Origin of the sequence: Streptomyces cirratus (genome assembly GCF_014650775.1) — a bacterium.
In the GTDB taxonomy this organism is placed as follows: domain Bacteria; phylum Actinomycetota; class Actinomycetes; order Streptomycetales; family Streptomycetaceae; genus Streptomyces; species Streptomyces cirratus.
The window spans coordinates 115,344-173,014 of record NZ_BMVP01000011.1; the positions used below are offsets into that span (position 1 = coordinate 115,344).

52 protein-coding genes and 1 tRNA gene (2 of these 53 cut by a window edge) are annotated in these 57,671 nt (G+C 68.4%); 26 read left to right on the top strand and 27 right to left on the bottom strand.

Going from position 1 to position 57,671, the window contains the following annotated elements:
• A protein-coding gene (locus IE207_RS24065; protein ID WP_190186366.1) for an NAD(P)-dependent oxidoreductase crosses the window boundary here: on the bottom strand, positions 1–243 show its start. 597 nt of this gene lie to the left of the window's left edge; 243 of the gene's 840 nt are visible here — the first part of the coding sequence; it begins with the start codon at positions 241–243; its stop codon lies beyond the left edge, outside the window.
• Positions 240–1,607: an NsdA family TPR-like regulatory protein gene (locus IE207_RS24070; protein ID WP_190186367.1), complete on the bottom strand. Its 1,368-nt coding sequence runs from the start codon at positions 1,605–1,607 to the stop codon at positions 240–242. Before IE207_RS24070 ends, IE207_RS24065 begins: the two co-directional genes overlap by 4 nt.
• Positions 1,608–1,872: 265 nt before the next feature.
• Between IE207_RS24070 and IE207_RS24075 the strand changes: the two genes are divergently transcribed.
• The 10 genes from IE207_RS24075 (at position 1,873) to IE207_RS24120 (ending at position 10,427) form a co-directional block, all read left to right on the top strand.
• A complete protein-coding gene (locus tag IE207_RS24075; RefSeq protein WP_190186368.1) occupies positions 1,873–2,469 on the top strand; it encodes an ATP-binding protein in 597 nt (198 codons plus the stop codon).
• Positions 2,470–2,621: 152 nt separating this feature from the next.
• Complete coding sequence (locus tag IE207_RS24080; protein ID WP_053678445.1) at positions 2,622–3,056, top strand: NUDIX hydrolase; 435 nt, start codon at positions 2,622–2,624, stop codon at positions 3,054–3,056.
• Positions 3,057–3,095: 39 nt separating this feature from the next.
• A complete protein-coding gene (locus IE207_RS24085) occupies positions 3,096–4,982 on the top strand; it encodes a radical SAM/SPASM domain-containing protein (protein WP_190186369.1) in 1,887 nt (628 codons plus the stop codon).
• On the top strand, positions 4,979–5,611 hold the full coding sequence (locus tag IE207_RS24090) for a hypothetical protein (RefSeq protein WP_190186370.1): 633 nt from the start codon (positions 4,979–4,981) through the stop codon (positions 5,609–5,611). The genes IE207_RS24085 and IE207_RS24090 overlap by 4 nt, the downstream gene beginning before the upstream one ends.
• The gene (locus IE207_RS24095; protein ID WP_190186371.1) at positions 5,608–6,342 is read left to right on the top strand and encodes a hypothetical protein; all 735 of its coding nucleotides are present in this window, start codon (positions 5,608–5,610) and stop codon (positions 6,340–6,342) included. The genes IE207_RS24090 and IE207_RS24095 overlap by 4 nt, the downstream gene beginning before the upstream one ends.
• A 4-nt stretch (positions 6,343–6,346) precedes the next feature.
• Positions 6,347–6,994: a nucleoside/nucleotide kinase family protein gene (locus IE207_RS24100; RefSeq protein WP_190186372.1), complete on the top strand. Its 648-nt coding sequence runs from the start codon at positions 6,347–6,349 to the stop codon at positions 6,992–6,994.
• Positions 6,991–7,857, top strand: coding sequence for a protein kinase domain-containing protein (locus tag IE207_RS24105; protein WP_190186373.1), 867 nt, complete (start codon positions 6,991–6,993; stop codon positions 7,855–7,857). The genes IE207_RS24100 and IE207_RS24105 overlap by 4 nt, the downstream gene beginning before the upstream one ends.
• 111 nt (positions 7,858–7,968) lie before the next feature.
• Positions 7,969–8,112, top strand: coding sequence for a hypothetical protein (locus tag IE207_RS24110; protein ID WP_167347301.1), 144 nt, complete (start codon positions 7,969–7,971; stop codon positions 8,110–8,112).
• 111 nt (positions 8,113–8,223) lie between these two features.
• Complete coding sequence (locus IE207_RS24115) at positions 8,224–9,135, top strand: aKG-HExxH-type peptide beta-hydroxylase (protein ID WP_190186374.1); 912 nt, start codon at positions 8,224–8,226, stop codon at positions 9,133–9,135.
• Complete coding sequence (locus tag IE207_RS24120) at positions 9,132–10,427, top strand: serine hydrolase domain-containing protein (RefSeq protein WP_190186375.1); 1,296 nt, start codon at positions 9,132–9,134, stop codon at positions 10,425–10,427. Before IE207_RS24115 ends, IE207_RS24120 begins: the two co-directional genes overlap by 4 nt.
• A gap of 311 nt (positions 10,428–10,738) precedes the next feature.
• Here IE207_RS24120 and IE207_RS24125 read toward each other — a convergent pair whose 3' ends face one another.
• The 7 genes from IE207_RS24125 to dndB all read right to left on the bottom strand — a co-directional run bounded on the left by IE207_RS24125 (position 10,739) and on the right by dndB (position 21,001).
• Entirely contained in the window at positions 10,739–12,817 is a 2,079-nt protein-coding gene (locus IE207_RS24125; protein ID WP_229873930.1) for a ParB N-terminal domain-containing protein, read from the bottom strand.
• 315 nt (positions 12,818–13,132) lie between these two features.
• Positions 13,133–14,872 carry an ATP-binding protein gene (locus tag IE207_RS24130; protein ID WP_190186377.1) on the bottom strand — a complete coding sequence of 580 codons (1,740 nt, stop codon included), beginning with the start codon at positions 14,870–14,872 and terminating at the stop codon, positions 13,133–13,135.
• A 385-nt stretch (positions 14,873–15,257) separates the two neighbouring features.
• Positions 15,258–15,728, bottom strand: a complete 471-nt coding sequence (locus tag IE207_RS24135; protein ID WP_190186378.1) for a hypothetical protein — start codon at positions 15,726–15,728, stop codon at positions 15,258–15,260.
• Positions 15,729–16,035: 307 nt separating this feature from the next.
• Complete coding sequence (dndE, locus tag IE207_RS24140) at positions 16,036–16,476, bottom strand: DNA sulfur modification protein DndE (protein ID WP_308433661.1); 441 nt, start codon at positions 16,474–16,476, stop codon at positions 16,036–16,038.
• Positions 16,403–18,394 carry a DNA sulfur modification protein DndD gene (dndD, locus tag IE207_RS24145; protein WP_190186380.1) on the bottom strand — a complete coding sequence of 664 codons (1,992 nt, stop codon included), beginning with the start codon at positions 18,392–18,394 and terminating at the stop codon, positions 16,403–16,405. Before dndD ends, dndE begins: the two co-directional genes overlap by 74 nt.
• Complete coding sequence (gene dndC, locus IE207_RS24150) at positions 18,381–19,874, bottom strand: DNA phosphorothioation system sulfurtransferase DndC (RefSeq protein ID WP_190186381.1); 1,494 nt, start codon at positions 19,872–19,874, stop codon at positions 18,381–18,383. The genes dndD and dndC overlap by 14 nt, the downstream gene beginning before the upstream one ends.
• Positions 19,871–21,001, bottom strand: a complete 1,131-nt coding sequence (dndB, locus tag IE207_RS24155) for a DNA sulfur modification protein DndB (RefSeq protein ID WP_190186382.1) — start codon at positions 20,999–21,001, stop codon at positions 19,871–19,873. Before dndB ends, dndC begins: the two co-directional genes overlap by 4 nt.
• 77 nt (positions 21,002–21,078) lie before the next feature.
• Here dndB and dndA point away from each other — a divergent pair, with 77 nt between their 5' ends.
• On the top strand, positions 21,079–22,221 hold the full coding sequence (gene dndA, locus IE207_RS24160) for a cysteine desulfurase DndA (protein WP_190186383.1): 1,143 nt from the start codon (positions 21,079–21,081) through the stop codon (positions 22,219–22,221).
• Positions 22,222–22,225: 4 nt separating this feature from the next.
• Here dndA and IE207_RS24165 read toward each other — a convergent pair whose 3' ends face one another.
• Both IE207_RS24165 and IE207_RS24170 read right to left on the bottom strand, forming a co-directional pair.
• Positions 22,226–23,665, bottom strand: coding sequence for a DNA phosphorothioation-associated putative methyltransferase (locus IE207_RS24165; protein ID WP_190186463.1), 1,440 nt, complete (start codon positions 23,663–23,665; stop codon positions 22,226–22,228).
• 84 nt (positions 23,666–23,749) lie between these two features.
• Entirely contained in the window at positions 23,750–23,899 is a 150-nt protein-coding gene (locus tag IE207_RS24170; RefSeq protein WP_229873931.1) for a hypothetical protein, read from the bottom strand.
• Between the two features lie 1,223 nt (positions 23,900–25,122).
• Here IE207_RS24170 and IE207_RS24175 point away from each other — a divergent pair.
• Positions 25,123–25,722 carry a hypothetical protein gene (locus tag IE207_RS24175; RefSeq protein WP_190186385.1) on the top strand — a complete coding sequence of 200 codons (600 nt, stop codon included), beginning with the start codon at positions 25,123–25,125 and terminating at the stop codon, positions 25,720–25,722.
• Positions 25,723–25,931: 209 nt separating this feature from the next.
• Here IE207_RS24175 and IE207_RS24180 read toward each other — a convergent pair whose 3' ends face one another.
• A complete protein-coding gene (locus tag IE207_RS24180) occupies positions 25,932–26,294 on the bottom strand; it encodes a helix-turn-helix domain-containing protein (protein ID WP_190186386.1) in 363 nt (120 codons plus the stop codon).
• Positions 26,295–26,503: 209 nt separating this feature from the next.
• On the opposite strand from IE207_RS24180, the gene IE207_RS24185 reads away from it, so the two are divergent.
• The 4 genes from IE207_RS24185 to IE207_RS24200 all read left to right on the top strand — a co-directional run bounded on the left by IE207_RS24185 (position 26,504) and on the right by IE207_RS24200 (position 30,102).
• Complete coding sequence (locus IE207_RS24185; RefSeq protein WP_190186387.1) at positions 26,504–27,256, top strand: hypothetical protein; 753 nt, start codon at positions 26,504–26,506, stop codon at positions 27,254–27,256.
• A gap of 201 nt (positions 27,257–27,457) precedes the next feature.
• Positions 27,458–28,384: a site-specific integrase gene (locus tag IE207_RS24190; protein WP_229873932.1), complete on the top strand. Its 927-nt coding sequence runs from the start codon at positions 27,458–27,460 to the stop codon at positions 28,382–28,384.
• Positions 28,381–29,592: a hypothetical protein gene (locus IE207_RS33405; RefSeq protein WP_229873933.1), complete on the top strand. Its 1,212-nt coding sequence runs from the start codon at positions 28,381–28,383 to the stop codon at positions 29,590–29,592. Before IE207_RS24190 ends, IE207_RS33405 begins: the two co-directional genes overlap by 4 nt.
• A gap of 437 nt (positions 29,593–30,029) precedes the next feature.
• Positions 30,030–30,102: transfer RNA gene (locus IE207_RS24200), tRNA-Arg, on the top strand.
• Positions 30,103–30,193: 91 nt separating this feature from the next.
• Here IE207_RS24200 and IE207_RS24205 read toward each other — a convergent pair.
• The 3 genes from IE207_RS24205 to IE207_RS33410 all read right to left on the bottom strand — a co-directional run bounded on the left by IE207_RS24205 (position 30,194) and on the right by IE207_RS33410 (position 35,423).
• On the bottom strand, positions 30,194–30,397 hold the full coding sequence (locus IE207_RS24205) for a hypothetical protein (RefSeq protein WP_190186388.1): 204 nt from the start codon (positions 30,395–30,397) through the stop codon (positions 30,194–30,196).
• 89 nt (positions 30,398–30,486) lie between these two features.
• Positions 30,487–32,265 (bottom strand): DUF8823 domain-containing protein, encoded by a 1,779-nt coding sequence (locus tag IE207_RS24210; RefSeq protein WP_308433662.1) that lies wholly within the window; start codon positions 32,263–32,265, stop codon positions 30,487–30,489.
• 176 nt (positions 32,266–32,441) lie between these two features.
• Positions 32,442–35,423, bottom strand: a complete 2,982-nt coding sequence (locus IE207_RS33410; RefSeq protein WP_229873934.1) for a hypothetical protein — start codon at positions 35,421–35,423, stop codon at positions 32,442–32,444.
• Between the two features lie 186 nt (positions 35,424–35,609).
• Between IE207_RS33410 and IE207_RS24220 the strand changes: the two genes are divergently transcribed.
• The 3 genes from IE207_RS24220 (at position 35,610) to IE207_RS24230 (ending at position 37,981) form a co-directional block, all read left to right on the top strand.
• Positions 35,610–36,377: a GOLPH3/VPS74 family protein gene (locus IE207_RS24220; RefSeq protein WP_190186389.1), complete on the top strand. Its 768-nt coding sequence runs from the start codon at positions 35,610–35,612 to the stop codon at positions 36,375–36,377.
• A 303-nt stretch (positions 36,378–36,680) separates the two neighbouring features.
• Positions 36,681–37,565 (top strand): helix-turn-helix domain-containing protein, encoded by an 885-nt coding sequence (locus IE207_RS24225; RefSeq protein WP_190186390.1) that lies wholly within the window; start codon positions 36,681–36,683, stop codon positions 37,563–37,565.
• A 203-nt stretch (positions 37,566–37,768) separates the two neighbouring features.
• Positions 37,769–37,981 carry a DUF397 domain-containing protein gene (locus IE207_RS24230; RefSeq protein WP_190186391.1) on the top strand — a complete coding sequence of 71 codons (213 nt, stop codon included), beginning with the start codon at positions 37,769–37,771 and terminating at the stop codon, positions 37,979–37,981.
• Positions 37,982–38,096: 115 nt separating this feature from the next.
• On the opposite strand, the gene IE207_RS24235 is transcribed toward IE207_RS24230, so the two are convergent.
• Complete coding sequence (locus IE207_RS24235; protein ID WP_190186392.1) at positions 38,097–38,957, bottom strand: hypothetical protein; 861 nt, start codon at positions 38,955–38,957, stop codon at positions 38,097–38,099.
• Between the two features lie 143 nt (positions 38,958–39,100).
• Here IE207_RS24235 and IE207_RS24240 point away from each other — a divergent pair, with 143 nt between their 5' ends.
• Positions 39,101–40,303 (top strand): aminotransferase-like domain-containing protein, encoded by a 1,203-nt coding sequence (locus IE207_RS24240; RefSeq protein ID WP_190186393.1) that lies wholly within the window; start codon positions 39,101–39,103, stop codon positions 40,301–40,303.
• Between the two features lie 6 nt (positions 40,304–40,309).
• Here the strand turns inward: IE207_RS24240 and IE207_RS24245 are convergent, their stop codons facing one another.
• Entirely contained in the window at positions 40,310–42,118 is a 1,809-nt protein-coding gene (locus IE207_RS24245) for an AMP-dependent synthetase/ligase (protein WP_190186394.1), read from the bottom strand.
• 118 nt (positions 42,119–42,236) lie between these two features.
• Here IE207_RS24245 and IE207_RS24250 point away from each other — a divergent pair, with 118 nt between their 5' ends.
• On the top strand, positions 42,237–43,271 hold the full coding sequence (locus tag IE207_RS24250; protein WP_190186395.1) for an AraC family transcriptional regulator: 1,035 nt from the start codon (positions 42,237–42,239) through the stop codon (positions 43,269–43,271).
• Positions 43,272–43,975: 704 nt separating this feature from the next.
• Positions 43,976–45,118, top strand: a complete 1,143-nt coding sequence (locus tag IE207_RS24255) for a lipase family protein (RefSeq protein WP_190186396.1) — start codon at positions 43,976–43,978, stop codon at positions 45,116–45,118.
• A 44-nt stretch (positions 45,119–45,162) separates the two neighbouring features.
• On the opposite strand, the gene IE207_RS24260 is transcribed toward IE207_RS24255, so the two are convergent.
• Together IE207_RS24260 and IE207_RS24265 are read right to left on the bottom strand one after the other, a co-directional pair.
• Positions 45,163–47,016, bottom strand: coding sequence for an AMP-dependent synthetase/ligase (locus tag IE207_RS24260; protein ID WP_190186397.1), 1,854 nt, complete (start codon positions 47,014–47,016; stop codon positions 45,163–45,165).
• A gap of 361 nt (positions 47,017–47,377) precedes the next feature.
• Positions 47,378–48,103, bottom strand: a complete 726-nt coding sequence (locus tag IE207_RS24265) for a TetR/AcrR family transcriptional regulator (RefSeq protein ID WP_190186398.1) — start codon at positions 48,101–48,103, stop codon at positions 47,378–47,380.
• A 101-nt stretch (positions 48,104–48,204) separates the two neighbouring features.
• Between IE207_RS24265 and IE207_RS24270 the strand changes: the two genes are divergently transcribed.
• On the top strand, positions 48,205–49,287 hold the full coding sequence (locus IE207_RS24270; RefSeq protein ID WP_229873935.1) for an alpha/beta fold hydrolase: 1,083 nt from the start codon (positions 48,205–48,207) through the stop codon (positions 49,285–49,287).
• A gap of 29 nt (positions 49,288–49,316) precedes the next feature.
• Here IE207_RS24270 and IE207_RS24275 read toward each other — a convergent pair whose 3' ends face one another.
• The 3 genes from IE207_RS24275 to IE207_RS24285 all read right to left on the bottom strand — a co-directional run bounded on the left by IE207_RS24275 (position 49,317) and on the right by IE207_RS24285 (position 51,716).
• A complete protein-coding gene (locus IE207_RS24275) occupies positions 49,317–50,129 on the bottom strand; it encodes a helix-turn-helix domain-containing protein (protein ID WP_229873936.1) in 813 nt (270 codons plus the stop codon).
• 541 nt (positions 50,130–50,670) lie between these two features.
• On the bottom strand, positions 50,671–51,066 hold the full coding sequence (locus IE207_RS24280) for a carboxymuconolactone decarboxylase family protein (protein WP_190186399.1): 396 nt from the start codon (positions 51,064–51,066) through the stop codon (positions 50,671–50,673).
• Positions 51,063–51,716, bottom strand: a complete 654-nt coding sequence (locus IE207_RS24285; RefSeq protein ID WP_190186400.1) for a class II aldolase/adducin family protein — start codon at positions 51,714–51,716, stop codon at positions 51,063–51,065. The genes IE207_RS24280 and IE207_RS24285 overlap by 4 nt, the downstream gene beginning before the upstream one ends.
• 135 nt (positions 51,717–51,851) lie before the next feature.
• On the opposite strand from IE207_RS24285, the gene IE207_RS24290 reads away from it, so the two are divergent.
• Positions 51,852–52,238 (top strand): MerR family transcriptional regulator, encoded by a 387-nt coding sequence (locus IE207_RS24290; RefSeq protein WP_190186401.1) that lies wholly within the window; start codon positions 51,852–51,854, stop codon positions 52,236–52,238.
• Here the strand turns inward: IE207_RS24290 and IE207_RS24295 are convergent.
• Positions 52,183–52,635, bottom strand: coding sequence for an ATP-binding protein (locus tag IE207_RS24295; protein ID WP_229873937.1), 453 nt, complete (start codon positions 52,633–52,635; stop codon positions 52,183–52,185). The genes IE207_RS24290 and IE207_RS24295 overlap by 56 nt on opposite strands.
• A gap of 154 nt (positions 52,636–52,789) precedes the next feature.
• Here IE207_RS24295 and IE207_RS24300 point away from each other — a divergent pair, with 154 nt between their 5' ends.
• On the top strand, positions 52,790–53,647 hold the full coding sequence (locus IE207_RS24300; RefSeq protein WP_190186402.1) for a helix-turn-helix domain-containing protein: 858 nt from the start codon (positions 52,790–52,792) through the stop codon (positions 53,645–53,647).
• The gene (locus tag IE207_RS24305) at positions 53,644–53,886 is read left to right on the top strand and encodes a DUF397 domain-containing protein (RefSeq protein ID WP_190186403.1); all 243 of its coding nucleotides are present in this window, start codon (positions 53,644–53,646) and stop codon (positions 53,884–53,886) included. The genes IE207_RS24300 and IE207_RS24305 overlap by 4 nt, the downstream gene beginning before the upstream one ends.
• A 70-nt stretch (positions 53,887–53,956) precedes the next feature.
• Here the strand turns inward: IE207_RS24305 and IE207_RS24310 are convergent, their stop codons facing one another.
• The 4 genes from IE207_RS24310 to mqnE form a co-directional block, all read right to left on the bottom strand.
• Entirely contained in the window at positions 53,957–55,279 is a 1,323-nt protein-coding gene (locus IE207_RS24310) for a dicarboxylate/amino acid:cation symporter (protein WP_190186404.1), read from the bottom strand.
• A gap of 470 nt (positions 55,280–55,749) precedes the next feature.
• A complete protein-coding gene (locus tag IE207_RS24315; protein WP_190186469.1) occupies positions 55,750–56,019 on the bottom strand; it encodes a DUF4229 domain-containing protein in 270 nt (89 codons plus the stop codon).
• Positions 56,020–56,145: 126 nt separating this feature from the next.
• Positions 56,146–56,670, bottom strand: coding sequence for a GNAT family N-acetyltransferase (locus IE207_RS24320; RefSeq protein ID WP_190186405.1), 525 nt, complete (start codon positions 56,668–56,670; stop codon positions 56,146–56,148).
• 128 nt (positions 56,671–56,798) lie between these two features.
• Positions 56,799–57,671: the 3' portion of an aminofutalosine synthase MqnE gene (gene mqnE / locus IE207_RS24325; RefSeq protein ID WP_190186406.1), read on the bottom strand. The gene runs 291 nt beyond the window's last position; only the last 873 of its 1,164 coding nucleotides appear in the window; the start codon falls outside the window, past its right edge; its stop codon occupies positions 56,799–56,801.

The following is a 57,671-nucleotide window of genomic DNA, read 5'->3' on the forward strand; positions in this document are numbered from 1 at the left end:
GGCGGCGACCGTGGCCGCTACGTCTTCGGCAGCCTGGGGTGGGCAGATCGACAGGACGATCTCGCTGCGCGCCAGAGCCTCGTCGAGCGAGTCACACGCGGTGGCTCCGGCGTCCTCCGCGCGTCGGCGGGTGGCGTCGCTGCGGCCTTCGGGCACCCACAGCACCTCGTGGCCTGCCGCGACGGTCTGGGCGGCGACGGCCGCGCCCATGGCGCCGGGGTGCAAGAGGGTCACGGTCGTCACTGGCTGCCTCCTGGCGGGAGCTGAGCGGGCATGCGTTCCTGATGGGCAATGATCACCTCCCGAAGGCCGATCGCGACAGGTGATCCGGCCCCGGGGTGCAGGGCGAGCTGACGGCTGAAGTGACCGATCCGGCGGTCGACGCTCTCGGTGCGGCGTCGGGCGCTCACCCCCAGGACGGCGTGGATCTGGGTCGCGGCTCCGTCGATGTCGCCTCGGCCCAACCGCGCCATGGCGAGGTCCATGCGGGCCAAGGACATCTCGCCGAGCCTCTGCTGCTCTGGTGGCGCGGACTGGAACATCTCCACCGCTTCGTCGGCGCGGGCCTCGGCATCGCTGAGGTGCTGGGTGCCGGACAACCAGAGGTGCGTACTGCTGGAGTAGAACAGCTGTTTCTCGACGGGAAAGGCCATCATTCCGCCGGGCAGTTCGTCGCCTGCGACGAGACTCTCACGTAGCCGGTCGGCGGCGCTGAGGGCCGCCAGGGCGTCGCTGCCCCGGTTGAGCTGGCCGTAGGCGCGTGCCTTGATGCTCTCCAGCCTGATCTGCGCCGTGCCGGATTCGGGGATGAACGCGCTTCCTGAGTCGGCGAGGCGTACGGCGTCTACGGGGCGGCCGTCCCAGTACGCGATGAGTGCCTGGAGTCCGCGTACCCAGGAGCGCAGTCCGTTGTGGCCGGCGAGCTCGCCGAAGAGGAAGGCGGTGCGGGCCTGTGTCTCGGCCGCGTCGTAGCGGCCCAGGTCGAAGCTGGCATTGGCCAGTACGCCGCACAGGACCCCGGCGCCCACGTAGAGATCGCTGGTGTACCGCGGCGGCTGCCGTCCTTCGAGGAGTTCGAAGGCTCGGTCTCGGAGGGCACGTACCTCACGGAACAGGGGCCCGACGGGCCGGTTGGGGTACGTAACGACGAGGCGGCGGATGTCAGCTTCCAGCTGCTCCAGCGTGTGCGGTCCCACGTTGCTGCTCTCTGCCCTGGCCGCGAACTGCGCCGACTCATCCGCCGCCGCCATGACCACGTCTTCAAGGCCGTACTCGGATGGATCCACTGCATTGCGGTCGTCAGCCGTTGGGTGGTGCGGCGCGACAGTCGACTTGGGCTCCGTTGGCCCGAGGAGTCGAGCGGCCGGGATGCCCGGGAACATGAACTCCAGGACGCGGCGGGCGACGGTCTGCGGCGTCCTGACCTCACCGTGCGCGTACCGGAAGAACTGCCGCTTCTCGATTGTCGCCGTCGCGATCGAGGGAGGGCCCTCCAGCTCGGCTAACTGCTTGGCCGCCTGCTCGTACCGCCGCTTGAAGACCTGGTAGTCCTGCCAGCCCCGCTGGTTGATGAGGGTCTGGAAGAGGGTCGGTCCTGATGGCTCCACAGCCGCTCCCACATGCCGGGGTCCTTGTCCGGCATCCACGCTAGACATCAACAGCCTTCGATCGCAGATCTGTTGTCCAGAAATTCCAGGTGGACAGCGAATAGACATCGGTTAGGCACGAAGGGGCTGCGTTCGGCGTTGCTCAGGGTCTCGTTCAGGCAGAAGCCGCCGAGAACACTTCGTCTTCGCCCCGGCAAGACAGCGGCCCAGCGAGGCCGATCCTCCGCCGTGGTTACGCAAGCCAGGCAGCTCAGGAGGCACGCTCATGGCAGCGCACCACCAGCTCGCGTTCACCGTCACCCACTCGGCAGCCGGCGCCCAGCAGGCGCGACACCGCATCGTCGCAGGCATTCGTTCCTGGGGCATACGGCTCGACGAGGAGGCACTGGACGGCATCGAGCTGGCGGCTGGCGAACTGATCGCCAACGCCGTGCGCCACACCCCGTCGGGGCCGGTCACGGTGAGCGTCTGCCAGGAGGGGCCGGTACTCGTGGTCGAGGTGCACGACGCGGCGAGGGTGCTGCCGCGGCCGGGAGCCTTGAGCTGGAGCGCCGAGTCCGGGCGCGGTGTGTATCTCGTGTCTGTACTCGCCGACCGGCACGGTGCTGATCTGACGGCGACGGGCAAACGCTGCTGGGCGGAGTTCGACCTGCCCAGCAGCCCGAGTGGTCAAAGGGCAGATCAGGACAGCGGACGCGATCAGCGACTGCCCTCCGGTCGCGCCAGCAAAGTGGCTGATCGCGCGGCGACGAAGGTTCGCACATCGGCAGCCGGCTCGTCGTCGCACACCCGGACGAGGGCCGGACTTCGGACCTCAGTCGCGGCAGCCGACAGGCCCTGCGCGGGTCATCTGATCGACTGAATAACGCTGATTTGACAGCCAGTTGGGGGCCTAGACTCATGGGCTTCCCCAGGACTCCGGCCGATCACGGTCGACCACGGGACACGTCGTCCCCGGTCCTCCACTGGGCCGGTCCCACGAATCAGCTCCTGTACCAAGTGGAGGTTTTCGCTATGCCCGAGAAGGTCACGAAGGAAAAGGTCCTCGTCTACGTCGTGCGCGACGGGCGCCTTCTGGTGTTCCGCCACACCGACTACTCCTACGAGGAGGTCGGCATTCAGGTCCCCGCGGGCAGCATCCGCCCCGGTGAGACCCCGGAGGCTGCCGCTCTGCGCGAGGCCCGCGAGGAGACCGGCCTGTCGGACTTCAAGATCGTCCGCAAGCTCGGCGAGACCGAGTACGACATCAGCCCGTACCGGTTCGAGATCCAGCACCGGCACGTCTTCCACCTGGAGCTGACCGAGCCGACGCCGGAGCGGTGGATGAGCCAGGAGGACCACGACGGCGAGCAGGAGCCGACTCACTTCGAGTGCTTCTGGATCCCGCTGGAGGCCGCGCACATTCTCCAGTCCGGCCAGGGCGCCCTGCTGGGGCGTTTGTCCGACTAGCCACTCATCCGGTCACGGCAGCATAGGAGGGGGCAGCCGATGAACCTCAGCACAGAACAGCGCCACACGATCGAGGGGCTCTACCGGAGCCTGGAAGCCGATGACACTGGCACCGCGGTGTCGGTCATCGTCAAGACGCGCGGCGAGACGTGCGACATCGACTGCCTCTACTGCTACGAGAAGCGCAAGGAGGCCCCTGGGGGTGCCAGGGTCAGGGCCGACCAGATCAGGCGCCTGGCCAGCATCTTCAAGGGCCGCAAGCTCGCCGTCGAACTCCACGGCGGCGAGCCCCTGACGGCGGGGCGGGAGCACATCGGCGAGATCCTCGCGGAGCTGGCCAGCATGCCGCAGGTCGTCCGCGTCAGCCTGCAGACCAACGGCGTCCTCCTCGACGCCGACTGGCTGGACATGTTCGACTCCCTCTGCCCGGACCTCCGAATCGGTATCTCCCTCGATGGTGACGCCCAGGGCAACGCCTGGCGTGTCGGCTACGACGGCAAGCCCGTGTATCCGCGCGTCGCCGCCTCCTTGAACCTGCTCGCGGAGCGGGGCCGAAGCGTCGGTGTGATCGCCGCGGTCACCCCGGCGGTGCTGGACCGCGCCGAAGAGGTGCTGGACCACCTCGCCGGCTTCGGTTCGGTCAACGCAATCAGTTTCGTCCCCTGCTTCGACTCCACGATCCGCCGCTCCACGGCCCTGCCGAGCAGGCGCAAGTCGGCCAGCCGGGTGCTTCAGCAGGCTGCTGTGAACGCAGCCGATGGCCCGGCCTGGGCGATCCATCCCGACGAGTACGCCCAGTTCGTCCTTGCCGCCACCTCTCACTGGATCACGGCCGGACACTTCGCCCGCATCAAGCTCGAACCAGCCGTCTCCACGGTCCGGCGATTACGGGGTCTGACGACAGGCTTCTGCCACTTCTCCGACCTCAAGTGCGATCACGTCTTCACCCTCTACCCCGATGGCCGCCTCGGGAGCTGCGACGAACTTCCCTGGCCCCAGGCCCGCCTCACCCAGCTGGAGTCCACGGCCGACGAGCACGAGGTCGTCCGCGCCCAGCAGGACTCCCTCCTCCTGGATCAGGGCAAAGCCCTGATGGACAAGTGCACGACCTGTGACTACCGCACCACCTGCGGCGGAGGGTGCATCGCCACCCGCTGGCGCCAGGACCCGGCCGGTGATCACGACGCGTACTGCGACTACCGCATGCGGATGATCGACGGCATCGCCGCGCTACTGGCCCAGCCCGCACATCCCGTCGGCGCTTGGTGCCAGAGCTTGCGCTGGCGCCCGCGCACCCCGAACAGCATGCGCGACGTAAACGCCTTCCTGGCCCGCTGGGACAAGCCCGACCTCGCCTGCGGTGAAGTGCGGCTCCGAACCAGTGAGCACGGCAACATCAACACCGTGGGCCTCGCCGGCATCCACGAGGCCGACGACCTGACCCCTGCCCACCCGATGTGGCGGGCGGCCATCGAACCCGGCGTCTGGCCCTTGGTCGACACGGTCACCCGAGCCTGGGAGCTCGTCACGTACGACAGCTGCCAGGGCCACCAGTACACCGGCGCGGACCTGGTTCCCACGGGGCTGCGCATCGGGCTCCTCCCGCGCGACCGCCAGGAGTACGCCCGTACTGCCGCGGCCCTGTGCCGGGCCGTAGCCTTGGCGAGCGCCCCCCTCCCCGAAGGCATCGAGGTCAACGTCGGCCGCTCAGAGCTCACGTGCGAGAACACGGGCACCACCACCCCGGTCCTCGACCTGCGCCTGGACCCCCGCTCCGGTCAGGGGTGGGACGGCTACTTCGCCCGCCTGAACGAGGCCGCCGCTGTGTTGGCCGCAGCCCTCGACGCCGAACGTCCCAACGCCGAATCCGCTTGCGCCTGCCCGCTGCCGGTGTTGCCGCAAGCCCCCGAGGGAGTGCCGCGGTGAAGCCCAGCGACACGGTCACCATCCACCAGCTCCTGGGACGCATCGCCTACTTCCACACCCTGTTCATCGAACCCGCTCTCGTCGCCAGCGAGCAGCCCGGAGCGGGCGAGCCTTGCTGCAACCACAAGGACACCGAGGGATTCGGGCAGCCAGAGGTCGGTGCCGTGCTGGCCAGTACCGCTTGGGCGGTCCTCGACGAAATCGCGACCACCGTCGGCGAGCACCTCCTCCTCTGCCCGGACTCCGATCACCGGTGCTGCGCGGTCTGCCGCGTCGCAGCCTCCGGCGCCGCCATCGCCCAGGCATGGACGGTCACCGAGCACCGGGCGTACGGCCTGCCGCAGCCCGCGGACCCCCTCGTGCGGTCCTGCCGCACCACGGCCGCAACTCGTCTCGCGCTCGTCTTCACCCAGCAGCACGGGGCCTCGTGCGGAGGCCTAGCCCAAGCCGAGGCACCTGACGCCAGCCTATTGCCCGACAGCAGCGACTTGCCGTTGACCGGAGAGCTCCTCGCGCTGTGGCAGGACCCGCTGGCCGCCACCCGCAGCCCGGTCGTCAGCTGGCTCAACCACTGCACGGACCTGAACGACATCCACCGCGTGCTCCAGCAAGGGGGAACCACGAAGTGATCCACATTGCCGAGACCGTCGGCGTCGGAAGCATCGAGAACTTCCTCAGCGATGCCGAGCGGACCCACCTCGCCGACCTGATGAACGACGTCCTGACCAGCGGCGGCACCAGCCGCTTCGGTGACGAGCGCCGTACCTCCATCCACGAAATCCCCGGTCACAGCCCCGAAGAGGCCATGGCCGTCTACGAGCCGACCGGACGCGTCGAAATCCCCTCGATCCCCGAAGCCGCCGAGAAACTGCTGAGTGACGCCTTCGAACGCGCCCGTCCGGCGCTCTCCCGCGTCATGCCCTCGATCACCCTGTGCCGCCCGTGGACGTACGTCGAGTACGGCGTGGGCCAGCACATCACCAGCCACCTCGACGGTATCGCCCCCGACCCGCTCGCCTGGCCCCGCCAGATCGCTGGCATCAGCGTCGTCATCACCCAGGCCGACGCCGGAGGCGACTTCTACGTCGAGACCGCCTCCAGCAACCGGCTCTGGAACGGCAAGGCCCCCGATGCCGCCTCGAACGGCTACGCGGAGGGCATGTGGCTGGCCCACGACGGAGCCGACAACTCCGCGGCCTGGTTCCAGCACATGCCCCGAACCCGCTGGAGCGTGGCCCCGGCGCCCGGTACGGCCCTGCTGTACGGCTCCCAGCTCGCGCACGGAACCCTGCCGGTCACCTCGGGCCGCGTCGCCAAGTTCATCAGCTGGCTCATCGCCGAGCCCACCACGGCGGGGTGAGCGCGTGCTCCTGGCCTTGGAAGGCATAGCCGGCGCCGGAAAGAGCACCCTCCGCGACCGGCTCTTGGCCACCGCCCACGCCGAGGACATCCCCCTCAGCCACATCGGCCAGTTCTCCTGGCTCTCCCACCCGGCCACTCGCACGCTGATCCGCCTGCGCGCCGGGCTCGGCGGCGACGAGCAGGAGGCCGTCGAGGCCGCCGCCACGGATCTGACCCTGCACTCCCGCTTCAACATCGCCGTCGCCCTCACCGCGGGCCCGGTCCTGGCCGACCGACTCACCCTCTCCACCGCCTGCCTGCTCGCACTGCTCCACCAGCAGCCCGTCGACGCGTACGTCGAGCGCCTCGCCGAGCAAGCCCAAGCCCGTCCGCAGCTGACCGTTCTGCTGACCACCGAGCCCGACGTCTGCCACGCCCGCATCACTCGACGTGCGACAGAGCGCCGCTTCACCGAACAGCGCGAGACCGCCGCTCGGCTGGCCGACCTCTACAACGAGGCCGCCGACGCCTGGACGAAGGCCACCGGCCTGCCCGTGCTGAAGCACCCCTGCACGACCCACGCCGACCTCGAAGCCCTGGTGAACGCCTGCATGGAGGACCTCCGCTCGGCCGACGGTCCCACGCCCCCGAACAAGGAAGCGAGCCGATGAACCTGCACCCGATGCATCCCGCAGCTTGGGTCCTTGATCAGCTCCGCACGGACGGCTGGCACATCAGCGATCTCCTCGCGTTCACGCGGGCCAGCACCTTGGTCAGAGCGAGCCGCTCCGGCCAGGAGGACGTCGTGCTGAAGGCGGGCTTCGGCAGCAACCACGTCCTGGCCGAGCTCGACCCCAGCGAGAAGCTCGCCGCGTACGGCTTCTACTGGTACGCGCAGATGACCGAGACCGAACGCGCCCTCACTCGCGAAGACTTCCGCCACGAGGCGGAGCTGACCGCCACCGCTGGAGGAACCGATCACATCGTCCCTCTGCTGGAACAGGGCAGCTCGGAGCGGTTCGACTGGTACACCATGCCTCACTGCGACGGCGGAAACTTCCGGGCCTTCATGACCGCGTCGAAGGACACCGGCAAGGGCCTCAGCATCCTCGCCGACGTCGCCGATGGCTTGGACAACCTGCACCAGCGCGGAATCGTCCACCGCGACGTCTACCAGGAGAACATCCTCATCGACCAGGACCGGGGCCTGATCACTGACCTCGGAGCCGCCCGCCGCCTGTCCACCCCACGCGGGCCTGAACACCGCGGCCCCGAGGTCCACTGGCCGCCGGAGTACCTCACCGGCTACCACGAGGCCACCCCGGCAGCCGACGTGTTCAGCCTCGCCGTCCTCGTCCACCGCTACCTGTGTGCGGACATCCCCCGCCTGGCCGGTCACACGAAGCTGCCCCTCATCCCGGAGCCTCTGCGCGGCGTCGTGACCGCCGCGCTGTCCGACGTCGTGGGCGATCGGCCCGCCATGAACGACCTGCGCATCGCGCTCCGCACCGCGGCCGACCTACATCAGCGCTGACAACGCGAGGGAGCCGTCATGCCCAGGGCGAGATCTCCGCCCCCTAGCCAGCACCACAGCACAGCAAGCGGAACGAGCCGAAGCCAACGAGACCGAAAGGCGGAACACCTCATGAACCAGGACCGCATCGCCGACTTCCTCGCCAACGTCGAGGACCTGCGCGGCGAGGACGAGACCGTCCGTACCACCGCCCACACCTCCAGCGTCTCGGCCGAGGGCTGGCCGGCGGCCGAGGCGGAGACCACCACCGCCTGAACACCCGTAGCCGCTCGGCGCTCTGAGCGCCGCCGGTGAACACCCCCGGGGCCGGGCCGCCAGCACCTGCGGCCCGGCCCCGGGCCCACCACCGAACAGGAGAGCCGCCTCATGCACACCCTCGCCGACCTCTTCGACCTCCCGCCGATCGACCGCCTGCACCACGAGCGCATGCAGCGAATCCACGCGGCCATCCGCCCCGGAGTCCAGGAGCCTCAGTCCAGTACCAGTACGGCGGCCGATTACTGCCTGGCCCACCACGCCCTCGAAGGAGCCGAAGCCGCCGCCCGCGCCGGCGATGCCTCGACCTTCGACTGGTACGTCGCCCATCCCGACGCGGGTGCCACCACGGGCTCCGTCCCCACAGCGGTCGGCGTCCGCGTGGTCGTCGCGCCCACACTCGCCGACCTGCCCCGATCCGCGATCTCCGAGACCCCCTACTACGTCCTGGGCCCTGGTACCGAACCCGCCCAGCCCCACCTGTGCAACCTCGCGGCCGACGCCTACGCCAGCGCCGCACGAGCGGGCTTCGGTGACCTGCTCGCCGCGCACGCCGTCGTCCTGTGCCTGCTGCGGACGAAGAACCTCGGCGAGACACTAGACAGCTGGACCATCAGCCGCCTGCCCGGCACCGTCTTCATGGACCACGTCGACAACCCGATCGTCCTGGCCCGCGACCTGGTCCACGAGGCCGGGCACAACTGGCTGAACGACGCCCTCGCGGCAACGGGATGCAAGATCAGCGACGCCGCGCACTTCCACTCCCCGTGGAAACAGACGATGCGGCCGGCGTTCGGCTTCCTCCACGCCTGCTGGGCGTTCCCGCTCACCATGCTGTTCACTGCCCACGCGCTAAACAGCACCACGGGAGACCTGCACCGGTTCTTCACCGCCTACCTCGACCAGCAGCGAAGCCTCCTCGCCAGCACCGCGACCGACCACATCCACGCTCTGGAGCTGATCAGCGACGACGGTCTCCGCCACCGCCTCGCTGCCGCCCACCACCAGGCCCTCGCCCTGTGAACGCGCCCCGCGACGAGCAGCCTGGCCTGTCCCTGCTGGTCCATCGGCCAGGCGAAGAGCCCACTCTTCTCCACACCGGCCTGGCCAGCCTCGAACACGGTCTTGCCATCGGACCGGACACCACGTTCAACGTCGGCTCGGTTGCGAAGCAGATCACCGCCCACCTGATCCTGCTCGCTGCGCGTGATGATCTCCTGCGCCTGGACCAGCGGGCCGCGGACCTGCTGCCCCGCCTCAAGATCAGCGATGTCACCGTCGCGGACCTGGTCACCCACCGGTCGGGCATACGCGACGCCGAGTCCCTGCTCTCTCTCGCCGGCTTTCGGGACCTCGACCACTACACGGCCGACGACCTGCGAACCCTCGCCTACCGCCAGGACCAGCGCGCCGTCCCCGAAGGCCGCTTCCTCTACAGCAACACCAACTACCTTCTCCTGGCAGAGATCCTGGAAACGGTCCATCGCACCACGCTGCCCGACCTCGCCCGGCACCGCGTTTTTGGTCCGCTCGGTATGCACGCCACCCACTTCAAGACGGACCCTCGCCAGGTCATCCCCGGAGCCGCATTCGCCTACCAGGCCACCCACCACGGCTGGCGGCACACAGAAGTGCCGGTCACCCTGCCCGGCCCCGGGACCCTGTGGACCACCGTCGGCGACCTCGACCGCTGGCTCATTCACCTCCTCCAGCGCTGGCAGCACCCCCACCAGCTCCCCTGGCAGGAAGCTGTCGACTACGAGCCCAGCGACCACGAGCCCTACCTCTACGGCCCGGGGCTCTACGCCGACGCTCGCCCCGGCCGCGATGCCGTCTTCCATTACGGTCACGAACAAGGCTTCTCCGCGGCTGCCCACGTGGAGGCGCCGGGGCTACGCGTGATCGCCCTGTCCAACAACGCCGGGCTCTCGGCCGACCGCGTCACCGCCGCCATCCTCCGGAACCTCCACCAGCAACCGACGCTGGCCCCAAAGGAGGCCCTCGTCCGCGCGGCCGTCGTGGAGCGAACCCCGGGCACTACCGCACGGACCCGGTCCACACTCGACGACTACAGCCAACACACAGAGCTCGGCACATTCACTTGCGACCAGGCCCCCGGCAGCCTACGGCTCACCTGCAGCGACAGCGTCCTCCACCTGTGGCGTCGAGGCACAAGAGACGAGCTCACCCTCACAGGGCCTGGCGTCTACGCTGGCAACGGCTACGCCCTCACGCTATCTTCCAGCACGAACCAGGTCGACTGCTTCACCCTCGACCTCGACCGCGCCCCCGGACTCGCGTACATCCGCCAGTAGCCATCCATCGCGAGGCTGCTTCCCAGCCCCGCCTCACCGCCTGGTAGATGGTCGAACTGAGAAGCTCCCAATGCTGGACCACACGGTGATTCCTACGGTCGCTGGCAGCCTGCGCTCATGAAAACTGACGACAACTGCCGCGTCGGCAAGGATGGCGCCTACTGCCGCCCCGCTCGCCGAAGCATGTCCTTGATCAGCTGTCACGAACGAGGCGATCACGATTCGGGCGTTCGAGCCGGAGGCGCGGGTAGCCTTTCTGGCTACAGCCGCAGCCGCGCCTCCGCTGAACTTCGGTGCCGCCAAGGTTCCGGCTACTCTGTGTCAGCTACCGCGTCGTCCAGGTCGAGCTCTCCCTGCTTGCTGCGACGGACAGGCTGACTCAACCAGGTATCGAAGTCGTCGTCCGCCACAGCGAACCAGTCCTTAAGCGCCTTCTTTAGCGCAGAGTTTGCTTGATTCTCTGCAAGGGGGCGGAGGTCATCCACCTTCGCCGTCGGCTGGTTCGTCTTAAGGGCCCGGAGCTGCTGCTTGATACACAGATCCAAATACATACGGCGGGCTTCGCCGACCTTTTTGTCGAACTCTCCGCGGTCCGGAAGCCACGGAGCAATGTGGGACCATGCCGCGGGAACCGCCAGGGCCTGCATCCAGAAGTAGCGAAAGTAGACAGCCTGCGCCGACTCCATATTCCCGATCTGGTTGATCGGGTTCGTGATGCCGGTTTTATTGAAGGCAGCCTTTCGGTCACGTGCCCGGGTGTGCTCGACCTGGAAGAACGCGTTCAATGCTTCGACAAGGGCTTCCGCGAATGCCGGAAGATCCTTGAGTGAGACACCGCCGGGCTGCACCTTACGCATTTCCCACAGCGACCCCATGGTCATGATAAGGCCGAGTTGGCAGGCGTGGGTGTTGAGGACACTATACGCATCCTTGCAACGCTTGACGCGCTCAGGGCGAGTCGAGGCAAGATACTCCTGGGCACGGTACTGATCGAAGTCCTCCTCCTTCCCCTTAAGTGCTTCCCAGGCTCGGATCACATCCGACTTGGGCAGCCGGCGATCCGTAGCATCCCTGTGTTCCAGGTAGTGATCGTGACTGTCCCGCAGAGTCCAGAACACGCCCACGCCGCCAAACAAGGCATCATGGGCAAGGGCCGCAAAGGTATCGGCGACATGCCAGTCGTCCTTGAGTTTGGTCAGGGCGCTGGCGTGCGCCGCGTACGGCGTGGTTTTCGAGAGCAGAGTCAGAATTGCCCTACCCCATGTTTCTTTGAACCTTGCGCTGATGGCATCCATCTTGCCGAGGGGAAACTGCTTGTCACCGAGAGAGTCTCGATCGAAGGAGATCCCACCATCCTCGAAGTATCGCTCGAAAAGAGTGGCTACTTCGAGCTGCCCCCTCATAAAGTCATCCTTTTGTGAGTCACTCTCCTTCCCGGAGATCCCCTGGGCGACATTGGTGAGGTACTTCGACGGGCCGAAGATGCAGCGATTTACGGCCATCTTGAGCAAGTTGATGTTTGTGAGTACAGACCATCGTGCGGGCCGGTAGCTGTTGACTTCGGGGTTGTCGTACTCCACTGCGTACAAGGGAAGGTAGGAGTCGTCGCTCCGACTGCGCAGCTCACTGAGCATGCTGCGAGTGAGGACATTCGACAATTCAGCGTCAGAGAGCAGGATGATCCGGGACTCGCTCGGGGGGCGAGCCTCTTTGTTGACGTCGACGAACAGCTTGCGAGCCGCTTCGTGGGGTCGGGATCCTTCCCCGGTCTGGCCCGGGAACCAGCACACGGTGACCGGGACCTCGACCTTCGACAGGTCGGGCTCACCAGCACCATGCCGTTCCAGGACTCGCCTGACCTGATGCTCATAGAAGGAGCGGTACTTCACCGCGGACGTTTCCTGCCATGAGTTCGTCAGAGTGCGCTCAATCGCGAGGAGCGCCATCGCACGGTGCTGACCGTCGAGAACCACCAGGCTCGACTCAGAGCGGTTCCACCATAGTTTGCCCACGTTGGCGCCATGAGGCTGCCCATCGGAGCCCAGGAGCCGGTGGACCTGGAAAGCGCTGCCAGCACGCTGTTCCTGCCAACTGGCGTCGTCAGCGTTGATGGATGCAAGCTCGCCAAGTTCAGGGAAGGAGGTGGGACGCTTGTTGCGGAAGGGCAGCAGAACGGCAACGATCGGAGGGAAGAAGGCGGGACCTGTCGTCTGAGGTTTGAGCAGGTAGGGGATCAGGTTGACCGCCACCCGGTGATCATCCAGGTCGCGTTGGAGGAGCTGGTTGAAGTCCAGGTCGCCGGCGTCCATGACTTCACGGACGGGCGCCAGGCTCCTGGTCAGTTGACGCTCGGGCGTGTCTGCGTCACCGCCCAGGCGCGCCTTGGTCATGATGTAGTCGACTCGCCCCGCAGGAGTGTCAAAACTTCCCCACGTGCCCTGCACGTAATCCCGGAACGTGAGCCTGCTACCCGAGCCGAACATCCTTCACTGCCTTCCTGCGCTACGTACGTTGTGGGTGCCGGCAGCTCCCGCTGCACGGTCGCGATGCGATGACGTTGAGTGTCCTGACATCCTGCAAGGTCACGGCGTTCCCGGGGCCCGATCCAACAATTGATGTTGGCGTAGCCGACAGAACAAGCCATAACAGCTTGATGTGGCACCCGGCCGCGCCGGAGGATGCAGGCTTCCGGCGCGGCTCAGCGATCAGTCGTCCTTCAGCTCTTCCTTGAGCAGGACCCCGGTGAACATGCCCCAGTAGGTCCGCAGCTGGCTGAACTGCTCGTCCGGGTTCTCATGCTGGGCCTCAGCGCGTGCATAGGCCATGAATAGGAGGTCGATCGCCGCTTCGGCGCGGCGCGCCAGGTCGAGGACATCCTCCGGGCTCATGCCGTCGGCACCCTCGTCAGCGATCTTCTTGAGCGGTCCGTAGACGTCACGGAAGAACGAGTGCCGGTGGTTGAACTTCATGACGGACTTGCCGTTGAGGTGATGAATCTCGAGGAACTCCTTGCCAGGCCAGCTACCGTCGAGCAGTGTGATGGGTTTTGTCCGGATCTGCTCTCGGAGCTCATCGATCTTGGCTGCATCAACTTGAGGGTCAAGTCCCATGTCTTCCGCAGCATGCTGGACAACTTCCTCCTCCTGCTCCGGGGTGGCGCTTCGGCCTGCAACACCCCTCGGCAGACTGGGATCGGTCCGCTCGGCAACAGCCATGCTGCTGCTGTGTTCACCGTTGATGAGGCGATCGCGCGTTTCGACATCTCCCCAATACTCGCGAATCTGCTTGCGAGCCTGGAGCATGGGTCGCTTGAGCCAGTCGCGCAGTTGGTTGCGAAGCTTTGTCACAGGCTCGGCGCCGCGCTTAACGTTACGGACTTGGAAATAGTCGTCCAGGTCAGCGGGGAAGCTCACCTCGATTGCGACGTAGCGGAGCACCTTGTCAGTGCGGCTCGCCTCGAGGAGGTGGGGCACGACATCGTAATAAATCTCCCGACCATTGCGCAGGATGCTTACCCTGGCGGAATTATCGGCGTTGATTTGGAATTCGCGGATGTCCTCGCCTCGGTGGTCACATTCGCCACCCGCGCCCTTCCAGGGGCGAAATTCCGCTGGAACTAGGGCGACGGAGACATGAACCTTGTGGCCGTCGACATCGAGGTCGCCTTCCTCGATGAGCTGACCACGCGGGTCAAGCTTCTGCGGCTTGTACCTTGCGATAATGCGGGGGTTGTCTCGCAGGAACAGGGGGTCGTGCAGAGTGACTACCTTGTGGTCCAGCTCGAAGGTGCGTCCCGTGTCGATGTAGGTGCGGTACGCGCGCGCGATGAACTTGCGCAGATCCGAGAGCTTCTCCTCCAGGGAGGTTCCGTACGTTCCCCCGCTGGACAGGCGGTCGATCTTGCCGAAGACGACAACAGTCCCTGATGCCAGGGGTCGGCCGTCCCGCCCAACCATCAGCTTGGCTGCCTCTTCGGGCCAGTGCGATACCTCTGCGGCAGCGATGTACTGCTGCTTACCGCTGCTGACCTCTTCGAGGTCGATGTAGCTGTGATGAATCTGGGGGTCGTTGGCGCGCTTACTGTAGACGTCGATGCGCTCCCCCAGACTGAGGCCGGCGAGCTTAAGGCCCATCCCAAAGCGGCCGAGGCCATCTCGCTGGTTGTAGCGAGCGCTATAGCCCATCGATAGGACGTTGTGCATGATCGCCGGGTCGATTCCCACCCCATTGTCGGCGATGATGAAGCTCTCGATTGACTTCTTCTTCGCCCCATAAATGGGCAGGACACGAATGAGAGTCGCTTCAGCCTGGATCGAGTTGTCCAGTGGTTCGCCGATCGCAGCAGTGAGGTCAAAGCCCGCATCGCGCATGGATTCCAAAGCGCGATCGATTTGGATGATATTGGCCCGCTGGCCATCGGGGGCGAGAAGAATCGGGTTCGTCATTGCGCGTCCTCGTTCCTTGGTGTGGAAGTCTGCGGCAGGTGTCGAAATTTCTGGGCAGACAGCTGCGCAGGCAGACAGAAGGTGCAGGAGGTCGTGTGAAAGTTCGGGCGATCCGGATGTATACGGTTCACCAGATGGGGCGACAGTGCATGAAACAGAGCGCACTCCATTTCAAAAGCATTCCCGGGGGTGTGATGCACGTCGTACGAGAAATACGAGCCGGCGCGGTCGGTACAGTGCCGAAGCAGCCGACGCCGGACATCCGTGTCGCTGCGTCCCACGTAGCGCGGCACACCGGTGGACGTGTACAGCACGTAGGTGCCGACGACGGACGCCGGAATCAGGGCCCGGATAAGCCAGGGACTCATCCTGACGAGTCGGGCGCTCACTCGGACAACACCGAGGCCGCCCACAGCCGGCGGGCTCTGTTTCGGGCGCGGCTGATTCGCTCCCGCATGCGCGGCACGGGCTGCCCCTGCTGAGCGGCGAGGCTCTCCGCGTCCTCACCCTGTGCGAGGGCCTGGAGCACCGTGCGGTAGGCGGGCGAGATGCCGGGCTCTCTGCGGAGCCACTCGAAGAACTCGACGACGGGGTAGCCCTGGTCTACGACCCCGTGTTCGGCGTCTGCCGCTTCGGGGGCGGTGTACGGGGCGATTGCTCTGCGTCGTTCCAGCGTCTCGTAGGCATGGCCCATGGCTGACCGTACGCGGTACTCCGCTGGTGTGGACTCGTCAGAGGGGTTGCGCAAGAGCTCATCGAGGGCGCGGTCGATCCGGTCGAGCTGGTAGGTGTCGCAGGCGCCAAGGGCGCGCCGTTGCAGCGCAATAAGGGCCCCCTCGACGGGGTGGCTGATCATGTTCGCTCCGTCTTGTCTGGCGGCGAGCCCCATGCGGTGGCTCGCGTCCGAAGGTGAAGCAGTGCTTGTTCGGTTGTCCCGTGAGGGTACTCGATCGCAACGACCATTGGGGTGAAACCCGTTGGGTCGTACGGCTGCTGACTGATCCTCACTTGTATAGGTCGGGTAGCGACCCTTGTTGTTGCAGTGACTCTGGGAAAATTTTCTACCTGCGGCGACTACGGAGACAGACTCCCTGTTCAGGACGCACGAGGGCCCGCCCTTCCGAGAGGAAGGGCGGGCCCAAGGACATATCTGAAGCGGGTCGCTACCCGGTGGCCGTGGAGACAAGCTGCTCGACCGAGCGGAGGTCACTGCGGCCGGCCAGGAACCCGATGCCGCGGTGAAGGTGGACTGTCAGCGTCTTGGAGATGGCCTCGTCGGAGAGCTCTTCACCGTCCATCAGGCATCGCTGCTTGAGCAGTGCGAGGTAGATGTCTCCGTAAGGGTGGGAGAACGTCTTCCACGACATCTCGACGTTGGAGTCTGTCGTCACTTCCCTCACCAGTGGGGTGGATGAGTCTCGGAGTGACAGGGCAAGCGCCCACCTGCACAGCTCGTTCCACTGGGTCAGACCGGTGTTGCGCTTCAGCCAGATGAGCTGCTCTTTCGCCGTTTGTGAAAGGCGAACCGTCTCAAGCGACATGCGGGACTCCTGCGGTCCACCAGTATCCAGCCTCGACGGTGGTGGTGAACGTTGTGTCGTCATGAACAAGGGTGTAGGTGTGCGCGAGAGACGGCTTCAGCCGGCCCAGAAGGTTCTCGTCGATCTCTTCGTCAGTGGACAGCAGGAGCACCTGCCGCCCCGCGTTGGGGAAGTAGCGATCGGCTAGGTGCTGACGGTGTCGGCTGTCGAGGCGGCCGAGAGGTGTGTCGATCACACTGGGGAGCCGGTTGCCAGCAACCTTGGCGAGGCCCCACAGGAGCGAGATGGCCAGCAGCTGCCGCTCGCCGGCGCTGAGGCGGCCGGGATCGATGGGTTCCCCGTCGGAGTCCGCGAGGGTGAGGTTGAACTTGTCCGTGTCGATCCGCAGGTCGTGGATGAGGCCACTCTTGCGCATCAGTGCCTTGAAGCTCTGAAGGACAGCGACTTCCAGACGGCTGATGTGACGGCGCAGCAGGGCAGCGCCGAACTTTTCGAGCGTCTCGCGCGCCTTGTCGGCGTAGGCGACGATGCGATTCAGTTCCTCCATCTCGATCAGTGTCTTGACCCGCTTCTGCTGCGCTCGCTCCAGGTCGGCACCAATCCGGTCGCGGCGACTCCTGGCCTCCTCCAACTGCTCCTCCCCACGCCTGAGTTCCGCCTTGGCTACGGCGAGTTCATCCATGGCCTCGTTGCGCTCATCAACAAGGTCTTTGATGAGTTTCTTGTCCGGAACGCCAGCAAGGAGTCGATCTGCGTCGTCAAGATGGTCAACCGTGGCCGCGGACTCTTTGAGGAGCTCGCGGGCGCGGGATGCATCTCGAGAGAGTGCTTCATTGAGCGCCGAGAGCTGTTGGAGCATGTCAGTCGGGAGTTCGAGGCTCTGCTTGAGTTCGGCTGCACTCTCACGCCGGATACGGTCCGTGGTCAGCTTCTTCTTCAAAGCCGTACGGGCGGCGGGAGTTACGGAAGCCGGGAGTTGATCAAGAAGCCATGCGTCGCGCTCTTCCAGAACACCCACGACTCGCGTGGCGTCATCAGCTTCCTTCTCTCGCGCTGCCTGGTCACGGAGGGTCGCCAGCTGCTGAGGGAGCATGAGAAGAGGAAGAGGACCCTGGGCGAGGGAGCGCAGCGTGTGGCGCTGGGCTGCCAGTCGATCGGCGATGGCTGCCCGATCACCTTCTAGCTCTTTCTGGCGTTCGAAGAGTTTTCCGCCGGCCCGTTCGAACGACTTCTCTACCTTGTCGAGGTGTACCTGAATCCGATCACATCTGGATCGGGTACTGGCGAGCATCTGCGTGCGGTCGAAGACATCCTGCTTCGCGGCTTCGTGATCTGCTTCCTGGGCATTGATCTGGTCAATGACGGCTTGGTCTTCGTTGGACAGACGTTGGCGACGCTGGAGCGCGAGTAGATCAGTCCGGAGCTGCTCTACGGTGCTCACGCCCAGAAGCGAATGCACTGCTGATTCGATCACTGCGGCCGCCCGCTCGGGATCCGCCAGAGACTCGATCTTTTCACCGTCGAAGAAGAAGAGCGAGGCAACTTCAAGCGGCAAAATGTCCTCGACGTGGTCGGGCCACCCGTCGCTGAGGATCCGGTCAAACTGGCCGTCCACAAGGACGCTCAGCTGTTCCTTGAGCTGCTTGCCGTTCAGGTGCCAGCTCCGGACGACCCGGTAGTGCCTCTCCTGGCCATCCACGATGATGGAGAACTCCAGGGTGATCTCCGCACCCTCGGCAGGGTTCGCCTTGCGATTAATGCTCTCTCGCAGGTAGGAGTCGTAGGAGCGGCTCCCTCGACCGCTGCAGCGTGCCCGCGGGCCGTAGAGCACCAACTGGATGGCGTCGAGCAGGGTCGTCTTCCCACATCCGTTGAGCCCTCCGATCAGAATGATCGGGCGCCCCGGCTGGACGCTCAGGTCAAGGCTCTGCCGGCCGCGGTAGGCGCCGAAATCATGGAGCTCGATGTTATGAAGGTGCATCAGTGATCTCTTCGTTCAGCGTCACGTAGGTCGGGGCGGTGTTACGGATCTCCTGCTTACGCTTCGCGAACGCCAGGGCATCTTCTTCGTTCTCGTAGAAGCCCTTCTTGATCGCCTTTTCCAGCTCCTTGAAGAGTCCGGAGCGCCGTGTCATCGTGCGATGCTGCCGCTCGACTGCGAGGAGTTCACGCGTCATCGTGAAGTGGATGTCATCGCCGTCGCATACTTCCTTGAGGAGGTCGATCTCCTCTGCACCGAGGACAAGCTGCTCATCAAGGGGGCGGCCCGGAAATTCTTCTCCCGTGGCCTTTTCATAGATCGCAGGCAGGGTGTCCTCGACCTCATGCTTGTCGAAGACCCAGATGCGGCGGATCTCGTGGAGTTCTTCCATCGTGATCAGCTCGATGCCACGCACACTCTCGGGTGCGATGCGCCTCACGAGTGTCTGGGCTTCAAGGAGCTTCCTCAGCCATGTTTGGCGTGCATCCTGTGTGTACGGCCCCTGGATGACGCCATCGTGAAAGAGCTGAACGTTTCCGTTCATCCGGCGGAAGTCCCGGGTTTCCTTCTCTTTCGACACGTCGTCGAGTTCGTTGCGGAGCGCCAGGAGAGGCCTCATCCACTCCTTCTCCTCATCGTTGCGGATCATGGCGGTCATGGACTTGTCCTTGTCCACGAGCGTGCACGTCCAGCATCCGAATCGGCTGTCACCACAGGAAGGAGTGGTGTCATCCACAACCAGGGGACACTCCGAGTCCTCGGAGGCTCCCTGGTACATCGTCAGGAGATCCTTGTTTCGATGTCCCCATGCGTTGGAGTATTGCATCAGGAACATCCAGACCTCGTCAGTACCCCATGCTTCGATAGGGCTGTAGATCAGGGAGTTCGGTAGGTTTCCGTTGGGCGAAAGACGGTCTCGTACGCGACGCTTTTCGTGCTTGGCCATGACGCGGGCGCGAATCTGACTCTCGGTCTTTCGAATTCCGAGGACGAGGATTGCCTCACCGTGGCGACGGACGACGCGCCGGATGAACGCGTTCGACGGCTTGATCTTCAAACGCTCGGTGCACCAACGGAACTTGGGGCGAGGTGCAGGGTAGCCGCGTCCAATGAGGTTTACCCAGAAGGTGTCTTTGACCTCAGGGATCAGCCGGTGTGGCTTGATGGGGAGCTGTTGTTCTGCTGCTGCTTTCCCCATGGTGTCGAGGGACTGCGTGACCCAGGCAGCCACGACGGGGTTCTCAACCAGAGTGTCCGTGCTGATCACGTGCACGGGCTTGGTGCGCTGATCGGCCGGCAATCCCTGGAGGGCCAGCCAGACGAGCTGGAGCACAGCAGTGGAGTCCTTGCCACCGCTGTAGCCGATGACCCAAGGCACCTCGTCAGCGGTGTAGAGCTCGCGGATCTCTTCCGTGAGCTCGCTGACGACTTCGGCGAGGGCTCGCCCCTGGAAGGGGGCCGACGGCTTGGGGGTGCTCATGAAACTCCTCGCAGGTATGCGTCCTCTACACGCTGCTCTTCTGGACTGAGTTCGAGCTTCATGTGACGACGCAGGTAGTTCACAGTCAGGGTCAGGTTCTGATGGCTCTTCGACACGCGACCGCCGATCATCGCGCGCCCTTCCCAATCAGGGTTGGTGCGGGACCAGTCAACCGAAGTCAGAGGCCTGAGCTTCGACTCCCACACCTTGGGGGACTCGGAGGTCCGCAGGAGTGAGTTCCCGATCCTGCCGAGGGCGTGTAGGGCGATCCCGTGGCTGTGGATGTAGTCCTTGCGCACCTCAGGCGCCGCGAGCTCACGGCGGCGCACCATCCCCCACTCGGGCACTACTGGGTCGACCGACTCCCAGAATGCCTCAGCTAGCTGCTGGGCCTTGTCCTTTTTGAGGTCCAGCCCGTGCAGGAGCGACTGTGTGGCAGAGGCGAGGGCGCTCAGGGTGAAGAGCTTGCGGGACCGCTGAGCCAGCGTGCTGTTCTCCAGGTCCACATGCCCCTTGAAGACAGGGGACTTCATGGCCAGGAGACGAGCCATGATTGCCAGGTCGTCTCGATGGTCATACAGAACACCGATCGACCGTTGTGGCCGGACTGCATGCCGGTTGAGGTCCGCGAACATCTGCTGGCATCGAGCGAGGCCTGCATCGTGGAAGAAGACGACAGCGATTGTTTCCTCGCCGAGGTCGGGATTCTCCTTCAACGCCTGCTCAATGGCGGCGCGTCGATGCTGTCCATCGTTGATCAAGAAGCGAGCAGCCATGGGGATGCGGATCTGGCCCGCACGCATACCCATGCCGGAGTCGGAGATGCTTTCGAACCGCATCTCCCCGTCGACGGATGCCGTGAGCGCGCTGAAGACGTAGTCGTCAGGGTTCTCAACGATGTAGCGGGTCAGGGCCGGAAGCCGCCCCTTGTTCAAGGTGCGCTGGGCTCGAACCTCTGGCGCCAGCTCGTCGTCGTCGAACAAGAAGATCTTCGGGATGAGCCGCAGAGGGCACATGGACACGTAGAACTCGCGTCCTGCCTGAACGCCTCGGATGGCTGGAAAAATGTAGTCAAACCCGGCAGACGTCGCGGTGTCGACGAGCTTCGAAGAAGGTGATGATCCCACTCACGTAACGGTATCGTACGTCAGGTAAAAGACGTACACAGTGTGCTGGATTAACGCTCAGAGGTGTGGTGGGGCTCGTGGTGACCTATCTCGATGTTGCGGCTACGACACGCGTGGACCCGCGTGTGGCCGACGTGGTGATGCACTGGATGACCGAGGACTTCGGGAACGCCGGGTCTCGAACGCACGAGTATGGGACCCGTGCGAAGCGCGCGGTACAGGAGGCACGCGAGTACCTCTCCGGCACAGTCCACGCCGAACCCGATGAGTTGATCTTCACCAGTGGGGCTACCGAGAGCAACAACATCGCTCTGCTCGGCCTTGCTCCCCATGGTGAGCAGACCGGACGTCGTCACATCATCACCTCGGCAATCGAGCACAAGGCGGTGATTGAGCCCCTGGAGCACTTGCAGTCTCGCGGCTTCGAGGTCGACTTCATCAAGCCTGGCTCGTCGGGCAGGGTTCCCGTCGAGGCAGTGATGGAGCGGCTGCGCCCTGACACGCTCCTCGTCTCCCTCATGCACGTGAACAACGAGACGGGTGTCGTGCAGCCAGTAGCCGAGCTCGCTCAGCTTCTGAGTGCGACCCCGACGTACCTGCATGTCGACGCTGCGCAGGGGTATGGGAAAGTCCCCCAGGATCTGACCGCACCGATCGACATGATCAGCGTGAGCGGCCACAAGATTGGTGCTCCCAAGGGCGTGGGGATGCTGGTGATCCGCCGGCGCGGCTGGGACAGGCTGCCGCTGCAGCCGATCATGTTTGGCGGCGGTCAGGAACGGAAGCTGCGCCCGGGGACGTTGCCTGTGCCGCTAATCATGGGACTGGCCGAAGCGGCGAAGATCTTCGCGAAGGGTCACGCCCAGTGGCATAAGAACGCGGTGGACCTCCGCACCCGGCTCCTGGAGGCACTCGCGAAGACACGGTTCCGGATCAATGGAGACCAGGATCACGCGGTCCCGCACATCCTCAACCTGTCCTTCGACGGTGTGGACGCTGAAGCGCTCATTGTCATGCTGAAGCAGCATGTAGCTGTCGCGACAGGCTCTGCGTGCACGAGCGCGTCGTACACCCCTAGCCATGTACTCACCGCCATGGGGCTGCCTGAGGAGGTGGCAGAGAATGGCCTCCGACTGTCCTGGTTCCCGAGCCAAGCGGCCGACCTCGATGTTGAGGAATTGGCTACCCGGATCGCATGGATGCAGCCCGACTCTGCCTGATCGCTCAATCTCCCGCCCGACGCACTAGCCGATGTCCCCGAAGAGCCCGGCCGCAGCGGATGAGCTCCGCCTCCCAGCCGCTCTCTCTGCCGATGAGGTGAGGGTGCTCGTACAACCCCGCCTTCTCCTCTGCAGCTGTCAGTCGCTTGTATCGGCCGACGTCTGGGTCCTCGGGGCTTAGGAACTCGTGCTTGCGATGCAGCAGAGGCCGGTCATCGGAGTGGGAGTGGAGGGTATGGGACGTCTCCAGCGTCTTCATCTCGACCTGGTAGGAGGACAGCATCCGTGGATGTGGATCGTGATCGAAGTCGGGATAGTCCAGCCAGCTCACTGCCCGTCCACGGTGTAGCAGTTTGGCAAGGGTCCAGGCTTGTGGACGGCCCGCGGCGATCGAGGCGCAGTGCTCGTAGAGGCGGAGCACTGTTGGCATTTGGTGGAGGGCCCGCTGGTGCACGTACAACGCGGTCGGCGTCAGCTTTCCGACCCCGGAGGCGTTCATGGCTCCTCGGATGTACTCGTCGTCGCGCAGCTTGAGCAGCAGCCGGTCCGATCGCCGGCACGCCTCTCTGTAGGACGAGAAGAAGGCCCGGATGTCGCATTGAATGTTGAGTGGGAGCCCGCTGAAGGGACCGCGGCCATTGAAGAGCTCCACAGCGAGGAAGAGCAGAGTGTTGAGCGTCGTTCGCTTGCAGCCGCGCTGGACCTTGGCCTGATCTGCGGAGTCACGTACGAGCCGGCGGATCTGGTTGGGGCGCAAGTGCCCTAGCAGCTGTGCCACGGGGCGGGGAACTTCTTCCATGCGAGGCAGGCGCCCGCGGCGTTCAGCGTGATCGACGACTGCAGCGATTGCCGAGACCGTGTCGCTTGACGTAAGCCACTCGGCATCCGGGAGGATGCGTTGAGCGAGGTATCCAAGCCGCGCCGTCTCGTCCTTGAAGGCGTAGACAACCCCAGGCGCCGCGGAGACTGTTCGCACACCAGTCACTTCTTCCACGTACATGCGTAGCTCGCCCGGACTGTAAAGATGCTGAAACGTCTGTCGACTAGTGAGTAGCCCGTCCCCGAACCTCTCTCCTTTGACCTTCGATTTTTCCCACGTCAGCCGAGCGGAAGCGACGAGGACAGTGCCCGCAAGGTCCCAAGCTTCCTTCAGCGTCCTGCGACGCTCCTGGGGATCTTCGATGACGTTGAGTACGTAGGTGAGGAGCACAACGTCGGCCGGCTCGAGACTCGTCTCGGGCTGATAGAACGGATCCCATCCGACTGCCCTAAAGGCCAGTCGCTGGAGTGCCCGCACATCGCCGCCGCGGCCACATCCGTAGTCAAGGACCGTGCGGTCAGGGGCTACCTGGTTGTCGATTACGGCCTGTCTGGCTGGCACTGAGACGCTTGCTCGGCTGATCGCGGTCAGTCTGCGGTCGCTGCTCCAAGCCTGCTGCACCATGTTCACGCCCTCGCACCCTCGCACGGCTGGGGAGGGAAGCGAGATTAGCGGTGGATCGACTCGGTCGGCGGCGGAGCCGTTGAACTAGTGCTTCGCCATGGCTTGACGCTCGCGGCGCTTCTTCTTGATCCAGTCGTGCATGGCCTCGACCAGCGCGTCCGATGGGGTGCGCTCTTCACTCGCGGCGAGGGCTTCGAACTCCTCACGGAGCTGCTTGGGAGGGCGAAAGCCCATGACCCTGGTCTGCCCAGTGCGCGGCCTGCCGACCATGACGCCCCTTCTGTTTCTGTTTAACAGAACCTAGCACTCACCTGTGGCGGCGACTTGACGCACGACACCCAGCGGGGCATTCTTGTTAAACAGAAATATGACCTGGCCAGTAGGAATCCATTTCCTAGCGGATTCCTTATGGCCAACCTATGCCGGCTGGAGTGAGCCCCAGGGGCCCACATTCGCCGTAGGTCGTCAAAGAAGGGTTGGCCTCTGTGGGTGACCGTCCACGTTGTGAGGGTGGGGAGTCGTACGGCTGCCGCGCGTGGCCGGTCTGGAGAGTCCGCTGGAAGGGTGACTCTCTGGATCGGAACTGGTTCCATGCCTGCGGGCGCCACCTGAATCAGATCGCCTTGAGACAAGCATCGGATGTCGGTGTGAAGCTAGATCTCGTTCGGATCCTGGCAGCCTGACCTCAAGGGCGGCGGGCTATCGGCGCCGCCAAAGGATCTCGTTCTTGAGGCTGCCGAGGGGAACCGGGGCCCCGCTTGAGTCTGGCTCCGCAGCGTTGTCCTGCATCGCCACCCGCAGGAATCTGGACTGGTCGCGGTGGCAATCTCGCCGCCAGCATCCAGGCTGCGAAGCCGGCCTCTGACGGGACCCATGAGCACTTTTCAAGAGTTGCGGATCGGGTGATGCGTGATCGGGGCCAGGGTCTTCGAGGTTAACGGCTTGCGCTCGCCGGGAGCCTCCTCGACGCGGCGGCGGTCCACCCGGGGCGCGGCGATCGCGACCGGACTGGCCGGCCCTGACGGCGAATTGAGGGCGGCTGGACGGTGGATGACTCCGGGCCTTCTCCCCTCTGTGAGCGGTCGCACCGCCACGGCAGGGATAGGGGTACATCTATGCACCACTGAAGCCCACCTATCCGGTACTACTGGCGCTAGACCCGGGTTGAGTTCACGGCGCTGACCACCCGATACCTTCCAACAGACGGGTAGGAGGAGCCTCGTGGAGGCCACTGGGGGCGCGCCCTGTGAGTAATCTATTCGCGTCAGAACTCCTCACTACTCAGAGACAAGAGAAGGCGCCTGACCGATCTGACTCAAACGAGTTGAGCCAGTTGTCCTAACCGGTGAGCGAACAGAGTCAGTCGCGAGTGACCGGCTCCAGTCAAGATCAATCACCTATGCGCTATGGCCCCTAAAGGGCAGACGGAAGCCTTAGAGCACCCCTACTGTTTCCGCATGAGCCTGATCGACGGCGGTGTGCCGTCCCCGGATTGGGTCGCGTTGGACATGGAGGCCATGCTCCGGGAATGCGACGGCACGATCGCCTCGAAGGACGATGAACTACGTCGTTTGGAAGAGGCCATCGAGACGCTCAAAGGCAAGGTGACCAAGGCCACCGAGGAACGTCAACAGGCCGTCCTTGCCCGGCAGAAGGCACAGCACGTACTGGACAAGCTCCACGCCGCCATCGAGGAAGCCACGGGCCTTCGGGCCACACGGGGCCACGGCTCCAGTCGACTCCGGATCGTGCCCCCTCCGACGGATCCCGCAGTTGCGCCCCCGGCCGAAAGTGAACCCGTCGCGGCGCCGATCGCCCCGATCCGGATCGCGGGCCCTCGCTCAATCGCCGCGATGAAAGTGGTCAGCGGAGACCCACGCCGCTCATGGAGTGCGGGCGAGGTCGGACGGCTGCTCGAAGGCGAGGCCAAGGGGGCGAACCGGCGCACGCGCTGCCTGCTGGACAACCTGCACAAGCAGTCCGCCCTTGAGAAGGTCTACAGCGCCGACGGCAAGCGGACGTACTACCGGCTCGCGGCCACATGGGAGGCCGCCTAGAGGCAGGCCCAACACAGGCGACCGCCGCCCCAAGCACGGCCGTAGTTGTCGAGGCCACACCGTGCGGGGGCGGCGGTCTCAGCGCGGCTCAGCCGCCATCTCTGACGCTAGCGGCAAACGTTCGCCTGCGTGGGATGTTCGGCTAATTCCCCATTCCGGGAGATCGAACATCTATGCATTTCGCGAAATTACTTCCGCCCAGGCTCCCACTAATCTGCGCCCGGTCGCGCCTGCGGGGGGATTGGTTGCTGAACAACCCCGTTGTCATCCTTCGGCCAGTCCAGGTGCTGCGGCCACAGCATTACGCCAAGCTCGGCTTCCAGGCACCCCAACGTGAAGGCGTCAGACCAGGTCGTGCCCGCCAGGATGTTCGCAATGACCTGCCGGTTCACCCCAGCCCGGGCAGCGAGCACGTTGGCACTCACCTGCTGCCGTTCCATTGCTTCCGCCAGCGCCCGCGCGACCGCCTGGATGATCTGCGCCGCTCGGAAGTCGTCCATCACTGCGTACGGCCAGTTGGCGTCGAGCGCGTACTCGAACGGCTTCTTGTGGCGTCTCGTTCCTCCAGGCACGCGCCCAGTCTGACGGAAGGATCGCCGAGATGCGTACTCACACCCTGCATGCTACTTAAACAGCAGGGGCAGGTGCAGCCCCTCAGCCGGATTCACTCGACAAGACCAGCCCCTCGGGACAGGGCCAGGACACACAACGGAGGTGAGCGATGACGAGACGCGGGCGTTCACAGCTGGGGTCGGACGAGCGGGAGCTACCCACCCACAAGATGCGATCCGACGAACAGCTTCGGGTGATCAGGGCTGCGTGCACGAGTACCGACTCGTTCTTCAATGCCGCACGGCTCGCTGCGGCCACCGGCTTGGACGAGAAGAAGTGCGGTCTTGTGCCGACTTTCGTGTTCACGACTGGCCTGCTGGAGCCGGCGGGTGGGCACTTCTCGAGGTACCGGCCCACGAAGAAGGCCAGCGCGATCGCCGCCGCCTGGGAGAAGAGCGAGGAAGCGGGGTTGCAAGCCCTCCGCTCTGCCTGGAAAGGGCAGTGGTTCGCCCGTGCGATGAGGGAGCGCCTCGGTTACGGACCGGTGCCGCGCGAAGGGTTGGTCGCCCGGCTCCTGATGAACGCAAACGCGGAGAATCACCGCATGCGGCAGGCGGAGGTCCTGCTCGACTTGTTGGTCGGCATCGGAATGGTCGTTCCCGACGGAGACGGCTTCATGAACTGGCACGACGGCCCGTGCTACCAAGGGGCGGAGCAGCCAGGCGGAGCCCCTCCCTCAGGCGGGGAGGGCGAATCGCTGCACGCGTCCGTCCCCCAGCCTCGCCGCCGGACTGCCCCCTCTGCCCGCACCGAATCGGTAGCGGACCCCTACGCCGATCTGGATCTACTCGCCCTGCTCTGCCCGCCCGTGCTGCTCGCGGACCTGGTCCGCCTGAGCAAGGACGAGCTGCTTGAGCTTCACGAGCACCTTCGCGGCATCGCCACCCTGACAGCCAAGCTCAGGGGGCGCCCCGTCTCCTGACATCACGAAAACGGTCCGGCAGCGCCTTCATCCCTTGGCCGGGTTGGCGCTGCCGGACCCCTCCTCCACCCATCGACCGGCGCGGCATGGCCGCGCGGAAGGGGTTTTGGCATGCCCTCACGCAAGGAGAGGAGCGCTGCCCACGGTAGCGCGACCTCGCAACACAGCGGGTGGGATTCACCCGCACGGAACACGCTCCCGGTGGCGACCTCCATGGACAGGCCGACGATCAAGGACACGCTGCTGCAGGTTTCTCGCGTCTGGAAGCAGCTCGCGTGGGACGGGGCGATGAGCATCAACACCGTCGACGAGTACATCGAAGTCATCGAACGGCTCATCAGCTTCGCGCGAGCGCAGCAGGTCACCCAGCTTGATGACATCACCGCGGCCCTGGCCGAGGCCTTCGTCAACGCCCCGGGACACGACCGGCACCGAGGTGTCATCGCTACTCCGGCAGGAGGAACCCGACGGCAGCGTCGTTCCGCGGTGACTTCCCTGTTCACGCATGCGCGGGCGCTCGGGCTCACGAAGGCTGCGCCGATGGTCGACTCCGCAACCATCGCGCGCAGCCCCCGTCAGCCTGGGGCGGACCTGCAGCCGCATGAAGTCGCCCGACTGCAGTTCCACTCCGAAAGGGGCATGCCCGCCACCCGGCACGCCGCGCTGCTTGCACTCCTTCTCGCCGGATTCTGCAGCGCCGAGGTTGGGGCCGCCGCCAGCGGCGACCTGGATCTCGACGCGCGCTCCGTGCACACCAACGGCTCGACCCGGACGTCCGCCCGGAGCTGCCCTCTGGACGAGTGGGGCTGCCAGGTCCTGGGACTACGCGCCGCCTACCTGGGCCGGCGGGGGCCGGGCCCGCACCAGCTCGTAGCAAGTGCCACGTCGGCCCCGAGCGTCGTGCAGTCCAGCGTCGGCTCAGGCTTCGGGGACATCGCACGACGCAGCGGTCTGTCCACCCACACCCGCAAGGTCGAACCCCGCGACATCACCCGCTACGTAGCCCGCAAGATCCTCAATGAGACCGGGCAGCTCTCCGAGGTCGCCCGACGCCTGGGCCTGTCCTCTCTCGATGTCGCCGCTGGCCTGGCCGATCTGCAGTGGCACACAGGCGGTGACGCGGCATGACCGCCCCCAAGAAGCGGACCCGACGCCAGCCGGTGAAGAGGCAACCCGACTACGTGATGGCCGCGATCCCCGACGACACGTTCGGCGCGGCGACCGACCCCCTCCCGCCCAAGAGCCCGGAGGCCCCGCCCCTGACCGCCGACGAGCGGTTCGAGTACCTTCTGAGCAACCCCGACCTCTACGCAGCCGCCCATAGCCTCCCCGGGCCCGGCCGCGTTGGTCGGCCAGCCCACCACCCGCCGGTCGTCTATCTGATCTTCCTCTGCGCGATCTCCTTGTTCGGATCCGCGCGGGCAACCGCGTGCCACCTCCAGCGCCCCCTCTGGTGGGACCTCGTCCGCGTAAGCATCCGCACGCACATGGGCGATGCAGCCGCCGACGCTCTCTTGCCCGTCGGCCCTACCAGGGGGCAGTGGAACTACTACTTCCGCACGAAGCTCAAGCCTTCCTTCGCCGAGGTACGCGACATCAGCCGGGATCTGTGGATCCAGCAGGCTCTCGACCACGGGATGATGAGCGAGACGGGCATGCGGGTCAGCCGGAGCTATCCCGAACGCCACCAGGTCATTCACGCCGATGCCACCGTTGCCTGCCCACCCTCCTCACAGAGGCACCGCGAGACCGTCGACAAGGTGACCGGAGAGATCCGCTCACACCGCGTCGACCCTGACGCCAGCAATACAGTCGAAGGTGGTGGGACCCGCGTGTACGGCAACAAGTTCCTCTCCGCAGCCGTCCGCCTCGGCGGCATCCCACACAGCCGAGTCATCCTGGGCATCGAGTCCATCCGTCACAAGTCAGCCAAGCGCGACCCGCATCGCGACGACGAAGGCACCGCCTTCGTCAAACTCGCCCGATACATCCTCGGCCGAGCCCCCGGCCTTCGCGCCATCACCTACGACACGGCACTCCGCGGATCCCACCGTGCCCCCCTCATCGCAGACGGCCTCGTCGTCTTCACCACCCAGCACGGCGGGCTCGCACCCGAGTCCCTCCAACGCTTCGAGAGCGGTCCATGCCGCCACGACCTCTATGTCGCCGAGGGCCGCGTCTGCGAACGCAAGATCACCATCAACGGCACCACTTACTACACGCCGCTTCCTGTGGGGGAACTCGAACGCCGCCAGTCAAAACGGACCCGCTTCTACCACCGGCTGACCATTCCTTGCCCGGTGGAGGACCACATCCTGCGCATCCGAGTCGACTGAAACCCCTGAGGACCGGGAGATCGATCCCTCGAGCAAGCGGCAACGTTTCAACCGGACCGAACACCTGAGGCAGATCCCGCCGGACACCCACGCCGGCCGCCGCCTCAAGGGCTTCCGTCAGGACAGCGAGTCCCAGCACTCCCGCTTCGACCAGAGCTACCCCCACAAGAGGGTCCCGGCCTACGGGGCCAACGCCGCCCTGCTGATCTACATCGGCTTCGCCTGGCTGAGCAACTCTGTCGCCCGAGCCAAGATCACCCACGCCTTCGCGGCCTGAGCCAGTGCGCACGTATCTCCGCCTACGGATCATGCACCACCCGCTACACTGACCGCGGTGGCTACGCCCTCACGGGCTGCTACCGCGACCTGTCGCCAAGCACGTCTGAACGGTCCGCCCACCTCGGCAGACTTTCGGACACGTTTTCCGACAGATCCCCGCCTTCGTAGCTCAGGGGATAGAGCACGGCTCTCCTAAAGCCGGTGTCGCAGGTTCGAATCCTGCCGAGGGCACGTTGCACGTCGCATGGAGGAGGCCCCCCGCCGGGATGGCGGGGGGCCTTCGGGGTTTTCGGCTGCCAGGAGGGGCGGGCAGGCGATGGGGTCAGCTCAGGCCTCTGGTGCGTTCGCCGATGCGGTCGCCCTGGGGGGCGCCGGAGCGCTTGAGGGCTGCCTTCGTGTGGGCCCCGCCCTTGACCTTGCTGGGGACCGGACCTTCGAAGCCGTGACCCGGCGTGCGGGGCAGATGGGTCTGCTCCGCTGCCTGCGTGATCGCCGTCCGGACGTCCTGCTTGTGCTGTTTACTCATCCCGTCGTCACTCCCTCGGGAAGCACCCAATCGGTCTGCCGTTCGGTCTAACGGGATCGTATGCAGGTATGGGAGCCACCGCACGCCGATCAAGGGCCGTGCAGGAGTTCCTCCGGACACGGGGTGCCCCGGGGGAGCTGGTACTTCGCCGACACCCGGTACTCTCCCGCCGCCGGGGCCAGCAGTTCCGTCCAGACGTCCCCCTCGGCGTCCACCGGGGCCTTGAACAGGCAGCCGGCCGTGTTCGCGTACTGCTTCGGCGCCGTGGCCGCCGCCTTCGACGCGAAGGTCTCCTGCGGCGGCGCCACCGCCCTGCCCGCCACGTCGACCAGCCCCAGCCACGGCGAGTGCGGGATCCGCACCAGGACCCGCCCCGGCTCCCGCACCGCGATGACCAGCTGGTCCGCACCCGCCCGCACCACCGTGGCGGCCCCGGCCACCAGGTCCGTCGGGGCGAGCACCTTGTACAGCTGCCAGTTCGCGTCGCCCCACACCTGCTGGAGGTACGGCAGCCCCTCCCGCACGAGCTTCGCCTCGTCCGCCCCGCCCGAGTCGGGTTTGTCGGCGGGCAGCACCACGTAGTGCACGGCCCAGCGCTCCAGCCAGGACCGGTAGCTCTCGGCCGTGAGGGTGTCGTCGTAGAAGAGCGGGTTGCGCTCCAGGTCGGCCTGGCGGTTCCAGCCGCGCGCGAGGTTCACGTACGACGGGAACGCCGACGACTCGCGGTGGCTGCTGGCCGGGACCACCTCCACCCGCCCCCGGTCGGCGCCCGCTTTCTGGAGCTGGTCGACCAGCGGGGCCAGCTCCCGGTTCCACGCGGCCAGCGGGGTGGTGCGGATGATGTCGGTGATGCTGTTGGCGGTGATCCAGGCCGTCAGCCCGACGAAGGCGAGGACCACCGCGTACCAGTGCCGCGAGCGCGGGAGCGAGTACGGGAGCGCCGCCAGCAGCACCGCGCCGCCGAACAGCATCACGAGGCGGGTGACGTTCGACCCCACCTGGGAGTCGATCGCCCAGGTCAGGAAGACGCCGACGGTGTACACGGCCGAGGCGATCCGGACCGTCTTCCACCGCTTCGGTACCAGGAACAGGATCGCCAGCCCGAACACGAACGGCAGCCAGGCCGAACCCAGCTTCATCGGCTGCGTGCCCGAGAACGGGAACAGCCACGCCGACAGCCCGACCACGGCCACCGGCGCCAGCCCCAGGGCGTACGCCCCCGGCCGCCGCCCACTCAGGAACAGCGCGGCCGCGACCACCCCGAGGAAGAGGCCGGCCACCGGGCTGGAAGCGGTGGCGAGCCCGGCGAGCGGGGCGGCGACGGCGGCCTTCGCCCAGCGCCGCTCGGCCCACTTGCGCGGCCAGCAGAAGACGGCCGCGACGGCGGCCAGCGCGAACATCGCGCCGAGCCCGAAGGTGACGCGGCCGGACAGGGCGTTGCACAGCAGCCCGTACACCCCGGCCAGGGCCGGCCACAGCGGACGCCGCACGGCGCCGCGGCACCGGGTCAGGATCAGGGCGAGCAGCGCCGCCGAGGCGGTGCCGGCGGCCATCATCGTGGTCCGGACCCCGAGCACGTGCATGAGGTACGGCGAGACCACGCTGTACGAGACCGGGTGCATGCCCCCGTACCAGGCGAGGTTGTACGCCGTGTCGGGGTGGCGGCCGACGAACTCCGCCCACGCGTCCTGCGCCGCAAGGTCGCCGCCGCTGTTGGCGAAGCTGAAGAACCAGACGACGTGCAGGACCGCGGCGAGGGCGGCGGCGACGGCCACCGGATGCCGGTGCGCCCAGCTCCCGCCGGTCTCCTCGCGCGGTCCGGTGTCGCGGGCGCGCTCCGGTCGCCTGTACTGCTCAGCGGTGGTCACTGCCGACGCTCTCTTCGCTCTCGTCGCTGCTCTCGTCCGTCGGTCCTCCCCTGCACAGACGCGCTCGGGCGCCCCGGGGTTGTCCGGGGCGCCCGTGCGGCCTGCGGGCCGTCGGCCGTGGACGGTGGCCGTGGGCCTGGGCCGCGGGCCGTCGGCCGTGGGCGGTGGGCCGTGGGTCAGCCGACGCGAGTCAGTTTGCTGCCGGTGCCGGGCGCGACGAGGTCGCTCTTCAACGCCACCGGCACCTTCACCTGACTGGCGCCCTCGCCGACCGTCAGCACCCCGACCTCGGTGCCCGCCTTCGCGGTCTCCGGCAGCTTGGCGCCGCCGTCTCCCAGCTTCACGGTGACGGTGAGCGAGGGCCAGCCGACCGCCTGCACGTCGGCGGTGGCGACCACGGGGGTGTGGCCGCCGAGCCCGTCGTCCACGTACCCGACGACATCGCCCTTCTTGACCACGGTCGCATCCGTCAGCGCCTTCTGCGTGGCAAGCATGACGTCCTTGCTCGCCGCGATCGCGGTACCGAGGATCGGTGTGCCGTACTGGCCGAGGACCGCGCCGACGATCAGCTGGTTGGTCTTGCCGACCTTCTTCTCGGCGGCGAAGAGCAGGTTGCCGCCGGCCTTGGTGGTGGAGCCGGTCTTGATGCCGACGGCGCCGTTGAACGGGACGAGGTCGTTGTAGTTCCGCCAGGGCTTGCCCGAGGGGTCGGTCCAGCTCGGGAGCTTGGTGATCGCGATCAGCTCGGGCATCTCGACGACCTTGAGACCGAGCTTGACCTGGTCCTCCGCGGTGCTGACCGTCGTCGGGTCCAGGCCGGACGGGTCCGTGTAGGTCGTGTGGGTCATGCCGAGTTCCCGGGCGGCGTCGTTCATCTTCTTGACGAACGCCTCCTGGTCACCGCCGGTGTCCCAGCGCGCGAGCAGGCGCGCGACGTTGTTGGCGGACGGGATCATGATCGCGGCGAGGGCGTCGTACTCGGAGATCTTGTCGCCCTCCTTCAACGTGTTGACCGTGGACTCGCCCTCGGACTCCTTGCGGCCGTCGTCCACGGCGGTCTTGTCGACGTCGATCATCGGACCCTTTTCCCTCGGCTTGAGGGGGTGGTTCTTGAGGATCACGTATGCCGTCATGGTCTTGGCGACGCTGCCGATGGCGATCGGCTTCTGCTCGCCGAAGGTGCCGACGGGGCCGAGGCCGGCCGCGGCCATGAAGCCCTGGCCCTCCTTCGGCCAGGGGAGGGTGGGGGCGCCGCCGTCGAAGGTGTACGTGGCCTTCGCGCTCATGGCGAGGCGGGGCGCGGGCAGCGGGCGTACGAGCTGCACGACGGCCAGGACGATCGCGAGGAGCAGCACGATCGGGGCGTAGATCTTGAACCGCCGGACCGTGGTGCGCAGGGGGCTGGGCGGCGGGGGCGGGTTGTTGGTGAGGTCCGCCAGCATGTCGAGCGGCGGCTTGGGGGGCAGCGGCTGCTGCGTGGTCCGCTCGGCGTCGGGCGACGGGAGCGGGCGGGCCGGGGGCGTGGCCGGCCGGGGGCCGTCACCGCCGAGGGGTACGAAGGTACTTCCGCGCGGGTTGGCTGCGCCCGGCTTGGCGGCGGGGCCGCCGGGTGCGGGCTTGGCCGAATCGCGACCAGCGGATCCGGGTGCGGCGGTGTCCGGCTTCACGGCACGGAAGACGGCGGTGCGCTCACTGTCGGCCGGCTCGGCCGGAGCGGTACGGGGGTTCCCGGAAGCCGGCGGCTTGCGGAAGACAGCGGTGCGCTCGCTGTCTTCCGGGGCCGACGCCTCGGACTTCTTCTCCGGCTCACCGGAGCCGGACGCCTTGGCCGAATCCCGACCGGTGCGCTCGCCGTCAGCCGGCTCGGCCGCCGTCGGCTTGGCCGTGGCAGCGGAGTCACCAGCCGGGGAACCGGCACTCGACCGCCGGTCACCGGAGCCCGCCGACTTGGCGGAATCCGACCCGCTAGAACCCTGCCCAGCCGTGTCCCGCTTCACCGCACGGAAAACAGCCGTGCGCTCGCTGTCGGCCGGGGCCGACGCCTCGGGCTTCTTCTCCGACGAACCAGCAGCGGGCTTCGCCACCCCGAACGCCGTCTTCTCCGGCTCACCGGAGCCGGCCGACTTGGCCGAATCCCGACCAGCGGTGCGCTCGTCGTCAGCCGGCTCGGCCGCCGTCGGCTTGGCCGTGGCAGCGGAGTCACCGGCCGGGGAACCGGCACTCGACCGCCGGTCACCGGAGCCCGCCGACTTGGCGGACTCCGGCTTCACCGCACGGAAAACAGCCGTGCGCTCGCTGTCGGCCGTGGCCGACGCCTCGGGCTTCTTCTCCGGCTCACCGGAGCCCGCCGACTTGGCGGAGTCCGACCCGTTGGAACCCTGCTCAGCCGTGTCCCGCTTCACCGCACGGAAGACAGCCGTGCGCTCACTGTCAGCCGGGGCCGACGCCTCGGGCTTCTTCTCCGGCTCACCGGAGTCGGCGGCCTTGGCCGAATCCCGACCAGCGGTGCGCTCGCCGTCAGCCGGCTCGGCCGCCGTCGGCTTGGCCGTGGCAGCGGAGTCACCGGCCGGGGAACCGGCACTCGACCGCCGGTCACCGGAGCCCGCCGACTTGGCGGACTCCGGCTTCACCGCACGGAAAACAGCCGTGCGCTCGCTGTCGGCCGTGGCCGACGCCTCGGGCTTCTTCTCCGACGAACCAGCAGCGGGCTTCGCGACCCCGAACGCGGTCTTCTCCGGCTCACCGGAGCCGGACGCCTTGGCCGGGTTTCGGCCATCGGCGTCCGCAGCGGAGGCCTGCTCGCTGTCCGCAGCCGCCGGCGCGGGCGCGGCGGGCGTCTTGGCCGTGTCCCGGGCGTCGGTGCTCGAAGCGGAACCGCGCGCGTCGTCGGGCGTGGTCGGGCGACGGTCGGCCGGGGGTGCCGGCTTTGCGGAGGCCGCTTCATCGGCACCCGCGCCCCGGTCCGCCGAACCCGCGGAGGGTTCCGTGGCGACCCAGGCCGCCACCGCTTCCTTCAAGGGGTCACGCTCGCCCGGCTCCGCCGCCTCGCGCGGGCGGAGGACCGACAGCCTCGGGTCCCGCTCCGCACGCGGCGTGGCGGGCTCCGCCGTCCCCGACGCACCTTCATCAACCGACTTGTCGGGGGACTCGCCCGCCACCAGTTCCTCCTCGTTCGCCGTCCGGTCGCTGTCCGAACCGTCTAACAGTGTCCCGTCTCGGGGGCATCGCCCACCCGCTAGACGAGAACGACATAGCTGCCGGTTCCCCCACAAAGCGTCCAGGCGCTCTCGACAGATGAATGTGAGAGGCGTCACCCTGTCACTCATCCACGCGGGGAGGCATGGATGGGCAGGAGCCGCAGAACAATTCCGGAGGAGCTTCTGCTGCTCGCCTTGGACCCGACCACGGGAACCACGGCGCAGCCGCAGTCGCTCGACCTCGGCCTGGCCGGGGCACAGCTAGTAGAGCTGGCTCTGGCAGGACGGATAGCCCCTGATGGGGATCGTATCGCCGTGGTGATGCCACGGCCGACAGGAGATCCGACGTTGGACTCCGCACTGGAACTGCTGCGCAGGCGCGGCAGCCCGGTCCGGGCCGTTCACTGGATCGGCGGGCCCCGGCTGGGGCTCCGTCAGATCTACCTCGCCCACCTGGAGCGCTGCGGCATGGTCCATGCCGTCGCGGGACAGATGTGCGGGGTGCTGCCGACGACTCGCTACCAGGCGACGGACACGGCGATCAGCCGGGAGATCCGTGCCCGGCTCGACAGTGCGATCCGCACCGGCGTACCGCCGGACCCGCGGACCGCGGCGCTCGCCGCACTGGCCCACGCGGTCGGACTCGGCAAGCACCTGTACCCCGGCAACGAGGGGCGGTCGTCCAGGTCCCGGCTGCGGGACCTGATCCGGCACGACCCCATGGGCGGTCTCGTGGCGCACGCCGTCATGGACGTCCAGAACGGGGTGGCGGCACAGCCGAGGCGGGACCGCGCCCCGGCCACCGCGTCGGCAACGGCATCGGCATCGGCATCGGCGGCACCCACCGCCCGGGCCGCCGCCGTACCGATGCAGCCGCGCCGCACGGGTGCGATGGCCCGAGTGCCCGCGCACTGAGCCGCAGCACACGCACCACCACCCGCACCACCACCCGCACCACAGCCCGCGACACCCCTTGAGCCACCAGCGGGCCCGCAGCACACGCACCACACGCGCCACGCCGCAACCGGCCGTCCCCCAAAAGACCCGGTTCGGGAGCCGCCGGCGTGCGGGGCGGCGGAGCCGGTTCACCGGTTCCGCCGCCCCGCACGTCTGTCTTTCCGGTCCGTTCCCCAGCGCCGCCGCACCCTTCGGTGGCAGTCTGCTGAACATCAGACACGCAGAGAGACAGATCCAGAAGAAGGCGGAGGTGCCGTCCCCGTGGCGTCCAATGTCAATCCCACCGTCCGACGCCGCCGACTGGGCATGGAGTTGCGCAAGTTGCGCGAGGACAAAGGAATGACGGCCGAGCAGGTCGCCGAGCGCCTGCTCGTTTCCCAGTCCAAGATCAGTCGGCTGGAGAACGGCCGGCGCTCCATCAGCCAGCGCGACGTCCGTGACCTGTGCGACGTGTACGAGGTCGAGGACCGCCGGCTCGTCGACTCCCTCATGCAGATGGCCAAGGACTCACGCCAGCAGGGCTGGTGGCACGCCTTCGGCGACATCCCGTACAGCGTCTACATCGGCCTGGAGACGGATGCGGCCAGTCTGCGCACCTACGAACCCCAGATGGTCCCCGGCCTGCTCCAGACCCCCGAGTACGCCCACGCCCTGATCCGCGGCGCGCTCCCGGAGACCGCGCCGGCCGACGTGGACAAGCGCGTCCAGGTCCGGATGCACCGCCAGAAGCGGCTCTCCGAGACGGACAACAACAACCCGGAGGTCGGGCCGCTGCGCCTGTGGGCGGTGATCGACGAGGCGGCGCTCCGCCGGCACGTCGGCGACGCGCAGTTGATGATCCGGCAGCTCGAATACCTGATAGAGCAGTCGGAACAGCCGTACATCACCGTGCAGGTGATGCCGTTCTCGATGGGCGCGCATCCGGGCGTCAACGGCCAGTACGCGATCCTCGAATTCCCGGACGCATCCGACTCGACGGTGGTCTACATCGAAGGCGTGACGAGCGATTTGTACCTGGAGAAGGCCAACGACGTTCAGAAGTACAGCGTGATGTACGAGCACTTGCGCGCCCAGGCGCTCAATGTCGAACAGACTCGGAAGTTCATTTCCGAGATCATTGACCACTATGCGGGCAAGGGGAAGTAAAAGCGGAGGAAATCGCCCAGGTGGCGAGGGGGGGCCGGTACGGTACACCGTCACTCCCCGGCCATAGAAGGCCTGAATGGAATATGCCACCCGGTCGAGTGAACGCCCACTTCACCCGTCGGACGGTGCGGGTAGCGTCGATCACGTCGGCCGGAAGTAACGGCCGGCGAGACCCGGAACTACTCGCTGAACCGGAGAAAAACATGGCTATTCGTCAGGGTGCTACGGAAAACTGGACCAAGTCCTCCTACTCCGGCGGAAACGGCGCCTGCGTCGAAGTCAAGTCGCCCGTCATGGACGCCATCGCGGTCCGTGACTCGAAGGTGCAGGACGGCCCGGCCCTCACCTTCGCGCCGGGGTCCTGGAACTCCTTCGTCGCCGACGTCACCGAGGGCCGGCTGGGGCGCCTCGTCTGAGCGTGACGACGTCCGCCCGCCTCACGAACAAGCCGTTGGTTGAAGCCCTCTCGACCGGTCGCCGTCCAGGCCGAGGGGGCTCTGCCCTGTCCGCCGACGGCCTGACCCGCCGCCCTCAGCGCAGCCGGTCGACGTAACGGTCCGTCCCCGGCACCGTCGGGACGAACGGCGCCACCAGCTCCACCCGCCCCAGACCCGCCTCCGCGACCTCCGTGTCCAACCCCTCGAACCGGTGCCAGCAGGTTCGGGGATCGGCCTCCAGGAACCAGAGGAGCGTCAACCGGGTGCCGACGCCCTCGACCTGCTTGACGTACGTCATCCGGTCCCCGGGCAGCGGCGTCGGCCGGAAGACCGTCACCATCGCCGCCGGGCCGCCCGCCAGCCGCTTCGGCAGGGCCCGCGAGCGCAGCCACTCCAGCAGTCGCTCCCGCTGCTCGGGCCCGTCGGCGTCGACGACCTGGAGGACCAGCCCGGCGTAGGGGTGGTCGAGGGCGTGGAAGTCGCGCGGCCCGGCCGCCCCGTCGCGGTAGACGGTGGCCTCGTGGTCCTGGAAGGCCGTGAAGACGTGCGTACGGTCCTGGTAGACGCGGCCGTCGCGGTTCAGCCGCTTGTTGATGCCGACGGTCCACTTCATGTGCTCGTCGTACCGGCCTTCGGTCACCCAGTAGGTCGAGAGGTAACACCCGGCCGTGACGGGCTGGGCGACGGCCGACTTCTCCGGGTAGCGCAGCTCCTGGAGGTCCCTGGTGGCGACCCAGCGGCGTCCGGCGTACATCCACGGCATCGCCATGGCGCCGGCGTAGTAGTGGTCGTCCTCGTACCAGCGGTTGTACGCGAACTCGTGCCCCGGGTGCGGTTCGACCATGGTGATCAGCGCGTGGCCGGGGCGGACGCCGTACGGGCCCACGGAGGCGAGCGCCGCGTAGTCCTCGGCCCGGGTGCCGCCGCCCTGCGTCGATGTCTCGTCTGTCGTCATGACACCGGTCTAGCTGATGCAGCGTCAGTTGTGGAGGGGTCCGACACCGGCACGGGCGGGGCCCGTTCACGTGGCGGACAGGTAGGTGCCCTGTACACCTTCCGTGGTTAGGCTGCGCGCACCCGCCTCCCGAAGGAGTCCCCATGCCCGGCCCCGCAGCCGTCCAGCCGCCGCCCGCACTCGCCGCCAGGACGGCCGCGGTGGCGGGTTCGCCCATCCGCGACATCCTCTCCCTCACCGACCGCCCCGAGGTGGTCTCCTTCGCCGGCGGCTACCCCGCGCCCGAGCTCTTCGACGCCGCCGGCCTGCGCGCGGCCTACGACGCGGCGCTGTCCGCCCCCGCCCGCGCCGCCCGGGCCCTGCAATACTCGACCACCGAGGGCGTGCCGGAACTCCGCGCGGCGATCGCCGCGCGCACCACCTCCCGTGGGCTGGCCACCACCGCCGACCAGGTCGTCGTCACCACCGGCTCCCAGCAGGGGCTCGCCCTGCTCACCGGCGCCCTGCTCGGCCCGGGGGACGTCGTGCTCGTGGAGGACCCGACCTACCTGGCCGCGCTCCAGGGCTTCGGCCTGGCCGGGGCCCGGGTCGTACCCGTCCCCTGTGACGAGGACGGCATCCTCCCGGACGCCCTGGAGGAGGTCGTCCGGCGGGAGCGGCCCAAGCTGCTGTACTCGATACCCACCTTCCAGAACCCGACGGGCCGCACGCTCCCCGGAGCCCGCCGGGCGGCGGTCGCGGAGATCGCCGCCCGGCTCGGACTGTGGCTGGTGGAGGACGACCCGTACGGTGACCTCCGCTACGAGGGGGCCCACGAGCCGTGGCTCGCCGCGTACCCCGGGGCGCAGGACCGTACCGCCCTGCTCGGCAGCTTCTCCAAGGTCATGGCGCCCGGCCTGCGGCTGGGCTGGCTCCGCGCCCCGGCGGCCCTGCTTCGGGCCGCGGTCGTCGCCAAGCAGGCGGCGGACCTGCACACCTCGACGGTGAACCAGCTGGCGGCCGCCCACTACCTGGCCGCGGTGGACCTGGACGCCCACATCGCCACCGTCCGCGAGGCCTACCGCATCCGGCGGGACGCGCTGCTGGCCGGCCTGCCCGACGCGCTCCCGGCGGGCTCGCAGTGGAACCGGCCGGAGGGCGGCATGTTCGTCTGGGCCAGGCTGCCCGCCGGATACGACGCGACGGCCCTGCTCAAGTCCGCCGTCGCGCACGACGTGGCCTACGTCCCCGGGGCTCCCTTCTTCACCACCGCCCCCGACCACCGGACCCTGCGGCTGTCCTTCGTCACGCACACCCCGGCCGAGATCGCCGAGGGCCTGCGCAGGCTGGGCCGGGCCCTCGGGTAGCCGCCCTCAGCCGTACAGCTTCTCGATCTCGGCGGCGTACCGCTGCGCCACCACCGCCCGCCGGACTTTCAGGGTCGGCGTCAAGGTGCCCGCCTCGACGGAGAAGTCCTCGGCGAGCAGGTGGAATGCACGGATCCGGGCGGGGCGGGAGACGGTGGCGTTGGCTGCCTCGACGGCGCGCGCCAGCAGCTCGCGCACCGCCGGGTGTTCCTCGGGCCGGGCCGGAGTGCCCGGGGCCGTGTCCGGGGCGGCGTCCGGGGCGGCGTCCGGGGCGGCGTCCGGGGCGAGGCCCTCCCGGGCCGCCCAGGCCGCGATCTCGTCCGCGTCCAGGGTGATCAGGGCCACCGGGTAGGGGCGGTGGTCGCCGATCATCACCGCGCGCGAGACGTACCGGGACGCCTGGAGGGCGAACTCGACTTCCGTCGGGGTGATGTTCTTCCCCGCCGAGGTGATGATCAGCTCCTTCTTCCGCCCGGTGATCGACAGGAAGCCGTCGGCGTCCAGCGAGCCGAGATCGCCCGTGTGCAGCCAGCCGTCGGCGTCGACGGCCTCCGCCGTAGCGGTCGCGTTGCCGTGGTAGCCGGGGAAGACCATCGGGCCCCGGGCGAGCACCTCGCCGTCCTGCGCGATCCGGACCTCGCAGCCCGCGACCGGCCGCCCGACCGTGCCGGGGCGGGCCGACCCCGGGTGGTTGAGGCTGATCACCCCGGCGGACTCCGTCATGCCGTAGCCCTCGTAGACCGGGATCCCGCAGGCGCGCAGGAAGTCCAAGGTGGCGGGCGCGATCGGGGCGCCGCCGGTCAGCGCCCAGGTGAGCCGGCCCCCGAAGGCGGCGCGGACGGGGGCGTACAGCGTCTCGCGCGCCGCCTCGTACGCCGTGCGCGCCTCCTCGGGGAGGCGGCCGTCCGCGGCCAGCACGCCCAGCCGTACCGCCTCCTCGAAACGCTCCCGGCCGCCCTCCACGGACTCCGCGAGCGACAGCACCACCGAGTGGAGCTTCTCGAACAGGCGCGGCACCGAGGGCAGGTGGGTCGGCGCGACCTCGGGGACCTCGGCCAGGACGTCCTCGATCCGGCCGCCGAAGTAGCAGAGCTCGCCGCCCTGGAGGAGGGTGGTGAACTGGATCAGCTGCGCCAGCAGGTGCGCGAGCGGCAGGTAGAGGTACGTCGTGTCGCCCGGGCCGCCCGTCACCATCGGCAAGGTGGCGTCCTGGACGGCGCCGAGGTTGCCGTGGGTGAGCCGGCAGCCCTTCGGCGGCCCGGTCGTCCCGGAGGTGTAGACGATGGCGGCGTCCGCGTCCGGGGTCACCGCCTCCGCGCGGGCGTGCAGCTCCGTCGCCGGGGCCGGCGGCAGTTCCGGCAGGGCGTCCATCAGGACCACCGCCCGCAGCGCCGGGAGCCGCCCGCGCAGGGTTTCCACCCTGGCCGCCTGGGCGGCGTCGTCGCAGACCGCCACCACCGCCGCGGAGTCCGACAGCACCCAGGCCAGCTCCTCCTCCCCCGCCGTCGGGTACACCGGCACCAGGACGGCGCCCGCCGCCAGTACCCCGAAATGCGTGTACGTCCACTGCGGCCGGGTCTCCGCGAGGACCACCACCCGCTCGCCCGCCCCGATCCCCAGGCCGAGCAGGGCCCGCCCGGTGCGGCGGACGCGGGCGCGCAGGTCCTCGTAGGAGAGCGTGCTCCAGGCGCCTTCCGTTGCGGCGGCCGTGCGCGACCGGAAGCGGAGCGCGCTGTGGCGCCCGTACCGCTCCCCCGTCCACTCGGCGAAGAGGGCCAGGGTGCGCGGTCGGGCCAGGTCCTGTGCGGCGTCCATCGTGTTCGCCTCCCGGGGAGTGAGTACGACGACGCTAGGCACCGCAGCGGCCCGTACGGCATGACCGGAAGCGTCAGCACCGCTGACCGCAGCGCTCATTGGGGCTACCGTCGGTCCCATGGGGAGGCGGACGATCACCGTGCACCATGTGCGTGCCCTGCTCGCGGGCGCGCGGCGCGCCGGCGTCGACATCGTGCCGCTGCTGCAAGAGGCGCAGATCCCACCGCTGCTGCTGGGCGACGACCGGGCGCGGATCACGCCCGCGCAGTTCGCCCGGCTGTTCCGGGCGCTGTACCGGACGACGCAGGACGAGTTCCTCGGGCTGGGCGCGCTGCCGAGCCGGCCCGGCACCTTCGCGATGATGTGCTACGCCTCGGTGGGCTGCCGGGACCTGGGGGCGGCTGTCGAACGGGCAGCCGCCTTCTACGGGTTGTTCCCGGGCGGCCCCGAACTGGCGTTGGAGGTCGGGGACGGTGAAGCGAGGTTCGCGGTGCGCAACGACTTCGTGGAGGGCCGGGTCGGGAACTCCGGCCGGGCCGAGGAGCGTTTCCTCTGCGAGTGCGTGCTCGCGATCTGGCACCGGCTGAGCAGTTGGCTGATCGGGCGCCGCATCCCGCTGCTGTACGCGGCGTTCGCGTATCCCGCGCCGCCGTACGCGCAGGAGTACGAGCTGCTCTTCGACTGCCCGGTCCGGTTCGGCGCCGACCGTACGGCCGCCGCGTTCGCCGCGCACTGGCTGACCGCGCCGCTCGTGCGGGAGGAGCCGGCCCTCGATGCGATGCTCCGCCGGGCCCCGTTCGACCTGCTGTCGCGGCCGGAGTACGGGACCACGGTCGCGGAACAGGTACGCCGGACCCTGACGCGGCGGCTGCGGACGTCGCCCAGGCTGCCCGAGCTCGGCGAGGTCGCGGCGCGCCTCGCGGTGTCCCCGGCGACGTTGCGGCGGCGGCTCCGCCAGGAGGGCACGTCCTTCCAGCAGTTGAAGGACCACGTGCGGCGGGACGCGGCGATCGCGGGGCTCACGGAGAGCGGCGAACCCATCGCGGAACTGGCCGCCAGGCTGGGCTTCTCCGAGGACACCGCCTTCCACCGCGCGTTCCGCCGCTGGACGGGCACCACCCCGGGCGCCTACCGCATCGCCTCGGGCGGCTGAGAGCCCCACCCGCCACGCCGGGCCCACCGGCGGCCCACGGTCGACCGCGCGCGGCGCGTCGCCGCGACAGGCGCCGGGCCGCATGGACGACTCGGCGGCGAGCCGTGGCGGACCGCACGGGCGCGCATCCGGCATCAGCGCGTCAGGTTACGGCGGCAGGCGCGCAGGGCCGCCCGTCACCGCGACAGGCGTCGGGCCGCGGCGGGCCGCACGTCGGCTGCGGCGGACCGCACGGGGGCGCATCCGGCATCGGCGCATCAGGTTACGGCGCCGGACGCGCAGGGCCGCCCGTCACCGCGACAGGCGTCGGGCCGCGGCGGGCCGCACGTCGGCTGCGGCGGACCGCACGGGGGCGCATCCGGCATCGGCGCATCGGCGCATCGGCGCAGCGGCGCAGCGGCGCAGCGGCGCAGCGGCGCAGCGGCGCGTCAGGTTACGGCGCCGGACGCACAGGGCCGCCCGTCACCGCGACGGGCGTCGGGCCGCATGGGCGACGCGGAGGCGGCCGCGGGGGGGGGCGGGCGTCGGGGGGCGCGGTCGGCCGGGTGAGGGGGGTGAGTGGCGGGCTCCGTGTGCGACTCGGCGCGTCGGTGCGGTGGTGGGTGCGGTCAGCAAAGGTGAGCTGCACAGTCAGCGACGTGCCGACCGGTCGGTCACTACCTTCTCCTCACCTGCCCCCACACGGACACCTGGGAGAGCCGCCCATGCGCCTGCGCAGCACCGCCCTCGCCGCCGTGGCCGCCCTAGCCCTCGGCCTCACGGCCGGGAGCCCCGCCACCGCCGCCACCGCCCGCCCCGGCGACCTCGTCGCCATCGCGCCCTCCGCGTTCCACCCGCTGCCCGGCCAGCCCACCAACACCAAGGCCTGGAAGATCAGCTACCGCTCCACCACCGCCGACGGCGCGCCCGACGTCGTCTCCGGCACGGTCATCGTCCCGCAGGACGGCCGCACCGGCCCCCGCCCCCTCATCACCTACGCCGTCGGCACCGTCGGCATGGGCGACTCCTGCGCCCCGAGCAACAACTTCCCCACCGGCACCGCCACGGAGGCGAACCTCATCCAGCAGCTGACCCTGCGCGGCTGGGCGGTGGTCGTCACCGACTACGAAGGGCTCGGCACGCCCGGCGTGCACACCTACACCGTCGGCCCCTCCGCGGGCCACGCCATGCTCGACGCCGCCCGAGCGGCCCTGCGCCTCCCCGAGGCCGGGCTGCCCGCGAACACGCCGATCGGCATCATGGGCTACTCCCAGGGCGGCCAGGCCAGCAGCTGGGCCGCCGAGCTGCAAGGCTCGTACGCACCGGAGTTGCAGGTCAAGGGCACGGCGACCGGCGGGGTTCCGGCCGACCTGATGAAGGTGGCCGACTTCAACAACGGCTCCTACGGCTCCGGGCTGATCTTCATGGCGGCCGCCGGGCAGGACGCCGCCTTCCCCGAGCTGAAACTCGACTCCTACCTCAACCCCGCGGGCAAGGCCCTGGTCGGCGGCCTGCGGGAGGGCTGCGTCGCCATCGACGCCATCGCCGGCTCCTTCAAGCGGATCTCCGACCTCACCACCCGCGATCCGCTCGCCCAGCCCGACTGGCGGGCCCGCCTCGCCCAGAGCAGGCTCGGCGGGACCGCCCCGGCCGCGCCGGTGTACCAGTACCACGCCCTCGGCGACGAGTTGATTCCCTACACCGTCGGCCGCGAACTGCGCTCCGAGTGGTGCGCGCGGGGCGCGGACGTCGAGTTCGACACCGTCTGGGTCGGTGAGCACGTCAGCGGCGTCATCAGCCACTCCCTGGCGGCCGGCAACTGGCTCGCGGACCGCTTCGCGGGCCGCGCCACGCACGCCAACTGCTGACCCCCACGCGGCTGCCGGGCGGCGGTGTCCGGGGCGTCCGCCCCTCACCGCCCCCGGTACAACGCGTCTATCTCCCGCGCGAACTCCCGCGCGATGACGCCCCGCCGCAGCTTGAGCGACGGCGTCAGGTGTCCCCGCTCCTCGGTGAAGTCCTGCCGCAGCAGCACGAACCGCCGTATCGACTCCGGTCGCGACACCAGCGCGTTCGCCTCGTCCACCCCCCTTTGTACGTCCGCCCGCAGTTCCTCGTCCTGCACCAGCTCCGCCATGGGCAGATCGCCCTTCTTGCGCATCTGCCTCCAGTGCGCCAGCCCTTCCCCGTCCAGGGTGATCAGCGCGGCGACGTACGGCCGGTTTTCGCCCACCACCAGGCACTGGGCCACCAGGGGGTGCGCCCGCAGCGCGTCTTCCAGGACCGCCGGGGCGACGTTCTTGCCGCCGGAGGTGATGATCAGGTCCTTCTTGCGGCCGGTGATGGTCAGGTACCCGTCCGCGTCCAGCTCCCCGATGTCGCCGGTCGCGTACCACCCGCCGGGCACCGTCGCCCCGCCGTTCCAGTAGCCCGCGAAGACGTGCGGCCCGTGCAGCAGCACCTCCCCGTCCTCGGCGATCCGTACGGCCGTCCCCGGCAGCGGCCACCCGACCGTGCCCAGGCGGGGGCGAAGCGGGGGCGTCACCGTCGCGGCCGCCGTCGTCTCCGTCAGGCCGTAGCCCTCGAAGACCTCCACCCCCGCGCCCGCGTAGAACGCCGCGAGCCGCGCCCCGAGCGGCGAACCCCCGCTCAGGACGTACCGCACGCGCCCGCCCAGCGCCGCGCGGATCCGCCGGTACACGAGCGGGTCGTACAGCGCCCGCGCCGCCCGCAGGCCCCATCCGGGAGAGTCGCTCTCCCCGTAGCGCCGGGCGATCCTCGCCGCCCGGTCGAAGGACGAGGCCCGGCCCATCCGTTCCGCCGTCGCCCGCGCGGTGTTGTAGACCTTCTCCAGGACGTAGGGGATGGCCAGCAGGAACGTCGGTCTGAACCCGGCGAGGTCCGCCAGCAGGTCTTCCGTACGGATGCTCGGCGCGTGTCCGAGCTTGACCCGCGCGCGCAGGCAGCCGACGGCCACCATCCGCCCGAACACGTGCGACAGCGGCAGGAACAGCAGGGTGGAGGCCGGTTCGCTGGTCACGGCCCGGAACACCGGGTGCAGCAGTTCCACGGCGTTGTCGACTTCGGCGAAGAAGTTCCCGTGCGTCAGTACGCACCCCTTGGGCTGCCCGGTGGTGCCCGAGGTGTAGACGAGCGTGGCGACGTCCTGTGGTGTACGGACGCGCCTGCGCTCGTGGACCAGCGCCTCAGGGATGCGTTCCCCGGCCTTGACGAGCCGCGCAACGGCTCCCGTGTCGAACTCCCACAGGTGCACCAGCCCTGGCAGGTTCACCCGTTCGGCGCTGATGATGCGGGCTTGCGTGGTGTCCTCCACCGCGCAGGCCGCCGCCCCCGAGTCCTGGATGATCCACCGCGCCTGGGCCGCCGAGGAGGTCGGGTAGATCGGCACCGTCACCAGCCCGGCCGCCCAGCCCGCGAAGTCCAGCAGGGTCCACTCGTAGGTCGTGCGGGCCATGATGGCGAGCCGGTCCCCCGGCCGCAGCCCCTCGGCGATCAGTCCCTTGGCGACGGCCAGCACCTCCGCCGCGAACTCGGCGGCGCTCACGTCGCGCCAACTGCCGTCCGGCTCCTTGCGCGCGAGGACGGCCGCGCCGGGCGCCTCGGCCGCGTTGTCGAACGGTATGTCCCCGAGCGACCCCCGCGCGGGTGGGCCGACGAGCGCGGGTACCGCGACCTGCCGCACCACCCCGTCGATCACGGTCTTGACGGGCTCGGCCGGCTCAGCGGCCTTCGGCTCGGCATGCACGGGCGTTCTCCTCGGTTCGACTCCGGAGTTACCGCCGGTAATCTACGCACGGGTAATCGCCGCTGACCAGCCCCTGCACACGCCCCGACCAAACCGGACGCGAGTCCTCCACTTCATCCGCACGCCTGCCGCACGCGGCGTCGTGGACTTCCCCGGCCTTCTGCTCCCCTGCCGATTTCCCGGGACCAGACCCTGGTTGTCGTTCTGCTGCGGAGGCTTCGGCACGGCGTCGCAGTTGCCCGCCTGCGCCGGCGCCTCGCCGTCCGCGAAGCCTCCTTGGCGCCGCGCCGCCGCTCGGAGGTGATCAGCTTCCGGTTGACCGCGGCCCGAGCGGCCGCGACGGGCGCGCCCCCCGCACCACCTAGGAGTGGTCGATCAGGTAGGCGACGCCGTCGAGGATGCGCTCGAGGCCGTAGTCGAGCGGGTCGTCGTCGTGGGGGGCGAAGGCACCGGCGGCGATGGCGGCGGCGAGCGCGGGGAAACGGTGGCCGTGGCGCTCCAGCACTTCGCCGGCGAGCCGGTTCCACTCCTCGTTCCCCTCCTCGTCCGCGTGGACCAGCTGCTGCGCGAGGCTTCGGATGTGGCCGATGATCAGCAGGACGGTGTCGTGCTGTTGCGAGGCCGTCAGCCCGGCCGGGGCGAGGGCGGCCAGCGCCGCGTCGAGCCAGGCGAGTTGGTTGGGGCCCATGAGCTGGCGACGCATGGCGGTGGCGGTCAGGATCCACGGGTGCGCGCGGTACAGCGCCCAGCATGCGCGGGCCCATGCGGTCAGCTGCGCACGCCACCCCTCCGAGCGGCCGATGGCCTCCGGGGGCGCGCCGAGCACCGAGTCGGCCATCAGGTCGACCAGTTCACCCTTGCCGGGGAAGTAGCGGTAGAGGGCCATGGTGGTGACGCCCAAGTCGGCGGCGACGCGCTGCATCGAGACCGCGTGCAAGCCCTCGGCGTCCGCGATCGCGATGGCACCGGAGACGATGCGCTCCGCGGTCAGCGAAGGCTTCGGGCCGCGCCGCGGCTGCTCCTGCTCTCCCCACAGCAGCGCCAGGGTCACCTTCGGGTCGCGCTTCTTCTCCCTGCTCGCGGCCATGTGCCGACTCCTTCGCGGACGGTGGTGATTGACGCTGCCTCAGAACTGTGTATAGCATACACTTAATTGCGTATCTGATAAACAGTTCTGGGGAGTCAACTGTGATCACCGCCGCACTCATCGCCGCCGCCACCCTCGCCACACCCGTCGCCGGGACCCTCGGCCACCGCCGCATCCGCCAGGCCTCCGGCGCCCGGCAGATGCGGATCGAGGCACCCAACGGCATCGACGAGCAGCGCTATGTGTGCATCGGCGGCATCGACCAATGGATCTCGGTCCGCGGCGAAGACCGCGCCAACCCGGTGATGCTGGAGATCCACGGCGGCCCCGGCGCCTCCAACGCCATCTACGGACCCCGCACCCGCGCCTGGGAGAAGCACTTCACGATCGTGCGCTGGGACATGCGCGGCACCGGCAAGACCCTGCGCCGCTCCGGTACCGCCCACCAGGGAGAACTGAGCTTCGCCCGGATGTACGAGGACGCCGTCGAGGTCACCCGCCACGTCCGCGGCGAGCTGGGCGTCGACCGGGTCGTGCTGGTCGCCAACTCCTTCGGCAGCACCTTCGGACTGCGCCTGGCCCGCCAATACCCCGACCTCTACTCCGCCTACGTCGGCACCGACCAGAACATCCACGACGCCGGCCGCGACGACAGCGCCCACCGCGCGCTGCTCACCCGGCTGCACACCGCCGGCAAGCGCAAGGAGCTTGCCACCATCGAGGAGATGGACGCCGACGCGCGGACGTGGACCGCCGAACAGCACGCCGCTTACGCCAAGATCGCGGCCACCAGCGACCCTCTGACCTTCGCCACCATGAAGTCCGTGGTCATGAAGTCGCTCTGGTTCTCACCCCAGCACTCGCTCGGCGAGCTCGGCGCACTCGGCAAGGGCATGAAGCTCTCCGAGCAGATCCTCCCCGCCACCGCCCACTTCGACGACTGGGCCGACGGCACCACCTTCGACCTGCCGTTCTTCATCTTCCAAGGCGACCAGGACGTCCTCACCCCCACCGACCGCGCCAAGCGGTTCTTCGACGACGTCCAGGCCCCGGTCAAGGACTTCGCCCTCATCGAGGACGCCGGCCACTTCGCCTCCTTCCGCCACCCCGAGCAGTTCCTGCACCTCATGCTGACCAAGGTCCGCCCCCTGGTCACCAACCAGCTCCGGCTCGCCACCGCGTGACGGACGACCCGTGATCGCCCGGCCACGCCTCAGGCGGCCGCGGAGTTGGCCGCTTCGCGGCGGCGACAGTCGAGGCAGCGGCCCGGTTTCTTGGAACGGAAGACGCGTTCGCAGCCGTCGCAGGTCTGGAAGGGGTCCGGGCGGGCGGACGGTACGACGGGCGGGTCCGCGGGAAGTGGCGGTGGGAGCAGCGCGGTGAGCCGGTAGCCGACGATGGCCGCCGGGTTGCGCAGCGGCTCTGGCAGGTCGGCGCTCAGCTTCCGCGCGATGACGTCGGGGGCGATCCCGCGTTCGAGCCAGGCGGAGAGACCGGGTGCGAGGCGAAGGATGTCCCGCTCGGACAGGAGCAGTCGGGGGTCGAGGCCGCGCAGGCCCGCCAACAGGTCGAAGGTGGCCGGGTGGAGGGCGACGGGGTCCGGTCCCGGCTCCTCGGCCACGGGGTCCGGCTCCTCGGCCTCGCGGTCCGGCTCCTCGGCCTCCCATGCGGCTTCCGGCGCCGGTTCCGGTGCCTGTTCCGGCTCCGGCACGGGGACGGGGACGGCGACGGGCCGCACGCGCCTCGGACGGGCTTGCGCGGGTTCCTCCGCCTCGGCGCCCGGCTGCTCGTAGTAGTAGGTCTGCGTCACCATCCGCCCGCTGTCCAGCCGTACGACACGCCGCTCGACGTAGCCGTACTGCTCCAACTCCCGCAGTGCCGAGGCCAATCGGATCTCCCCCTCGGGGAAGCGTGCGGCCAGCGCCTTGATGCCGACGGACGCGCCGTCCGGCAGCGACTGGATGTACAGGGCGACGCCGATGGCGGTCGCCGACAGCTGGGCGTGCTGCGCAAGGTGGTTGCCCACCACCGTGAAACGCCTGCGGTGACGGGACTTGACGTGGATGACGCCGGACCGGTGATTCCGGGGCGTAAGGCGGGCGGCCGCGCGAGGCAGCGCACTAGACTGCGTGTAAGCCATCGGGGAAGTTGCTGTTCCTTGGTTGGCGACCATCGGGAAGGTGATCACTTCCTCATGGTCAGGCCCTCGCCCGGGATGCCAGTCCCGGCGGGGGCCATCTCAATGTCTGGGGTTGTCGAGCTGAGCATATGCCAGCCAACCCCGCTCAATTCAGCCCAGTTGCCGTAGTTCACCCATCCGAGCGATGGGAGGCCGGGAGGGTTGGCAGGTGGTCATTCACCCTCTTTCGTCATTGGAAGTACAGGCACCAACCGCACCGGGTCCCGCCCCACCGCGATCCGGTCGCCGCTGCCTGCCAGTCAGGGACGTTCCAGTACAAACCGCCGCCACTGGAGGCACCTCTCACGCGACTCCCCACCGGTTCGCACCACTACCAGACCGGGCGCCACCACCGGCGCGGCCGGTGGTCGCGACATGCCCGGGCCGGTCAGGTGGTGTCGGCGGCCAGGAGGTCCGCGATGATCTCCGCGCCCAGGGCGTAGGCCGGGACGCCCGAGGTGATGAGGGCCGTTTCGGCGACGCCGATGAGGTCCGGGACCGTGGCGCCGGCGTGGAGGGCGCCCCGGGCGTGGATGCGGGCGGGGTGTTCGCGGCCGAGGGACAGGAGCTGCCCGAAGTGGACGAGCTGCTGCACGCGCGCGCCCAGCGGGTTCGCGGTCAGCACGATGTGCCGCAGCGCCGCGAGCGCCTCCTCGGTGGGGAGCCGGCCGAACTCCCGCGCCAGGCGCAGCCGGTCCTGCACACCGCCCGGTACGCCGCCGAGGGTGGAGGTGTAGCGGGCGCGCACCGCTTCGGTGCGGCGGTCGAAGTCGTCGCCGGTCACGACGCGACCCGGGCGATCGAGGCGCGTACGGCCTCCAGGGCGCCTTCGGGGAAGTCCACGGCCCCGCCGAGGGCAGCGGCCGCGATCTCCGCCTCGGCGCTCTCCTCGACTGCCACCAGCAGGTGGGCGGTCGCCGCCGGGTCCGGGCCGAACACCAGGATGCCGTGGTTGGCCAGCAGGGCCGCGGAGGTCGTCGGGTACCGCTCCAGTACGTCGGCGATGCCGCGCACCGCCACGTCGGAGCCGCGCGGCCCCCACGGAACCACCGGGACGGTCTCGGCCTGCCCGAAGCGGAGCATCGGCTCGGTCCGGCACGGCAGGGGCCGGTTGGCGACGGCGAAGGCCGTCGCGGAAGGCGAGTGGGTGTGGATGACGGCGCCCACGTGCGGACGGGCCCGGTAGACGATGCTGTGCATGGTGATGATCTCGGCGCTGACCGACCGCAGCTCCCCCTCCAGGACCTGCCCGTCGAGACTCACGACCGCCAGGTCCTCGGGCCGGATCCCCCGGACGAATCCGGGCGTCAGCAGAAAGCTTTCCTCATCGATCCGGGCGCTGAGGTTGGCGTGCCCCGAGTGGGACATCACCCCCGCCGTGAAGAGCGCCTCCGCGGCCTCGACCAGGTCGTTCCGTACATGCGTGGTTGCCATCGCGGCACCTCCGAAAGCTGCCGGCAGCGGCCGCTCCTGTTCGCCGCTGCCCTCGTGCACCCCACTCTTCAACTTGAACTAAGGTTCAAGTCAAGCGTCGGCCCGGAAGAGCCGCGACGTGACGAGGAGCGGCCCATGCGCATGACCATCGGACAGCTCTCGCAGGCCACCGGGGTTCCCGCGTCCGCCATCCGGTTCTGGGAACGCCACGGCCTGCTGCCCGCGCCCGAGCGCCAGGGCGGCCAGCGGCGCTACCCGCCGGAAGCGGCGCAGCGGATCGTGGTGCTGCGCAAGTGCCAGCAGGCCGGACTGACCCTGGCGGAGATCGGCGAGTTCCAGGAGGACCAGGCGACCAGGCAGGCGATGATCCGCGCCAAGATCGCCGAGGTCGAGCAGCGGATGATCGACCTCGACCACGCCCATCAGTTGCTGGTCCACGCCCTGCGGTGCGGCGAGGAGGACATCGTCACCTGCCCGAAGTTCCGCGAGCAGATGGCGGCTTGGGAGACGCCCTCCGGGTAGTCCCGCCCCACGAGACCTCCGCCCAGACCACCTTCCCCGGTGCGGGCCCTTCCCGTACGCCCCACCGGTCGGCGAACGCGTCGACCAGCACCAGCCCCCGCCCCGGCGCGCTCAGCACGGGCAGCCGGTCACCGCGCGTGTCGGCCACCTCGATCCGCAGCACGCCGGGACGCGCGAACAACTCCAGCCGGAACCCCCTCCCGGGCACCCGCCCGTGGGTGACGGCGTTCACGGCGAGCTCGGCCACGATGACGCGCGGCGCGTCCAAGGGCAGCCCCCAGCCGCGCAGTTGCTCGACGGCGAGCAACCGGGCGAGCCGGGCCCCACGGGGGGTGGCGGACAGGAGGACGTCATAGTGCCGGGCGTCGAGCGCGCTTGCGGCGAGTTCACTGTTCACCTCACAGAGCGTGGCGGTGTGTGCGTAGCGTGAGAAGGCACAACGCCCTTGCGTCCGGGCTTTGTCCGGACGTTGTCCCGTGCTGTCCGGCCCGTCCGGACCGTTGCCCGGGGAAGGGGGCGTTGAGGACATCGGCTCGTCGGAGGTGGCGCGCGTGGGCGTGGACAGTGACGGTACGGAAGACGCCGGCTGGGACGTCGATCCCGAGGACGAACAGGGGGTCGCGGTCCTGTCCGCGCTCGGCCGCCAGCTCCGCACCTGGCGGGAACAGGCGGGGATGCGGGCCTCGGACCTGGGCGTGGCGATCGGGTACGGGGAGGACCTGGTCCGCAAGGTCGAGTCGGGCAGGCGCATCCCACGCCCGGAGTACCTGGACAAGGCGGACGAGGCGTTGGGGGCGGGCGGGAAGATCCGCGCGATGAAGCCGGACATGGAGCAGGTCCGGTACCCGAAGAAGGTCCGGGCTTTGGCGAAGATGGAAGCTCAAGCTGTCGAGATCGGCACGTACAACAACCACAACATTCATGGCTTGTTGCAGACGGAGACCTACGCCGCGGCCTTGTTCGCCATGCGCCGGCCCGCCTATTCGGCGGACGAGGTCGAACGGATACTGGCCGCTCGTATGGTCCGGCGGTCGATCTTCGAACGCTCTCCTGCCCCCACGCTCAGCTTCGTCCAAGAAGAGGTGACCCTTCGCCGCCCCATCGGAGGGACAATGGTGATGCGCCGACAGCTCGAACGCCTCCTGGAGGTGTGCCAGTTGCAGCATGTCGAGTTTCAGGTGATGCCGACCAACTGCAGCGACCACGCCGGGATGGGCGGCTTGATCGAGGTGCTGAAGTTCGAGGACGGCTCAGCGGTAGGACGCTCAGAAGGCGCCTTTCACGGCCGCCCCGTCTCCGACCCGAAGCAGCTACGAATCCTTGAGCTGCGCTATGGCATCATCCGGGCTCAGGCTCTCACGCCCCGAGAGTCGCGCGCCTTCGTCGAGGAACTGCTGGGAGAAACATGATCCACAACCCCGGGCTGGACTGGTTCAAGAGCAGCTACAGCGACAGCGGCGACGTCAACGACTGCGTCGAGGTCGCCTGGTTCAAGAGCAGTTACAGCAGCAGCAGCGAAGGTGACGACTGCGTCGAGGTCGCCGCCACGCCCGCCGCCGTCCTCGTCCGGGACTCCAAGGACACCGACATCCCCCACCTCGCCTTCGGCCCCGCCGCCTGGGCGGGTTTCGTGGCCTCCGCCCGCTGAGCCGCGCCGCACCGCAGAACACCGCGGCCCCCGCCCGGACGGGGGCGGGGGCCGCGATGGCGGTGGTGGGTCAGGCGGCGACGGCCACCGGGGTGCGGGCCGGCTCCTCCAGCGGGGAGGACGAGGCGGCCGCGTAGGCGTTCTTGTCCAGGATTCCCTCGCGGGCCGAGACGATGACCGGGACGACGGCCTGGCCGGCCACGTTGATGGCGGTGCGCATCATGTCCAGGATCGGGTCGATCGCCATCAGCAGGCCCACGCCCTCCAGAGGCAGGCCCAGCGTGGAGAGGGTCAGGGTCAGCATGACCGTGGCGCCGGTCAGACCCGCCGTGGCGGCGGAGCCGACGACCGACACGAAGGCGATGAGCACGTACTCCTTGATGCCCAGCTGGACGTCGAAGATCTGCGCGATGAAGATCGCGGCCAGCGCCGGGTAGATCGCGGCGCAGCCGTCCATCTTGGTCGTGGCGCCGAACGGGACGGCGAAGGAGGCGTACTCCTTCGGGACGCCGAGGCGTTCGGTGACCTTCTGGGTGACCGGCATGGTGCCGACCGACGAGCGGGAGACGAAGGCCAGCTGGATGGCCGGCCAGGCGCCCTTGAAGAACTGCAGCGGGTTGACCTTGGCGACCGTGGCCAGCAGCAGCGGGTAGACACCGAACAGCACGAGGGCGGAGCCGATGTAGACGTCCGCGGTGAAGGTGGCGTACTTGCCGATCAGGTCCCAGCCGTAGGTGGCGATGGCGGTGCCGATGAGGCCGACGGTGCCGATGGGCGCGAGGCGGATGACCCACCACAGGGCCTTCTGGAGCAGCTCCAGGACGGACTCGGCCAGGGTGAGGACGGGCTGCGCCTTGTTGCCCAGCTTGAGGGCGGCGATGCCGGCGACGGCGGCGAGGAAGACGATCTGCAGGACGTTCAGCTCGGTGAACGGCGTGACGATGTCCTTCGGCACGATGCCGGTCAGGAAGTCGATCCACGAGCCCTGGTGCTTGGGCAGCTTGCCGTCCTGCGGGGTGAGGCCGGTGCCGGCGCCCGGGTTGGTCAGCAGGCCGATGGCGAGACCGATGCCGACCGCGATCAGCGACGTGATCATGAACCAGAGCAGGGTGCGGGAGGCGAGGCGCGCGGCGTTGTTCACCTTGCGCAGGTTGGTGATGGACACCAGGATCGCGAAGAAGACGAGGGGGGCGACGGCCAGCTTGAGAAGCTGGATGAAGATGTCGCCGATCTTCTCGAGGGTGGTCCCGAGCCAGCTGATGTCCTGGCTCTTGGCGAGCCAGCCGAACAGCACGCCGAGCGCGAGACCGGTGACGATCTGGGCCCAGAACGGGAACTTGAACGAGGCCTTGGCGGCGGGGGCCGGGGCCTGGGGGGTGGCGGACACGGACACTCTCCGGGGGTGACGCGTCACGGACGACGCGTGAAGAACGGGGACGCGCAGGAACGGGCGGAAGGTTTCTGCGGTGGTGTGTGCTGGTGGTGACGCGGTGCGGCAGCACCCGGAGGAAGCCGGGCCGGCCGGGACCACTGCCGTATCGGTTGGGCCGTAAGGGGCAGTCGGCTCAGCGACAGCGGCAACAGGCCGCGGACACGCGGCGGCAGAGGTCGACGTGCAGGCGCGCCACGAGCGGGACGCTCGCGGTCATCTGGTGCGCAACTGTGGTCAACATGTTGAACACGCTAACACTTCTCCTTTGAGAATCTCAAAGGCGCCCTTTGAGCCATGGTCGCGACGGAGCGGAGGCCGCGGCCCCGAACCCGCCCGGAAACACACGAAAGCCCCAGCGTTACGGGCGGTACTCCCGTTGCTGGGGCGGATACGTGTGTGAGGAAACTAACCGGGCCGGGGCCCGGTCCGCGTCAGGCGACGCGGGCGGCGTCGTCGGCCGCGTCCTCCTGGCCGCGGTTCTCGGCGAGCTTCTGCTTCGCACCCGCGACACGTCCGGAGATCTGCGCGGACATCTCGTCGCGCTGCTTGCGCAGGAGCACGAAGGACAGCGGCGCGGAGAGCACGAGGGCGAGCAGCACGATCCAGGCGAAGTTCGCGTCACCGAGGCCCGCGGGCACCCAGCCGAGGCGGACGAATACGGCGACCAGCACCAGGCACCCGACGAAGATGCCCAGGCGCATCGCGGTGTAGCGGATCGTCGCGCTCGGCTTGAGGGACACGGTGACCCCTTCTCTCTCGTCTTCGTACGGCGGCACGTGCCCATCCAGTGAAGCACGCCGCGGCCCGACTCCGGTCCGCCGGGTGCCTCAGTGGAGCGGGAGCAGCATCGTGATGTCGTCGCGGTCGTCTCCCGGGCCGACGCGGATGGCGTCGGGGACGCGGCCGACCTCCTTGTAGCCGCAGGCCGCGTAGAAGTGTTCCAGGCCGAGGCCGCCGCGGCAGGTCAGGCGGACGGCCTCGATGCCGTCCAGGGCGCGGGCGGCGTCGGCGACGGCCTCCATCAGCGCGCGGCCCGCCCCCTGGCCCTGGAGGCCGGGGGCGACCATGACGGTGTAGGCCCAGACCCAGTGGCGCATGAGCCGGTGCGGGTTGAGGGCGAGGACGGCGGCGGCGGCGACCGTGCCGTCCTCGTCGTGGCCCACGACCAGCCGGTGCGTGCCCTCGGCCATCGCCGCGAGGTGCTTGAGCAGCGCGGGCCGGATGTCCTCGGTGGTGACCGGCGGGACGAAGCCGACGGCACCGCCCGCGTTGCTGACCTCGGTCCAGAGTTCGAGGAGTCCGTCGCGCAGGGCCGGGCCGACGACGGGATCGACAGTGAAGGTAAGGGCCATACGCGGAGAGTACTTATTACCTCGGCGGCTCGGCAACCACTGGGGACCCGCCTCTTCCGGCACCCCGCGGCGACGCGAGCCCCGGTCCACCAGGACCGGGGCCCGCTCACGCAGTGGCGTCTGGCGCCTCAGACGCGCATCGCCTGCGGCGACTCGCGCAGGTCCGCCTCCGGGCCGGGGTACTCGCGGATGATCTCGTAGCGCGTGTTGCGCTCGACCGGGCGGAACCCGGCTTCCCGGATGAGTTCCAGGAGGTCGTCGCGGCCCAGCTTGTTCGGGGTGCCGTAGTTGTCGGCGTCGTGCGTGATCTTGTACTCGACGACCGAGCCGTCCATGTCGTCCGCGCCGTGCTGGAGCGCCAGCTGGGCGGTCTGCACGCCGTGCATCACCCAGAAGACCTTCACGTGCGGCACGTTGTCGAACAGCAGACGGGAGACCGCGAAGGTCTTGAGCGCCTCGGCGCCCGTCGCCATCGTCGTGCGCGCCTGGAGCTTGTTGCGGACCTTGCCGTCCTGCATGTCCACGAAGTCGTGCTGGTAGCGCAGCGGGATGAAGACCTGGAAGCCGCCGGTCTCGTCCTGGAGCTCGCGCAGCCGCAGCACGTGGTCCACGCGGTGGCGCGGCTCCTCGATGTGCCCGTAGAGCATGGTCGAGGGGGTCTTGAGGCCCTTCGAGTGCGCCAGACGGTGGATGCGCGACCAGTCTTCCCAGTGGGTGCGGTGGTCCACGATGTGCTGGCGGACCTCCCAGTCGAAGATCTCCGCGCCGCCGCCCGTCAGCGACTCCAGGCCGGCCTCGATCAACTCGTCCAGGATGTCGGAGGCCGACATGCCGGAGATCGTCTCGAAGTGGTGGATCTCGGTGGCCGTGAACGCCTTGAGGGAGACGTTCGGCAGCGCCTCCTTGAGCGCGGAGAGCGAGCGCGGGTAGTAGCGCCACGGCAGGGTGGGGTGCAGGCCGTTGACGATGTGCAGCTCGGTGAGGTTCTCGTTCTCCATGGC

Coding starts and splice junctions, on each gene's coding strand:
- dndE (WP_308433661.1), bottom strand. CDS start 16,476: ATGACGACACAACGTTCACCACCACCGTCGAGGCTGGATACTGGTGGA.
- IE207_RS24250 (WP_190186395.1), top strand. CDS start 42,237: ATGGGGAGGCGGACGATCACCGTGCACCATGTGCGTGCCCTGCTCGCG.
- IE207_RS24125 (WP_229873930.1), bottom strand. CDS start 12,817: ATGACCAAGGCGCGCCTGGGCGGTGACGCAGACACGCCCGAGCGTCAA.
- IE207_RS24110 (WP_167347301.1), top strand. CDS start 7,969: ATGAACCAGGACCGCATCGCCGACTTCCTCGCCAACGTCGAGGACCTG.
- IE207_RS24170 (WP_229873931.1), bottom strand. CDS start 23,899: ATGGGCTTTCGCCCTCCCAAGCAGCTCCGTGAGGAGTTCGAAGCCCTC.
- IE207_RS24185 (WP_190186387.1), top strand. CDS start 26,504: ATGCGATCCGACGAACAGCTTCGGGTGATCAGGGCTGCGTGCACGAGT.
- IE207_RS24105 (WP_190186373.1), top strand. CDS start 6,991: ATGAACCTGCACCCGATGCATCCCGCAGCTTGGGTCCTTGATCAGCTC.
- IE207_RS24320 (WP_190186405.1), bottom strand. CDS start 56,670: ATGGCCCTTACCTTCACTGTCGATCCCGTCGTCGGCCCGGCCCTGCGC.
- IE207_RS24085 (WP_190186369.1), top strand. CDS start 3,096: ATGAACCTCAGCACAGAACAGCGCCACACGATCGAGGGGCTCTACCGG.
- IE207_RS24240 (WP_190186393.1), top strand. CDS start 39,101: ATGCCCGGCCCCGCAGCCGTCCAGCCGCCGCCCGCACTCGCCGCCAGG.
- IE207_RS24165 (WP_190186463.1), bottom strand. CDS start 23,665: ATGGTGCAGCAGGCTTGGAGCAGCGACCGCAGACTGACCGCGATCAGC.
- IE207_RS24220 (WP_190186389.1), top strand. CDS start 35,610: ATGGGCAGGAGCCGCAGAACAATTCCGGAGGAGCTTCTGCTGCTCGCC.
- IE207_RS24205 (WP_190186388.1), bottom strand. CDS start 30,397: ATGAGTAAACAGCACAAGCAGGACGTCCGGACGGCGATCACGCAGGCA.
- IE207_RS24130 (WP_190186377.1), bottom strand. CDS start 14,872: ATGACGAACCCGATTCTTCTCGCCCCCGATGGCCAGCGGGCCAATATC.
- IE207_RS24135 (WP_190186378.1), bottom strand. CDS start 15,728: ATGATCAGCCACCCCGTCGAGGGGGCCCTTATTGCGCTGCAACGGCGC.
- IE207_RS24285 (WP_190186400.1), bottom strand. CDS start 51,716: ATGGCAACCACGCATGTACGGAACGACCTGGTCGAGGCCGCGGAGGCG.
- dndD (WP_190186380.1), bottom strand. CDS start 18,394: ATGCACCTTCATAACATCGAGCTCCATGATTTCGGCGCCTACCGCGGC.
- IE207_RS24230 (WP_190186391.1), top strand. CDS start 37,769: ATGGCTATTCGTCAGGGTGCTACGGAAAACTGGACCAAGTCCTCCTAC.
- IE207_RS24245 (WP_190186394.1), bottom strand. CDS start 42,118: ATGGACGCCGCACAGGACCTGGCCCGACCGCGCACCCTGGCCCTCTTC.
- IE207_RS24175 (WP_190186385.1), top strand. CDS start 25,123: ATGAGCCTGATCGACGGCGGTGTGCCGTCCCCGGATTGGGTCGCGTTG.
- IE207_RS24315 (WP_190186469.1), bottom strand. CDS start 56,019: ATGCGCCTGGGCATCTTCGTCGGGTGCCTGGTGCTGGTCGCCGTATTC.
- IE207_RS24080 (WP_053678445.1), top strand. CDS start 2,622: ATGCCCGAGAAGGTCACGAAGGAAAAGGTCCTCGTCTACGTCGTGCGC.
- IE207_RS24115 (WP_190186374.1), top strand. CDS start 8,224: ATGCACACCCTCGCCGACCTCTTCGACCTCCCGCCGATCGACCGCCTG.
- IE207_RS33405 (WP_229873933.1), top strand. CDS start 28,381: ATGACCGCCCCCAAGAAGCGGACCCGACGCCAGCCGGTGAAGAGGCAA.
- IE207_RS24255 (WP_190186396.1), top strand. CDS start 43,976: ATGCGCCTGCGCAGCACCGCCCTCGCCGCCGTGGCCGCCCTAGCCCTC.
- IE207_RS24235 (WP_190186392.1), bottom strand. CDS start 38,957: ATGACGACAGACGAGACATCGACGCAGGGCGGCGGCACCCGGGCCGAG.
- IE207_RS24265 (WP_190186398.1), bottom strand. CDS start 48,103: ATGGCCGCGAGCAGGGAGAAGAAGCGCGACCCGAAGGTGACCCTGGCG.
- IE207_RS24075 (WP_190186368.1), top strand. CDS start 1,873: ATGGCAGCGCACCACCAGCTCGCGTTCACCGTCACCCACTCGGCAGCC.
- dndC (WP_190186381.1), bottom strand. CDS start 19,874: ATGAGCACCCCCAAGCCGTCGGCCCCCTTCCAGGGGCGAGCCCTCGCC.
- IE207_RS24305 (WP_190186403.1), top strand. CDS start 53,644: ATGATCCACAACCCCGGGCTGGACTGGTTCAAGAGCAGCTACAGCGAC.
- IE207_RS24290 (WP_190186401.1), top strand. CDS start 51,852: ATGCGCATGACCATCGGACAGCTCTCGCAGGCCACCGGGGTTCCCGCG.